This is a genomic window from Phytopseudomonas flavescens, from assembly GCF_900100535.1.
Taxonomy (GTDB): Bacteria; Pseudomonadota; Gammaproteobacteria; order Pseudomonadales; family Pseudomonadaceae; genus Aquipseudomonas; species Aquipseudomonas flavescens.
The window spans coordinates 167,882-223,565 of the sequence record NZ_FNDG01000004.1; the positions used below are offsets into that span (position 1 = coordinate 167,882).

The window sequence follows — 55,684 nt, forward strand, 5'->3', positions numbered from 1 at the left end:
GCCGAGCAGGCTGGCGCCGGTCTGCGCCTGATCGAGATCGAGCGTGATCATCTGGCCGATCTGCCACGTGTGGTCGAGCAACTGATGGAACTGCCGCAGCGCTTCATCCTGTTCTGCGACGACCTGTCCTTCGAGGCCGGTGAGGGCGATTACCGAGTGCTCAAGAGCGTACTCGACGGTTCGCTGGAGCGCTCGCCGGAAAACGTGCTGCTGTATGCGACCTCCAACCGTCGCCATCTGGTGCCTGAGCGCGAGAGCGACAATGCCAACACCAAGATCGTCGACGGTGAGTTGCACCCCAACGAAGCCGTCGAGGACAAGATTGCCCTGTCGGATCGCTTCGGCCTGTGGTTGTCGTTCTATCCTTTCACTCAGCAGCATTATCTGGATGTGGTGCGTCACTGGATCGATGTGCACGCGGCGCAGGCCGAATTGCACTGGCAGTGGAGCGTTGAGCTGGAGAAGCTGGCGGTGCGATGGGCGACCAGCCGGGGTAATCGCAACGGCCGCTGCGCCTATCAATTCGCCCGCCAGTGGGTGGGCCTGCAGCTTCTGGAGACTTCGCGATGATCGATTTGCGTGAAGGTGTCGCTGGCCTCGATGGCTATCCGCTATTGACTGCCCAGCTCGAAGCGCTGCTGAGTGGCGAGCGCGACTTCATCGCCAATGCCGCGCAGTTCTGTGCTTTCGTTTTTCACGAGTTGGCAGGTCTCAACTGGGCCGGGTTCTATCTGGCCAAGAACGATGAGCTGGTGCTGGGGCCCTTTCAGGGCAAGGTCGCCTGCGTGCGTATCCCGTTCGGTCGGGGCGTGTGCGGCACTGCGGCGGCGTCGCGGACGACCCAGCGGGTGGAGGATGTACACGCCTTTACCGGGCATATCGCCTGTGACAGTGCGTCGCAAAGCGAGTTGGTGATCCCGCTGATCAAGGAGGGTCGCCTGGTCGGCGTGCTGGATCTGGACAGCCCGCTGCTCGGCCGCTTCAGCGAGGCCGATCAGCGGGGTATCGAAGGCCTTGCCGCGGTGTTGGTCGCGGGCAGCGACTGTTAGCGCTGAAACGCCAACAGACCCTAGTCGTAGAGTGCTTTTTTCTTCCAGTCGACATCGTCTTCCATCGATTTCAACCCCTCGGTGAGCTCGCTGGATTCCTCGCTGACCTGCTGCCCAGGGTTTACCAGCATGGCATTGACGCGTTCGAGTTGCTTCTGGAACTGCGCCAGCTGTGCCTGATAACGGGTGGCGTCGTTCTGCTTCTGCAGGAACTGCACGCCGCGCTCCAGGGCCAGGCGGGCATGGCCGGTCTGCTGTTGCTGCAGGGCATGGCGGGCCTGGTTACCGTACAACTCTATATAGAGCTGTACGAGCATGTGGCGGGTTTCCTGCGCCCAGTGCTTGGCTTCGGCGACCGGCAACAGGCCGCCCTGCGCGGCCTTGCCGATCTGGCCATGCAGGGCCTCCAGTTGCGCACGAACGCGTTTGGCACGATCGTCATCGGTGACCGGAAAAGGCGCATTGCGGATCGCGATGGCATCGCCCTGGTCGACCAGCGTGCGCAACTCCCCAACCACGGCCGCATGGGCGGCATCGCTCTTGTCGACCTCCAGGAGGCGTTCGGCGAAATGCAGCTGAAGACGGCTGAGCAACAGCTTCAATTCCGGGCTCATCAGTTGTCCGGCGAATTGCTCGTTGAGATCGGCGATGCGCCTGTAGCGCTCAGCCAGATCCGCCTTGAGGCGCGACTTCTTGCGCTTGTTGTTTTCGGCCAGTTGATTCAGATAAGCGATGAGTACCAACAGGGTGATGCCGGCCACTATCGCCATGGTGATCATCAGCGAGGACATCGTTTTAACCTCTAGGGCACATTTGGGCACGAGTGTAGTGCTTAGTCGACTCGACTCCTAGCGACGATTTGCGCCGAGCCCGGGAGTGGGAGGCACGGCCGGGAGACGAGCGCGGGGTGCCAACTCCCGCCCATCGTCGGCCACCCGCCAGTACGGCGGCAATGAGCTTCCGGGCCATGGTGCTTGCGGGCCGTTTCAGCCAGCGCCTCCAGGGGCCTTGCCAGAGGGCCGAATTTCGGGGTGAAGTCGTTGATTTTAAAAAAAATTATTTGAGAGGTTGACGGCTGTTGAAAGGCTCCATAGAATGCGCGCCAATTCCAAGGGAATGCCGAACGGCACACCGCGGAAGCCGGAGATCCCGGGCAACGTCCCCTTCGTCTAGTGGCCTAGGACACCGCCCTTTCACGGCGGTAACAGGGGTTCGAGTCCCCTAGGGGACGCCACTTCGAAAAGAAGTGCAGGCAATACATGCGGGAATAGCTCAGTTGGTAGAGCACGACCTTGCCAAGGTCGGGGTCGCGAGTTCGAGTCTCGTTTCCCGCTCCAGATTACAGACTCAGGCTGGCTGCCTGAGTCGTTGTGAAGAAGTTCCAGGTCCCCTTCGTCTAGTGGCCTAGGACACCGCCCTTTCACGGCGGTAACAGGGGTTCGAGTCCCCTAGGGGACGCCACTTCGAAAAGAAGTGCAGGCAATACATGCGGGAATAGCTCAGTTGGTAGAGCACGACCTTGCCAAGGTCGGGGTCGCGAGTTCGAGTCTCGTTTCCCGCTCCAAATAAACGAAAACGCCGCTCAATCGAGCGGCGTTTTCGTTTCTGCGTTTTGGTGTGTCTAAAAAACCGCCAGTACAGGCAGTATCGGCGGGCTTTTCGTCTGAACCTGCTGAAAACCTTGCGAGCTAGCGCCAGGCTTCGAATGAGGTCTCAGTGGCGGCTGCCCGGCGTCGGCATCGCCAGCAGCTGCTTTTCCTGATTCCAGTCGAACGGCTCGTCGTTTTCTGCGGCGTAGAAGCGGCGCTCGTCGAGTTGTTGATACAGCTCGATCTCTTCGTCCGGCATGAAGTGCAGGCAGTCGCCGCCGAAGAACCACAGCAGGTCGCGAGGCACCAGGTGGGCGATCTGCGGGTAGCGCTGGAAGATCTGGCTGAGTAGATCCTGGCCCAGGTACTGGCTGCGCTCCAGGTCCACGGGCAGGTCGGCCAGCAACTCGTCGTAGCGCTCGAGGAAGTTGGCATGGCTGTCATCGAGAATCTGCTCGGCTTCGCCCAGGGCGACCAGGATGGTGCGCAGGTGGTTGAGCAGGGCGATGTGATGATCGAGATGGGTGTTGGCCATGTCCGGTGATCCTGAAAGTAAAACGGGCGCCGGAGTATAGAGTCCACGGCGCCCGCTGTCGTGCCTGCAGTACGGCTACCTGACCTTGCCCTCGCTCGGCAGCAGCTCGTCCTTGCTGAAGTCATCGACATCGATCACCACGCGACGGGCGGCTTCGGCCCGCTGCAACTGCTGGCCTTCCTCGGTGCTGAGCACGCCGGCGGCGACCGCCGTTTCGATCTCGTTCTGCCCTGGCGTTTCCCGAACCTGCCCGGCCTTGACGGCCTTGTGCAGTTTCTTCTGCAGCGGCTGGGTTTCCTGCAGCAGATCGAAGGCCTGTTGCAGGGCGCCTACCGGGTCCTCGGCCGAGGTCGGGCGGAAGCAGCCTTCGAGCAGTTCTTCGAGTGCCGGATCGCCGGCGTTGCGGCCGATGATCGCAGCGACCTGTGCATCGAGGTGATCGTCCGGGCCCTGGTGACGACGGCCGAAGGGGAAAACCAGCACGCGCAGGGCGCTTCCCAGCAAGCGGTTGGGGAAGTTGCTGAGCAGGTCATCGATGGCGGTCTCGGCCTTGCCCAGGCTTTCCTCGAGCGCCCAATGCAGCAGTGGGCGGACGTGCTCCGGATAATCCTGATCGTGATAACGCTTCAGTGCTGCCGAGGCCAGGTACAGATGACTGAGCACATCGCCCAGGCGTGCCGACAGGCGCTCGCGACGCTTCAGCTCGCCGCCCAGCAGCATCATGCTGAGGTCGGCAAGCATGGCGAAGGCGGCGCTCAGGCGGTTCAGGGCGCGGAAGTAGGGGCGGGCGATGCGGTCACCCGGCACCTTCCCAAGCATGCCCAGGCTGAGGCTGAGAACCAGCGTGCTGGCGGCGTTGCTGACGGCGAAACCGATGTGCTGCATCAGCAGCTCGTCGAACTCCCGCAGCGCCTGGTCACGGTCCTCGCGGTGCGCCAGGGCCATTTCCTTGAGTACGTAAGGATGGCAGCGGATCGCCCCCTGGCCGAAGATCATCAGGTTGCGCGAGAGGATGTTGGCGCCCTCGACGGTGATGAAGATCGGCGCTCCCTGCCAGGAGCGGCCCAGGTAGTTGCTGGGGCCCATGATGATGCCCTTGCCGCCATGCACGTCCATGGCGTGGGTGATGCACTCGCGGCCACGTTCGGTGAGGTGGTACTTGAGGATCGCCGAGAGCACCGACGGCTTTTCGCCCAGATCCACGGCGTTGGCGGTAAGGATGCGCGCGCTGTCCATCAACCAGGCGTTGCCGCCGATGCGCGCCAGCGCTTCCTGAATGCCTTCGAAGGCCGACAGCGGCACGTTGAACTGCTCACGCACCTGGCTGTATTGGCCGGTGACGAGGCTGGTGTACTTGGCGGCGCCGGTACCGACCGCGGGCAGGGAAATGGAGCGACCCACCGACAGGCAGTTCATCAGCATCATCCAGCCCTTGCCGAGGTAGTCCGGCCCGCCGATCAGGTATTCCAACGGCACGAATACATCCTTGCCGGAGTTGGGGCCGTTCATGAAGGCCGCGCCCAACGGCAGGTGGCGGCGGCCGATTTCCACCCCGGGGGTGTCGGTGGGAATCAGTGCCAGGCTGATGCCCAGCTCTTCCTTGTCGCCGAGCAGGTGCTCCGGGTCATAGGCCTTGAAGGCGACACCCAGCAGCGTTGCCACCGGGCCGAGGGTGATGTAGCGTTTTTCCCAGTTCAGGCGCAGGCCGATGACGTCCTCGCCGTTCCACTGGCCTTTGCAGATCACCCCGCTATCGGGCATTGCGCCGGCATCGGAGCCCGCCAGTGGGCCGGTTAGGGCGAAGCAGGGAATGTCCTCGCCACGGGCCAGGCGGGGCAGGTAGTGGTTGCGTTGTGCTTCGGTGCCGTAGTGCAGCAGCAGTTCGGCCGGGCCGAGGGAGTTGGGCACCATCACCGTGGAGGCGAGGTCACCGCTGCGGGTGGCCAGCTTCATCGCCACCTGGGAGTGGGCGTAGGCGGAAAATCCCTTGCCGCCATATTCCTTGGGAATGATCAGGGCGAAGAAACCATGCTGCTTGATGTGCGCCCAGGCTTCGGGCGGCAGGTCCATGCGCTGGCCGATTTCCCAGTCGCTGACCATGGCGCACAGTTCTTCGGTGGGGCCGTCGATGAAGGCCTGTTCTTCGGCGCTCAGCCTGGCTTTCGGGTAGGCCAGCAGCTTGTCCCAGTCGGGGCGGCCGCTGAACAGTTCTCCATCCCACCATACCGTGCCTGCTTCGATGGCATCCTTCTCGGTGGCCGACATCGGCGGCAGCACCTTCTGGAACCAGGCGAACAGCGGCGTGGTGAAATGCTTGCGGCGCAGCTCTGGCAGGGCCAGCGGTACGGCGACCGCCAGCCAGAGCAGCCAGAGGATCACCAGTAGCCAGCCTGGGGCATGGCTGCTGGCACCCATGACCAGCAGGTAGGCAGCCACTATTGCCAGGGCGGGCAGAGGCGCCGTGCGGCGGTGGGCCAGGTAGGCCGTGCCGATGACCAGAACGAGCAACCAGACAGCGAGCATGCAGAATCCTCCGTGACGGCGATGGTAGAACGGCTACCGATGCCATAATCGTAGTCGGCGCGCGTGGAGGCTGCCGACAGGGGCGTTACAGATCGCTTCCAGATGGTCGCGACCTGCCGCGTTCACGATAGTGACCCTTGTCGCGGCTGCCTAGTTCGGCTAACAAATCGCACCCGCGGATGACCTGTCGGTCAGCTCACGAATGCCGTGCGGACCCGCCGCATGAACGAGGTCGATAGCCAACATCAGCGCGGCTGGCTTTCATCTGCCCGGCAGAGTGGTAGGGTGTCGGCGTCTCGACTGGCGCATTTCTGATAAGGACAGGTAGCGATGCTGAAAATATGGGGCCGCAAGAACTCCAGCAACGTGCGCAAGGTACTGTGGTGTGCCGAGGAAGCCGGTGTCGGCTATCAGCGGCTGGATGCCGGCGGCGCGTTCGGTGTGGTCGATCAACCCGAGTTCCTGGCACGCAATCCCAATGGGCAGGTGCCGGTGCTCGAGGACGGTGACCTGCTGCTCTGGGAGTCCAACAGCATCGTCCGTTACCTGGCGGCCGCCTATGCGCCGGGCCTGCTCTATCGCGAAGACCCGGCCACTCGTGCGCGGGGCGACAAGTGGATGGACTGGACGACGTCCAGCTTCGCCGGTGAGTTCCGCACGTTGTTCTGGGGCACCCTGCGTACCCCGCCCGAACAGCGGGACCGGGCCGCGATCGAGGCTGCCCGGCAGCGTTGCATTGCACTTCTCGCGGTACCCGAGCAGGCGCTGGGCGAGCATGACTATCTGTCCGGCGACACCTTCGGCATGGGCGACATTCCCCTCGGCAGCTTCATCTATGCCTGGTTCGAGATGCCCATCGAGCGACCGCCGCAGGCCAACCTGCAGGCCTGGTATGCGCGGCTGCTTGAACGGCCCGCGTACCGGCGCGCGGTGATGAGCGAACTGACCTGACTGCGCCATTGCGTTGCAATGTTTGCGCGCTAACCCCCCTCTAAACCCTGTCATTTTTCATGCGTGCGTATCCTTTATGAGTACTGCTCTGTCGATTCGGCAGCTGACCAAAACCTATGGCAATGGCTTCCAGGCCTTGCACGGCCTCGACCTCGATGTGGCCGAAGGGGATTTCTTCGCCTTGCTCGGCCCTAACGGTGCCGGTAAATCCACCACCATCGGCATCCTCTCGACGCTGGTGAACAAGTCCAGCGGCACGGTCAAGGTGTTCGGCCATGACCTGGACACCCAGCCCGCCGCGCTCAAGCGCTGCATCGGCGTGGTGCCCCAGGAGTTCAACTTCAACCAGTTCGAGAAGGTCTTCGACATCGTCGTGACCCAGGCCGGGTATTACGGCATCCCGGCACGCCTGGCCGGGGAGCGCGCCGAGCAATACCTCAATCAGCTTGGCCTGTGGGACAAGCGCGAGGTGGCCTCGCGGGAGCTGTCCGGCGGCATGAAGCGGCGGCTGATGATCGCCAGGGCGCTGGTGCATCAGCCACGGCTGCTGATCCTCGACGAACCGACCGCGGGGGTCGATATCGAGCTGCGCCGCTCGATGTGGAGCTTCCTCACGGATCTCAACGAGCAGGGCATCACCATCATTCTCACCACCCACTACCTGGAGGAAGCCGAACAGTTGTGTCGCAACATCGGCATCATCGACCACGGGCGGATCGTCGAGAACACCAGCATGAAATCGCTGCTGAGCAAGCTGCACGTGGAGACCTTCCTGCTCGACCTCAAGGACACCCTGGCGGTCGTCCCTGAATTGCACGGTTATCCCGCCAGGATCGTCGACCCTCACACCCTCGAGGTTCAGGTGGACAAGAGCCGCGGTGTCACCGAACTGTTCAGTCAGCTGTCGGCACACGGCATCGAGGTGTCGAGCCTGCGCAACAAGAACAACCGCCTCGAGGAACTGTTCGTGTCCCTGGTCGAGAAGAACCTGTCGAAGGTGGCCGTATGAGTCGCCAGCAATCCGAATTCAGCGCCAACCTGGTGGCATTGCGCACCATCGTCTACCGCGAAGTGCGTCGTTTCACCCGCATCTGGCCACAGACCCTGCTGCCGCCGGCGATCACCATGGTCCTGTACTTCGTGATCTTCGGGAACCTGATCGGTCGGCAGATCGGTGACATGGACGGCTTCACCTACATGGAGTACATCGTGCCGGGGCTGATCATGATGTCGGTGATCACCAACGCCTATGGCAACGTGGTGTCGAGTTTCTTCGGCAGCAAGTTCCAGCGTTCGGTGGAGGAACTGATGGTCTCGCCGGTGTCGCCGCACACCATTCTTGTCGGCTACGTCACCGGTGGCGTACTGCGCGGGCTGGCGGTGGGCGTGATCGTGACGTTGCTGTCGCTGTTCTTCACCCATCTGCAGGTGCACCACCTCGGGCTGACGGTGCTGGTGGTGCTGTTGACCGCGACGATCTTCTCGCTCGGCGGTTTCGTCAACGCGGTGTTCGCACGCAATTTCGACGACATTTCGATCATCCCGACCTTCGTGCTGACCCCGCTGACCTACCTGGGCGGCGTGTTCTATTCGATCAGCCTGCTGCCGCCGTTCTGGCAGACCGTGTCGATGGTCAACCCGGTGCTGCACATGGTCAACGCCTTCCGCTACGGCATCCTCGGCGTATCGGACATTCGCATCGGCACCGCGATCGGCTTCATGTTGGTCGCCACGACGGTGCTCTACGTGCTGTGCGTGCGCCTGCTGGTCAGTGGGCGTGGCATGCGCCAGTGAACGGCGCGCAAGGAGGCACGCTGCCCATGGACGCCCTCTGGCTGCAAGCTTGTTGTTCTTAGCCTGGCTGGCCCGCAGTAGCGGGGTTGATCAGAACGCTGCCTGGCACTCGAAGCGCAGCCGTTCGCCGCTCTGCGGGTGGGTCAGGCTGAGCATGCTGGCGTGCAGGCACAGGCGCGGGTAGGCGGCCAGGGCCTGTTGGTGGGCATACAGGCCGTCACCGAGCAGCGGGTGACCGATGGACAGCATGTGTACGCGCAACTGATGCGAGCGGCCGGTGATCGGGGTCAGTTCGACGCGGCTGTGCTCGGCATGGCGTTCGAGTACGCGCCAGAAGGTCAGGGCGTGCTTGCCCTGCTCATGGTCGACCACGTGGCGCGGCTTGGTCGGCGGATCGTAGCGCAGTGGCAGGTCGATGCTGCCGCTTTCGCCGTCCGGCGAGCCCCAGCAGAGGGCGGTGTAGGCCTTTTCCGTCTCGCGGTCGTGGAACTGTCGGGACAGCTCGCGGTGGCTGTCGACATCACGGGCGAGGACGATCAGGCCGGAGGTTTCCCAATCGAGGCGGTGCACGATGCGCGCTTCGGGGTAGCCGTTCTCCTGCAGGCGGGTGACCAGGCAGTCCTTGTTGTCTTCGGCGCGGCCGGGCACCGAGAGCAGCAGGGTGGGCTTGTTGATCACCAGCAGGGCAGCATCCTGATGGACGATTTCGATTTGGCTGAGCGGCATGGGCGTTCTTTCGGTTGGGCGGTAAAAACGAAAAGCGGCCATCGAGGCCGCCATTCGTTGAACGGATTACCGCAGAGGTCGATGTCGTCTCCGGCATCGCCTGGTGGGTTACGCAGCGCACTGAATCCGGTTGTGAAGCGAATGCCACCACCAGGCGCCGCTAACCCACCCTACGGTATGCGGATCAACGATCCGGGAGGGTGATGTTCAACTCCAGAATCGAACAGCTGCCCTGATTCTCAAGGGCGACCTGAACCTGATCGGAGTCGATGGCGACGTACTTGCGGATCACTTCGACCAGTTCCTGCTGCAGGGCAGGCAGGTAGTCCGGTTGAGTGCGCTGGCCACGTTCGTGGGCGACGATGATCTGCAGGCGCTCTTTGGCGATGGAGGCAGTGGCTTCCTTCTTGCGCGAACGCAAGAAGTCAAAAATATTCATTCGCGACCTCCAAATAGACGTTGCAGGAAGCCCTGCTTCTTCACATCAAGGAAGCGGTGCGCCACTTCCTTGCCAAGCAGGCGATCCACCGCATCGCTGTAGGCCTGGCCGGCGTCGCTCTGGTCATCGAGAATCACCGGAACGCCCTGGTTGGACGCCTTGAGCACGGCCTGGGACTCCGGGATGACGCCGAGCAGACGGATGGCGAGGATTTCCTCGACGTCTTCCACGCCGAGCATTTCCCCACGGGTCACGCGCTCCGGGTTGTAACGGGTCAGCAGCAGGTGTTCCTTGATCGGTTCGCCGCCCTGTTCGGCGCGACGGGATTTGCTGGCCAGCAGGCCGAGCATGCGGTCGGAGTCACGTACCGAGGACACTTCCGGGTTGGTCACCACGATGGCTTCGTCGGCGAAGTACATGGCCAGGTGGGCGCCTTTCTCGATACCGGCCGGCGAGTCGCAGACCACGTATTCGAAGTTTTCACGCAGTTCGTTGATGACCTTCTCGACGCCTTCCTGAGTCAGGGCGTCCTTGTCACGGGTCTGGCTGGCGGCCAGCACGTAGAGGTTCTCGAGGCGTTTGTCCTTGATCAGGGCCTGGGTCAGGGTGGCCTCACCATTGACGACGTTGACGAAGTCGTACACCACGCGGCGTTCGCAGCCCATGATCAGGTCGAGGTTACGCAGGCCGACGTCGAAGTCGACGATGACGGTCTTGTGGCCGCGCAGGGCGAGGCCGGTACCGATGGCGGCGCTGGTGGTGGTTTTACCGACGCCACCCTTGCCGGAAGTGACTACGAGGATCTTGGCCAAGGTGATTCACCCCAAAAATGAATAAAAAGCAGGAACCTGCCAGCGACTGGCGGTCTGTCGAAAAAATCGGTAGCGGGCTCTGGCATGGCTCGCGAGGCGGAAAAAGCGCTGCACTTCAGGTGCCGAGCGATGCCAGGTGGCCATGTGCCGGTGATCGTTTTGACAGTCCGCCTGAAGGCTTCCAGGTGCCTTTGTGTCCGTTGAAAGTGGCGGCAGTATCCGTTAAAGACGGGTGATGTTCAACACGTCACCCGTCAGGCCGACCTGTACCGCACGCCCCCAGTTCGGGTCGCGACGCAGGTCTTCGGCGACCTTGTACTGGCCAGCGATGGAAAGCAGTTCAGCCCCCATCTGCTGGCAGAAGATCCGCGCCTGACGATTGCCCTTGACCCCGGCCAGAGCCCGGCCGCGCATCGGGGCGTAAACATGGATGTTGCCATCTGCGAGAAGTTCCGCGCCGGCACTGACCGGGGCCAGTACCACCAGGTCACAGCCCTGGGCGTAGATCTGCTGGCCGCCGCGCACCGGCGTGGTGATCACCCGGGTCGGTTTGACTTCCGGCTCGGGCGGCTTGGCGGGTGGCTGTGGCGGCTTAGGTGCCGGGTCGATGACCCGCTCGCGGGCGCCGGAAGGCGGCAGCACCGGCAGGTCCAGCGCATTGGCGGCGGCGATGTCGTCTTCGCGGCTGGCGCGCACGGCCAGGGTGCGCAGGCCATGCTTGCGGCACAGGGTCATCAGCTCGCCGAGATCGAGGGTGCCTTCATCACTGGGCAATTTGTCGAGAGCCAGCACCAGCGGGGTATTGCTGAAGAAGTTCGGGGCCTGAGCGACTTTCTCCGCCAGTTGCAGGTCGAGGCGGGCGAGGTCGTTGTGCGCCAGTTCCATCACGGTGATGGCCAGCATGCTGCCTTTGAGCTGGAACACGGGGTCTTGGTCGAGGAGATCAGCTTGGCTCATGGTCTGCCTGATACGGCCTTGGAAAAGTAGCGGGACTTATAACGAGAACGGCTGCCGGGCTCAAGCGTAAAAAGCCTCGGGTGTCGCCACCGGTGCGGCCTGAGCCCAGGGTCGTGCAGCGCTGCTCCTGCGCTTGCAGGGTACCGCGCCAAGGGCTCGCAGGGCAGGGCGGTGCAACTGTTCTCCAACGAACAGCTGATCAGCAGCCTGCATGGCGCGGTACAGGAGCGATCGCCCGTGTATGTTTCAAGTCATTGATTGGTAAAGGGTTATCGAATGGCATGGTTTGTGATTCGGAAGTTGTAGAGGCTGCGCCGAGGCGCCGCGAATCACTGCGTACCGGAGGATCCATGCCACGCGAAATTCGTTTGAACGCGTTCGAAATGAACTGTGTCGGTCACCAGTCGCCCGGGCTGTGGGCTCACCCTCGCGATCGCGCCTGGCAGTACAAGGATCTGTCCTACTGGACCGATCTGGCCAAACTGCTGGAGCGCGGCAAATTCGATGGCATCTTCATCGCCGACGTGATCGGCATCTATGACGTACTGGGTGGCAACGGCGACGCCGCCATTCGCCAAGCCACCCAGGTGCCGGTCAACGACCCGCTGGCGCTGATCACTCCCATGGCGCTGGTCACCGAGCACCTGGGCTTCGGTCTGACCGCCTCGTTGACCTTCGAACATCCGTACCCGTTCGCCCGGCGTCTGTCGACTCTCGATCACCTGACCAAGGGGCGCATCGGCTGGAACATCGTCACGTCCTACCTGGACAGCGGGGCGCGCAATCTCGGGCAGAAGGCCCTGAGCGACCACGATGCGCGTTACGACTATGCCGAGGAGTACCTGGAGGTGCTCTACAAGCTGTTCGAAGGCAGCTGGGAGGAGGATGCCGTGGTGCGGGACCGGGTGCGCGGCATTTTCAGCGACCCGAGCAAGATTCATGAGATCGGCCACCACGGCAAGCATTTTCAGGTGCCTGGCATTCATCTGTGCGAGCCATCACCACAGCGCACGCCGCTGCTCTATCAGGCTGGCGCGTCGAACCGCGGCAAGGCGTTCGCGGCGGGCCATGCCGAGTGCGTGTTCGTCGCGGCGCCGTCCAAGGTGACGCTGAAGAAGACCGTGGCCGATATTCGTCGCCGCGCTGCGGAAGCCGGACGTGATCCGCGCAAGGTGCTGATCTTCAACCTGCAGACGGTGATCGTCGACGAGACCGACGCCAAGGCCCAAGCCAAATGGCAGGAGCTCAAGAGCTACAGCAGCTACGAGGGTGCCCTGGCGCTGATCTCGGGCTGGACCGGAATCGATTTCGCCCAGTACCGCCCCGATCAGGTGCTCAAGCATATTCATACCAATGCCATCCAGTCCGCAGTGGAGACGTTCTCCACCGCGGACCCGGGCAAGCAGTGGACGGTACAGGAACTGGCCGACTGGGTCGGAATCGGCGGTTTCGGGCCTCTCATCGTCGGCAGTGCGCAAACCGTGGCCGATGAACTGCAGGCCTGGGTCGAGGAAACCGACGTGGACGGTTTCAACTTCGCCTATGCGCTGGCCCACGAGACGTTCAGCGATGTGGTCGAGTGGCTGGTCCCTGAGCTGCAGAAGCGTGGCGTCTACAAGACCGAGTACGCACCGGGCACCCTGCGGGAAAAACTCTTCGGCGAGGGGCCGCGCCTGCCGGAAAGCCACCCGGCCGCTGCCTATCGTGACCTGCAGGCGCTGTCTGCGCGTACCGCCAAGGCGGCATCGGCGTGATCGGCGAGGAGTGCACATGAGCGTACACGAACTGAACCCCGTGCCTGTCGATCAGGTGCCCGACGAGGCCCTGGCCCAGCTGCAGCGCTGGGCGGCGCAGCAGCCGCTGGGCATCGCCCTGCGCCATCGACGCCGGGGCCAATGGAAGGCCTGGCGCTGGATCGATGTATCGCGCGAGGTGGAGCGCAAGGCGGCGCTGCTGAGCCAGCAGGGCTTCACGGCGGGATCACGGCTGGCGCTCAGCGGCGCTTATGAGCCGACCCTGCTGTTGCTGGCCCTGGCGGCGAAGAGGCTTGGTGGCCATATCCAGCTGATTTCCCGATACAGCCGCGGCGAGACGCTGCGTCGTCAGTGGCTGGTGGGCAGGGCGGCTTTCGCCTTCGTGCAACGGCGTGATCAGGCGGCCGCCTGGCTCGAAGCCCTGGCCGGCGAGAGCCGTCCGCTGATGCTGTTCTGCGCCCAGCCGGTGAGCGTCAGCAAAGGCGCCTTGCAGGTGGTGGCGCTGGCGGAACTGATCGAAGGCCAACCCTCGCAGGACCGCTTGAGCTGGCGCCAGGCAGGCCGCGAAGCGGCGCTGTGGTGTGACGAGGGCAGCGAGTGGAGCGATGGACTGCATCTGTTGCTGCTGCACTGGCTGCAAGGCGGGCAGGGGCTGGCCTTCCCGGAGAGCAGCGAGTCGGCAGCCCGGGATCGTCGCGAGATCGCCCCGCAAACCCTGTTGCTGTCGCCGCCACGTCTGCGAACCCTGGCCGCGGAGATCGAGGCTCGCCTGGCGCCCGTCGGCAGCTGGCGCCGGCGCCTGTGTGACTGGACGCTGCACGATCCACGCCGTGGTGTGCGGCGCTGGATCAAGACCCGTGTGCGCCAGTTGCTCGGCTTTCAGCGCTTGCAACGCATCGTCCAGGGTGCCCCGGGGCTGCCCAACGATGCCTCGGCTGCGCTGTGGATCCGTGAATACCTGGAGCGTGCCGCATGAGCAGCGCTTGCTCGGCCATTCTCGATGTGCGCAATGTCTCCCTGTCATTCCAGGGGGTCAAGGCGATCTCCGATCTGTCGTTCCGCGTCCGGCGTGGCGAGATCTGCGCGCTGATCGGCCCCAACGGGGCCGGCAAGAGCTCACTGCTGAACATTCTCAATGGGGTCTATCGGGCGGACGCCGGGGAGCTGCTGTTCAACGCCGAGCGCCTGGGGCGTATCCAGCCGCTCGGCGCTGCGCGACTGGGCATTGGCCGCACCTTTCAGAACAACGCGCTGTTCAAGAAGATGAGTGTGCGCGACAACCTGCTGACCGGCCTGTCGCGTTTCCAGCGCAGCTTTTTCCTCGAGCAGGCCCTGACGCTGCCCCGAGCGCGTCGCGAAGCTCGCGAGTTCGACCAACGGGCGGAAAGCATTCTCGAGTTTCTCGAGCTGCAGCCCTGGCGTGATGTCGCCGTAGGCAGCCTGGCTTACGGCTTGCAGAAGCGCGTGGAACTCGGCCGGGCGCTGATCGCCCAGCCCACCCTGTTGCTGCTCGACGAGCCCATGGCCGGGATGAATGCGCAGGAGAAACAGGAAATGAGTCGCTTCATCGCCGACATCAATCGAGACCTGGGCACCACGGTGATTCTCATCGAACACGACATCAAGGTGGTCATGGGCCTGTCCACCCATGTGGTGGTCCTGGACTACGGCCGCAAGGTCGGCGACGGCACGCCGGCCGAGGTGCAGGCCAACCCGGAGGTGATCGCGGCATACCTGGGAGTGACCCACTGATGAGCTTCTTTCTGGAAACCCTGATCGGCGGGCTGCTGGCCGGCACCATGTACTCCCTGGTGGCCATCGGCTTCGTGCTGATCTACAAGGCCAGTGGCGTGTTCAACTTCGCCCAGGGCGCCATGCTGCTGTTCGCCGCGCTGACCTTCGTCAGCCTGCACGATCAGGGCCTGCCCTTCATCGTGGCACTGGCGCTCACGGTGGTCGTGATGATCATCGCCGCGCTGCTGATCGAGCGGCTGGTGCTGCGGCCGTTGGTCAATCGCTCGCAGATCACGCTGTTCATGGCGACGCTGGGCCTGTCGTTCGTGATCGAGGGGCTGGCCCAGGGGCTGATGGGCGCCCAGGTGCGGGCGCTGGATCTGGGTATCGAGGACGTGCCGCTGTTCCTCGGCGAGATCATGATCAGTCAGTTCGACCTGATCGCTGCCGGGGTATCCGTGGCGCTGGTCGCGGTACTGGCCTTGCTGTTCAACAAGACCCGCATCGGCATCGCCCTGCGTGCGGTGGCCGATGATACCCGTGCCGCGCTGTCGGTAGGCATCAACCTGAACCGCATCTGGCAGATCGTCTGGGCCGTTGCCGGCGTGGTGGGACTGGTTGCCGGGCTGCTCTGGGGCGCTCGACAGGGCGTGCAGTTCTCGCTGTCGCTGGTGGTGCTCAAGGCACTGCCGGTGCTGATCATCGGCGGCTTCACCTCGATTGGTGGAGCCATCGTCGGCGGGCTGATCGTCGGTGCCGCGGAGAACCTCGCCGAGGCCTACATCGGCCCGTTGATCGGTGGTGGCATCACACCGTGGTTCGCCTATTTCCTCGCCCTGGTCTTCCTCTACATCCGTCCTGCGGGCCTGTTCGGCGACCGCGCCATCGAACGAGTCTGATGCCATGACCCTGACCACTTCCCCCCTGGCCGCGACCTATGACAACGCACCGCTGGCGCTGACCCGACGGCGCTGGCCGCTGGCTCTGACGGCACTGCTGGCGCTGGCCTTCATCGGCGTACCGCTGACGGGCAGCGACTACTGGCTCAACGCGATCCTGATTCCCTTCCTGGTGCTGTCACTGGCCGGGTTGGGGCTGAACCTGCTGACCGGCTATACCGGGCAGACCTCGGTAGGGGCAGCCGGCTTCATGGCCGTGGGGGCCTTCGCCACGTATGGGCTGCTGCTGCGGGTGCCGGGAATTCCGTTGCCCCTGGCGCTGATTGGCGCTGGCCTGATCGCCGGCGTGGTGGGGCTGGTGTTCGCTATCCCCAGTTCGCGGATCAAGGGTTTTTACCTCATGGTCACCACGCTGGCTGCGCAGTTCTTCATCGAGTGGGTGTTCGCCAAGTTCCCCTGGTTCTACAACTATGCCTCCTCGGGAACCATCAGCGCACCGCGCCTGGAGCTGTTCGGCTACAGCCTCGGCTCACCGGTCGGTCGCTATCTGCTGACCCTGAGTTGTGTGGTGCTGCTGACCTGGGTGGCGGTGAATCTGGTGCGCAGCCAGGTGGGACGCAACTGGATGGCCATCCGCGACATGGACACCGCCGCCTCGGTGATCGGTATTCCGGTGAATCGCTACAAGCGTCTGGCCTTCGCCGTCAGCTCCTTCTACCTGGGCATTGCCGGTGCACTCTGGGCATTCGCCTATCTGGGGACCGCGAGTGCCGGCAGTTTCGACATCAACCGCTCGTTCCAGCTGCTGTTCATCATCATCATCGGTGGCATGGGCAGCATCGCGGGCAACTTCATCGGTGCGGCGTTCATCAGCCTGACGCCGATCCTGCTCAGCCACACCGGGCAATGGTTGTTCGGCGGCCACGTCGATGCCGGGCAGTTGCAGAACCTGCAGAAGATTCTTTTCGGCGCACTGATCATCTGGTTCCTGATCAAGGAGCCTGAAGGCCTGGTGCGCCTGCTGAGCAATCTCGGCGAGCGCCTCAGGACCTGGCCGCTGCGTTTCTGAAACCGTCTTATCGCCAACACCTTGACCCGATCACGGGAGGGGCAACCGACACCACTATCGAGAAAAGAAAAGTGAGCACCATGCGCAAACCTCTGCACCGCAGGTTGCTGGGCGCTGCCTTCGCCCTGGCTGCCCAGGCCTGGCTGCCGACGCTGGCTCAGGCGGCCGCCGACGAACAGTTCATCCCCATGGCCACCTACCGGGTCGGCGCCTATGCCTCCAGCGGCATTCCCTGGTGGGCTGGCGAGATCGACTACTTCCGCTACATCAACGAGGTGGAAGGTGGCGTCAATGGCGTCAAGCTGGTCTGGCAGGAGTGCGAGACCGAGTGGAGCGTGGACCGGATCGTCGAGTGCTACGAGCGTTACAAGGGCGGCCTCGATGGTGCGCCGACGGCGTTCTTCTTCACCCACAGCACGCCTGGCTCCTATGCCCTGATGGAAAAGGCCGCGGCTGACCGCATCCCGCTCATCGACGGCGGCGGCGGGCGCACAGAGTCCACCGACGGGCGGGTGTTCCCCTATGCCTTCCCGCTGTTGCTCAACTACTACGGCCAGGCGTCGGTGGGCATCAACTACATCGCCGAGCGCGAGGGCGGACTGGACAAGCTCAAGGGCAAGAAGATCGTCACCGTCTATCACGACTCCGCCTATGGCCGGGAAACCCAGGCGCCGATGAAGCTGCTGGCCGAGAAGTATGGCTTCGAGAACATTCAGATCCCGGTCGCCGATCCTGGCAACGAGCAGTCCGCGCAATGGCGTCAGGTGAGGCAGATCAAGCCGGACTGGGTGTTCCTGCGCACCTGGGGCGTGTCTACCCCGGTAGGGATCAAGACCGCCGCGCGTTTCGGCATTCCGGTCGAGCGCATCATCGGTGACGTATGGGCCGGTTCCGAGGCCGACGTGATTCCTGCCGGGCCGGCCGCCAAGGGCTATCAGGCCCTTGCGCCATTTCCCGGCGGCGACGAGTTCGAGATCCACAAGCGCCTCAGGCAGCACATCCTCGATACCGGCAGGAGCGATCTCAAGGATCAGCGCTACTTCGGCAAGGTGTATTACAACATCGGCCTGATCAACGCGGCCATCGCCGTGGAGGCACTGCGCACCGGGCAGAAGAAGTTCGGCAACCGCCCGCTCAATGGCGAAGAGGGGCGCTGGGCCTTCGAGCACCTGGATATCGACGCGGCACGCCTGAAAGCCATCGGCTTCGAAGGGCTGCTGCCCCCCCTGAAACTGTCCTGCTCCGACCATGAAGGCGGTGGTGCGGCGCGCGTGCAGCAATGGGACGGTGACCAGTGGGTGCTGGTGACCGACTGGCTACAGGCCGATCGCGCCACCCTGCGCCCGCTGATCGAGGCCAAGTCAGCCGCGTATGCCCAGGAGAAGGGCATCACCCCGCGGGACTGCAGCAGCGAACAGTGATCCATCGACAAGCGAGTCCCTTGACCCGAAAACGGGACAGGGCGAACCCCCAAATTTCGTCCACGGAAGTGAATCCCATGCAGCATTCCTTGCAGCGTACCCTGGCCTCGGCCCTGCTGATTCTCGGCGTTCATCTGGCGGTGCCCGCGCAGGCCGCGCCCGATGAGCAGTTCTTCCCGCTGGCTACCTACCGGGTGGGTGCCTATGCCTCGAGCGGTATTCCGGTGTGGGCCGGAATGATCGATTACCTGCGCTACATCAACGAGGTGGAAGGTGGCATAAACGGCGTCAAGCTGGTCTGGCAGGAGTGCGAGACCGAGTGGACGGCGGAGAAGGGCATCGAGTGCTACGAGCGCTTCAAGAATGGTCTCAACGGTGCTCCCGTGGCGGTCTACCAGCCCAATGGTGCGCCCGCGGCCTATGCCCTGGCCGACAAGGCCGAAGCCGACAGGATTCCGCTGATCACGCTCGGCTACGGCCGTACCGAGGCCACCGATGGCCGCGTGTTCCCCTACAACTTCCCGGTGATGCTGACCTTCTACAGCGAGGCGTCGGCGTTCATCAACTACGTCGCCGAACGCGAGGGTGGGCTGGACAAGCTCAAGGGCAAGAAGATCGCGACCGTCTACCACGACTCGGCCTATGGCCGGGAGACCCAGGGGCCGCTCAAGCTGCTGGCGGAAAAGTACGGGTTCGAGAACATCCAGATTCCGGTGGCCGACCCGGGTAACGAGCAGGCTTCGCAGTGGCGGCAGGTGCGTCAGCTCAAGCCGGACTGGGTATTCCTGCGCACCTGGGGCGTATCCACACCGGTGGCGATCAAGACTGCCGCGCGCTTCGGCTTTCCGGTCGAACGCATCGTCGGTGACATCTGGGCCAGCTCCAACGAAGACGTCTTGCCTGCGGGCGAAGCCGGCAAGGGCTATCTGGCGCTGACCCCGTATCCGGGCGGTGCGACGTTCGACATCCACCAGCGTATCAAGGAGCACATCCTCGATAAGGGCAAGAGCGATCTCAAGGATCCGAAGAGCTTCGGCAGCGTGTACTACAACTCCGGTCTGGTGAATGCCGCCATCGCCGTGGAAGCGATCCGTACCGGCCAGGCCAGGTTCGGCAAGCGCCCGCTCAATGGCGAGGAGGGTCGCTGGGGGCTGGAGCACCTCGACCTCGATGATGCGCGGCTCAAGGAGATCGGCTTTCTCGGTCTGATGCAGCCGCTCAAGCTGTCGTGCAGCGACCATGAAGGGGGAGGTGCCGCCAAGGTGCAGCAGTGGGATGGCAAGCAGTGGAACCTGCTGACCGACTGGGTACAGGCAGACCGTCAGATCCTGCGCCCGCTGATCGATGCCAAGGCGGCCGAATACGCGCAGGAGAAGAAGATCACCGCACGCGACTGCACGGCGCAGCAATGAGGCTTGCGCCCGGTCAGCGAAACCTGATCACAGGGAGGCGCTGCGGCGCCTCGGGGGAATGGCAATGAACCAGGCACGTGGACCCGTCGCACAGTCGAGCGAATTGCTCGTCGTCGACGATATCGAAGTGATCTATGACGGCGCCATCCTCGCCGTCGATGGGGTGTCGCTGCGTGTCGAGCAGGGCGGTATCGTCGCCTTGCTCGGCGCCAATGGGGCCGGCAAGAGCACCACGCTCAAGGCCATCTCGGGGCTGGTCCAGGCCGACCGGGCGCGGGTCAGCCGCGGCAACATCCGTTTGCGCGGTGGCAGCACCGCCGGCATCGCGGCCAATCTGCTGGCCCGCCAAGGCGTGGTCCATGTGCTCGAAGGGCGCCATGTCTTCGCTCACCTGAGCATCGAGGACAACCTGCGTACCGGCGGCTTTTTGCGTAATCCCGGACGCAGGGAGCTGGAGGCGGAGCTGGAGCGCATCTATGCCTGGTTCCCGCGCTTGAAGACCAAGCGCAAGACCCAGGCCGGGCTCACGTCGGGGGGCGAGCAGCAGATGCTCGCCATCGGCCGGGCATTGATGACCAGACCCAGTCTGGTGCTGCTCGATGAACCTTCCATGGGGCTGGCGCCGATCATCGTCGAGGAGATCTTCGGGATCGTCAGCCAGCTCAATGCCCGCGAAGGCGTCAGCTTTCTGGTCGCCGAGCAGAACATCAACGTCGCCCTGCGCCATGCCAGCTACGGGTACATCCTGGAAAACGGTCGTGTGGTGGGTGAGGGCAGTGCCGAGCAGTTGGCCAGCCGCGATGACCTTCAGCATTTTTATCTGGGCGGCAAGGCGGGCTGACCCTGTGCAAGCCGGTGGTACAGGGTGAGCCGACCGGGATGACACTGTTGGTTGGCCAACAGTGCTTCTACAGATTGTCAGGGTGCGGCGAATCAAGAAGTCGCGGTTTTTAGCATAACCTTTTGAATTCGCTGAACATTATTTTCTGGTACGCGCTATGCAAAGCCTCCTGCAACCCGATTGCAAGAGGTGAGCAGCATGAGCCAGACCACGCTTTCTCCGTTCCCCCCGCAGGCCCGTTCGGCGCCAGAGCGGGCGGCCCACCTAATCCGCGGCGATGCCGAAGCCATCGAGGTCGCGCGGGAGCTGGCCGAGGCATTCGCCGTCGAAGCCGCAGCGCGTGACCGCGATCGGCGCCTGCCCTGGGCGGAGCTCGATCGGTTTTCCCAGAGTGGCCTGTGGGCGATCACGGTGCCCAGGGCCTACGGCGGTGCTGGCGTGTCCTACGCCACGCTGGTCGAGGTGATCGCGTTGATTTCAGCGGCTGACGCGTCCCTTGGCCAGTTGCCGCAGAACCACTTCGGGGTGATCAACAACCTGTCGCTCACCGCCAGCGAAGAACAGAAACAACGCTTCTTCGCCAAGGTCCTGCAGGGCTATCGCTTCGGTAACGCCTTCTCCGAAGCCGGGAGCAAGAACGTCACCGCGTTCGAAACCCAGGTGCGCTTCGAGGGCGACAGTGTGGTGATCGAAGGAGAAAAGGCCTACTGCACCGGTGCGCTGTTCGCCCATATCGTGCCAGCGGTCGGGGTGGATGAAGACAATCGGCCCTTCATCGCCTTCCTGCCCCGCGATGCCAAGGGGCTCAGCGTGATCGACAGTTGGGACGGCTTCGGTCAGCGCAGTACCGCCAGTGGCCAGGTGCTGCTCGACAAGGTCCGCGTGCCCCGCAGCGACGTGATCCCGGCCTGGAAGGCCTACGACCAACCGACGGCCGATGGCCCCGTGTCGCAGATCATCCAGGCTGCAGTGGACACCGGCATCGCCCGGGGCGCCTTCGCCGAACTGCTGAAGGTCGCCAGGCAGGCACGGCCCTGGGTCGACAGCGGCCTGCAACATGGCTGGCAGGACCCGCTGAGCCAGGCGCTGATCGGCGATCTGGCCTGGCGCCTGAGTGCCGCCGAGGCGATTTTGCAGAAGTCAGCCAGGGCGGTGGACCACGCCGTCGCCGAGCCCAGCGAGGACAGCGTGGCCGAGGCCTCTCTGGTGGTCGGTCAGGCCAAGGTGCTGTCCACCGAAATCGCCCTGGCAGCCTCCAGCAGGCTGTTCGAACTGGGCGGTACGCGTTCGGTTTCCTCCAGCCAGGGGCTGGATCGCTTCTGGCGCAACGCGCGAACCCACACGCTGCATGATCCGGTGCGCTGGAAGTATCACCTGGTCGGCAACCTGCGCCTCAACGGCATCAAGCCACAACGTCACGCCTGGAACTGAGGAAACGCCCATGTCCGACTCACACACCCTGGGTGATCTGGTTTTCGCCCGTAACGCACTCAGCGCACTGGTCGAACGGCTGCGCGCGGACGCTCGCACGGATGATGCTCTGGTGATCGCCAGCGTCGGCCAGGTGCAGATCCATATCGACGCCGCCGACGCGTTGCTGGCACGTGCCGGGCGCTCGGCATCAGCGCGGGTCGAGGCGCGTCTGGCGGCAGCCGAGGCGGCCCGTCTGGCCAGTGACCTGCAGGTGGAACTGAGCGGGCAGACCTTGCCACGGCCCACGGTGGCCGCCGATGAGGCGCCGCTGCACCAGCAACGTCGGCAGCTCGGCGATCACTACCTCAACGGCACTTCGTTTGAATGATCCCTTCGCGGCGGCTGCGGCCGCCGCTGGCGAACACAAGGAGCGACATGAACACGACCCTGCTGCAGCGCGCCAGACGTGCGCTGACCCTGATCCTGCCGCTGGCGGCCGTGCTGGCGCAGGCAGCCTACGCGCAAACCGCGGATGTGCCCTCGCTGGCTGGCAAACGCATCGCCATCAGCATGACCGGCACCAGTCACTATTTCGACGTCAAGGCGTTCCAGGCCCAGGTCGATGAGATCAAGCGCCTGGGGGGGACGCCGATTACCCTGGATGCAGGGCGCAACGACAAGAATCTGGTGACCCAGCTGCAGACCGTGGTCACCCAGAAGCCCGACGCGGTGATCCAGACCCTCGGTACCCTCAGCGTGATCGACCCCTGGCTCAAGCGCATCAGCAAGGCTGGCATACCGCTGTTCACCATCGATGCGCCGTCGCAGCACAGTATCAACAACACCACCTCGGACAATGTCACCAGTGGCCGGGTACTGGCCGAGCAACTGGCCAGCGACGCCGGTGGCAAGGGCAATATCCTGGTGTTCAATGGCTTCTATGGCGTCCCGGTATGCGCCATCCGTTATGACGAGCTGCAGAAGGTGCTGGCCGCCCACCCGAACCTGAAGATCCTGCAGCCCGAGTTGCGCGATGTGATCCCCAATACCGTGCAGGACGCCCGTGCGCAGATAGCCGCCTTGCTCAACAAGTACCCGAAGGGCGAGATCGCCGCGATCTGGTCGGCCTGGGATATCCCTCAGCTTGGCGCCAGCCAGGCACTGATCGACGCCGGACGCACGGAGATCAAGACCTACGGCGTCGACGGCACCCCCGAAGTGCTGGAACTGCTCGCCCGGGACGCTTCGCCGGTCGGCGCAGTGGTCGCGCAGCAGCCGGAGCTGATCGGCAGGACGGCGGTGCAGAACGTGGCGCGTTACCTGGCCGGGCAGCGTGACCTGCCCAAGGAAACCCATGTACCGACGCTGCTGACGACCCACGCCAACCTCGATCAGGTGCGGCAGCTGCGGGGCGATCAGTGAGCCGGCTCCTTTGCCGTGTGGGAGGGCTTTGATGAGCGCGCTCGAACCCCGTCCGCAGCCTGAAGGTGACATCGCCCTGGAGCTGCGTGGCATCGTCAAGCAGTTCGGCGCAACCCGCGCCCTCGATGGTGCCAGTCTGCGCGTGGCCAGTGGCACCGTGCACGGGCTGGTCGGGGAGAATGGCGCTGGCAAGTCGACCCTGATCAAGGTCCTGGCTGGCATCCATCGACCCGATGCGGGCAGCCTGCTCGTCAATGGCCAGGTTTACAGCCATTTCAGCCCTCGCCAGGTCGAGCGCCTGGGTGTGCAGTTCATCCATCAGGAACGCCTGCTACCCGCTAGCTTCACCGTCGGCGAGGCGCTGTTCTTCGGCCAGGAGCTGCGCCGCGGGCCCTTGCTCGACCGCCGCGCGCAGCAGCGTGAAGCCGAGCGTCTGCTGCGTCATCATTTCGACCTGCGCCTTGCCGGCAGCGCACTGATCGGCGAGCTGGGCAATGCCGAGCAGCAATTGGTGCAGATTACCCGGGCGCTGATCAGCAAACCCCGTGTACTGGTGTTCGACGAGCCGAGCGTCGCCTTGGTGCAGCGCGAGGTGGAACGCTTGCTGCGCATCGTCGAACGGCTGCGCCGCGAGGGGCTGACGATCATCTACATCTCTCACTATCTGCAGGAAATCGAGGCGCTGTGCGACCGGGTCACGGTGTTGCGCAATGGCCGTGACGTGGGCGAGGTCGATCCGCGCAGCGCTACGCTCGACAGCATCGCCCGGCTGATGGTCAACCGCGAGGTCGGCGAACTCTATCCCAAAGCGTCCACCACGCCGGGCGAGGCATTGCTGGAGGTACGCGGGCTTGGTCGTGGCGCTGTCTACAAGGACATCGACCTGCAGGTACGCCGCGGCGAGATCGTCGGCCTTACCGGCCTGGTCGGCTCCGGAGCCAAGGAGCTGCTCAGGGGCCTGTTCGGTCTGCTGCCCCCTGAGCACGGCGAGGTACGCATCGATGGCCGTGTGCAGCGTCTGCAGGGTACCTCCCAGGCCGTGGGCAACGGTATCGCCCTGCTGCCCGAGGAGCGTCGCAGGCAAGGCATCGCGCTGGACCTGAGCGTGCAGGAGAACATCACCCTGGCCAGCCTGGGCCGCTTCAGTTGGTTCGGGCTGCTGCGTCGGCGTGTCGAGCGTCGGACCAGCGAGGCGCTGATCGGCCGCCTGCGGATCAAGGCCGCTGGCACGCAGAGCGCGCTGCGCCAGCTCAGTGGTGGCAATCAGCAGAAGGTGGCGCTGGCCAAGTGGTTCGCACGCCAGTCCAGCCTCTATCTGCTCGACGAGCCCAGCGTGGGCATCGACATCGGTGCCAAGGTGGAGATCTACCGGCTTATCGGCGAACTGGTGAGCGAGGGCGCCGGGGTCTTGATCCTGTCGTCCGATCTTCCCGAGTTGCTGGGGCTGTGCGATCGCATTCACGTCATGCACCGCGGCACGCTCGCCGCGACCTTCGCTGCCGGTGAAGCCGACAGCGACCGCCTGCTCGCCGTGGCCACCGGCGCCGAGCGCATCACCGAGTCCGCACCGGAATTGTCGCCCCATGCCATCGCTATCTGACGTCTCGACACCCGCGCTGCCGCGACGCTTCGCGGTCAGCCTGTTGCGTAGCGGCGCATCGTTGGCGTTCGCCGCCATCCTGCTGGGGCTTGCCATCAGCGCGCCGAACTTTCTGTCGCTGGGCAACCTGCTCAACGTCCTCACCCAATCGGCGATTCTCGGCATTCTTGCCTTCGGCCTGACGGTGGTGGTCATCGGCGGTGGTTCCAACGTCGTATCCGGTGGGCTGGACCTTTCCCTGGCGGCCAACCTCGGCCTCTGCGCAGCGGTCTACGCGACCCTCAACAATGCGGGCTATGGTGCTGCGAGCGCCGTTGCGCTGACGCTGGCCTGCGGGCTCGCCATCGGCCTGCTCAACGGCGCCCTGGTGGTAGGGCTGCGCCTGCCGGCCTTGCTGGCGACGCTGGCGAGCATGAACCTGATCGCCGGGCTGGAGCTGGTGCTCACCGAAAACACCGTGTTGCCGACCGAGTCCGCGCTGCTCGACTGGTTGAGCTTTGCCGAGCCGCTGGGCGTTCCGGCGCTGGCCTGGGTGTTGACGGTGGTGGCGGCGATCCTGTTGGTGCTGGTGCAGTACACGCCCTTCGGCCTGCGGCTTTATGCGGTGGGGGAATACCCGGAGGCAGCCACCGCTGCAGGGATTGCGGTCCCCCGCTATGTGCTCGGCAGCTACCTGATCAGCGGCCTGTGCGGCAGCCTGGCGGCGTTCTGTTCCTCGGCCTGGTTCAGTGGCAGTACCACCGGCTCCGCAGACCTGCTGCTACCGGTGGTCGCCATTGCCTTTCTGGGCGTGATCTTCTCGCGCCGGCTGCAGCCGAGCATCTCCGGAACCCTGTTGGCCACGCTGTTGGTGGGCTGCCTGGTCAACGGCTTCCAGCTATTGAATATTTCCAGTTTCTGGGTCAATGGCGTGCAGGGCGTGCTGATCCTGGCGGTGGTCGCGGCATCCAGCCTGCTGCGCGGTCGGGAGGCCTGAGATGCGCGATTCGACTGTCAGCAGCGAGCGCCTGGGTCGTGGCGCTGCGTCGTTGGTCGCATTGCTGGTGCGCCTGTTGTTGCCGATAGCCTTCCTGGCGGTGCTGACGTTCTTTGCCGTGAAGGCGCCGGGCTTCCTCAGCACGGGCAATCTGACCAGCGTGCTGCTGAACAACTTCGTGTTGCTGGCCATCGTCGCGGTAGGCATGACCTATGCCATCGCGGCCGGGGGCATCGATCTGTCGGTGGGCACGGCGCTGGATTTTTCGGCGCTGGCCTTCGTGGTGCTGCTCAATGCCGGTTACGGGTTCGGCCTGGCGGCGCTGGGTGGCCTGCTGGCCGGCAGCCTCACCGGCCTGTTCAATGCCGGACTGATCGCGGGGCTGGGCATTTCCCCGTTTCTGGCCACGCTGGGCACGCTGTTCATCGGCACCAGCGTGCAGCAACTGCTGTCGGAGGGCGGGCAGCCGATCTACCTGGCGGCCGCCGTGCGACCAGGTGCCCTCGTCGACCCCTTGCTGGGGATTCCCTTGCCGCTGCTCCTGGTGGCGTTGCTGGCCCTGGCATATGGCGTGCTGCTGGCGCGCGGGCGCTTTGGTCGTGAGGTTCTGGCGTTGGGTACTCAGCCTCTGGTCGCTCGCTACTCGGGGCTGGGCCTGTCGCGCGTCGCAGCGCTGGTGTTCATCGCCAGTGCTTTCGCCTGTGCGGTGGCTGGCATCGTGCTGACGATGTCGGTGAATGCCTACGTACCGATGTCCGGCAATGCCTTTCTGATGAATGCCATTGGCGCAGTGTTCATCGGCACCACGCTGAACCGCCGGGGGCGGGCGAATATCGCTGGCACGCTGCTGGGTGTCCTGTTCCTCAACGTCACGGCCAATGGCCTGTTGCTGATTGGCTGGAATTTCTACTGGCAGCAGGTCGCGACCGGTGCGCTGATTCTGCTGGTGCTGGTGTTCAGCTTCATCAGCCGCCGCCTGGTTCAAGCGCGCTGAGGTGACCCGCGTCGGGTGAGCGTTGCGTGGTCACGCCGAGCGGGCTATGTTGCCCGCCCATTCGGGGCGGCTTTGCCGGCTGCGAAGCCGGAAGATGCTGCCTGAGCCGTTGAAGGAACCCCATGCAGGTATCACCGTTGGAGATCGCCGAAGTCGGTCCGCACGACATTGGCGCGGTAATCGATTTCGTCATGGCCGCCCGCGCGGAAATCTTTCCCATGCTCGATGCTAGGGTGCTGCCGGCAGATCTGCAGCACTTCGAGCGGGTCTACCTGAACGGCGAGGACGGTCGTTTCTGGCTGGCGCGCAGTGCGGGCGAAGTGGTCGCAGCCATTGGCTATCTGCCCTATGACCATCGTTTCGCGCAGCTCGACTACGCCGGGCGCCGGACCGTGGAGATCGTGCGTCTGTTCGTCGCCCCGCCATGGCGCCGTTGCGGGCTGGCCAAGGCGCTGTACGAGCGGCTGCGCGAGCACGCCGCTGCTGCCGGCGTGCAGGTGCTTTATCTGCATACCCATCCCTTCCTGCCGGGCGCTATCCGCTTCTGGGAGCGGCAGGGCTTCGCGGTGGTGGACGTGGAAGCCGATCCGCTCTGGCAGACGACGCATATGCAATTTCCACTGCACGACTTGAGCTAGAGTCACCGCCAGTCGGTTTCGCAAGCTTCTTCGATGGATCAGAGTCGCCGTACCGTCGCGTCACCCGCCCCTTAGTTCGCGAGGTAGCCATGCCCACATCCCCCTCCCACGCACATCACAGCCTGTCGCCCGCGCTGGTAGTGCTGTTCGCCTTCTGCTGTGGCGCCATCGTCGCCAATCTCTATTACGCCCAGCCGATCATCGAACTGATCGCTCCTGCGGTGGGGCTGTCGATGCACAAGGCCAGCCTGATCGTTTCCCTGACCCAGGTCGGTTACGCGGTAGGCCTGCTGTTTCTGGTGCCGCTGGCCGACCTGCTGGAGAACCGTCGGCTGATGCTGCTGACCACCCTGGCCGCGATGGTCTGCCTGCTGGCCGCTGGCTTCTCGTCATCGCCGGGCCTGTTTCTCGGCCTGTCGCTGCTGGTCGGCCTGAGTTCGGTGTCGGTGCAGATGCTGATTCCCCTGGCTGCCCATCTGGCGCCTGAGGCCACCCGTGGTCGCGTGGTGGGCAACATCATGGCCGGGCTGCTGCTGGGTATTCTGCTGGCGCGCCCGGTCGCCAGCCTGATCGCCGAATACTTCGGCTGGCGTGCGGTGTACTTTTGCGCGGCAGCGATGATGCTGGGCATCGTGGTGGTGATCGCCACCACCATTCCCCGTCATGCACCGGACAACCGTGGCCATTACGGTCAACTGCTGCTGTCGCTGTTCGGCCTGTTGCGGCGCTATTCGACGCTGCGCCAGCGAGCGTTGTATCAGGGCCTGATGTTCGCCTCGTTCAGCCTGTTCTGGACGCTGGCTCCCCTCGAACTGGTGCGCCATTACGGCTTCAGCCAGAGCCAGGTGGCGCTGTTCGCGCTGGTCGGCGCCATCGGGGCGATCGCAGCGCCGCTCGCGGGCCGCCTGGCCGATGCCGGCCACACCCGTCGTGCAACCCTGGTGGCGTTGACGCTCGCGCCGCTGTCTTTCGCGCTGACCCTGGCCAGCCCGCTGGCCGGGGTGATCGGCCTGGTGCTGTGTGCCGTGCTGCTGGATTTCGCCGTGCAACTGAACATGGTGCTGGGCCAGCGCGAGGTGTATGCCCTGGAGCAGAACAGCCGGGCGCGACTCAATGCGCTGTACATGACCAGCATCTTCATTGGTGGCGCCACGGGTTCGGCGATCGCCAGCCCCATCTACGAAAGCGTCGGCTGGCAGGGCGCCGCGCTGATCGGTGGGGCGTTCCCGGCCCTGGCGCTGCTGGTGGCGCTGTGCAATGGGCGCCAGGTTGAGCCGGAGCAGCGGGTGCTGTCCGGCAAGTAGCGGGATGGTCAGAGCTGCGAGGTACGTACCACGCAGTCCGCCCGCTCACGCAGGCGTGGGTTCAGCGCGGTGCCCAGGCCGGCGCCGGTCGGCGGCAGGATGAAGCCGTTCTGCACGACGGGCAGGGTGGTCACCAGGTCCTGATAGAAACCGGCCAGGTAGGCGCGCACCACTTCCTGGAAAATCGCGTTGGGGCTGGACAGCCCCAGGTGCAGCGAGGCCATCAGCACCACGGGCCCGGTGCAGTCGTGGGGGGCGATGGGTTTCTGGTAGGCCTCGGCCAGGGCGGCGACTTTCTTGGCTTCGCTGATGCCGCCGCACCAGGACAGATCCAGCATCACGTAGTCCAGCGCATCGGCGGCCAGCAGGTCGCGGAACGCACTGCGCGTGGCCAGGGTTTCGCTGCCGCACACCGGCAGGCCGCTGAGGCGACGGTAATCGGCCAGGCCCTGCACGGAGTCCATCTTGATCGGGTCTTCGCACCAGAAAATGTTGTAGTCCTTCAGTTCACGGGCGATGGCCAGCGCCGTGGTGGTGTTCCACAACGAGTGGAATTCGCACATCAGCTCGATGCGGTCACCGACTGCCTTGCGGATTTTTTCGAAGGGTTCGAGGCCCCTGCTGATATCCGCCGAGCTGATGTACTGGCCGCCGCTGGCCATGGCGAAGGCATCGAAGGGCCAGATCTTCATGGCGCTGAAACCGTCTTCGATCAGGCTCTGGGCCAGCTCGTCGGGGCACTCGATGAAGGCGACCTGGTCGTCGTAGCGTTCACTGACCCTGGCCTCGCCCTTGGCGATGGTGCGGCGCTGTTCGCCGCCGGTGTTGAAATTGCCACCGGCGCAGGTGTTGTAGGCCCGCATGCTGTCGTGGGCGAGACCGCCGAGCAACTGGTAGATGGGCTGGTCCACCGCCTGGCCGAAGATATCCCAGAGGGCGATATCCAGCGCCGAGGCCGCGCGGGTTTCCACGCCGGAACCGTTGAAACCGAGGTAGCCGCGCAGCAGGGTCTTGCTGTGCCGTTCGATCTGCAACGGGTCCTTGCCCAGCAGCATGCCGGCGGAGATCGAGTGGATGTAGGCCTCCACGGCCTCCGAGCCGCGAAAGGTCTCGCCGAGGCCGACCTGGCCGTCGTCGGTATGCACCTCGACCCAGATCAGGTTGGGCAGGCTCTTCAGGCGGGTGGTGTCGATTCTGGTAATTTTCATGAGCTGTTCTCAACCCTCGCCGTAGACGACGTTATGCAGCTTCTCGCCGCTTTTCAGACGCCTGATATTGGCGGCGATGAAGGCGTAGCGGCGTTCGAACAGGCCATGGGTCCAGCCGGAGATGTGCGGCGTGCAGAAGGCGTTGGGCAGCTCCTCGAAACGATGCCGGGCCGGCGCCACGCTGTCGCGGCTGCCTGCCGGGTAGGCGTACCAGACGTCGAGAAACGCCTTGGCGATCTGCTTGTCGACCAGGGCCTGATAGAGCGCGTCTTCGTCGACCACCGCAGCGCGAGCGATATTGATCAGCACGGCGTCGTCTTTCATGGCCTGGAACTGATCTGCGCCGAACGAGCCACGGGTTTCATCATCGAGCGGGCACGACAGCACCACGTAGTCGGCGCGGGGCAGGATTTCGTTGATCTGCGATGGCGTGTACGCCTCGTTGCACGGCCCCTTCAACTGGCCGTTGAGGGCGCGGGAGGAGAGGGCGATGATCTTCAGGCCGAAAGCCTGGGCACGTACCGCCACGGCCTGGCCGATGCGCCCGAAACCGACGATCAGGACGGTTTTGCCGTACAGCTCGCCGCGTGGCTTGCGGCCCAGGTAGGCGGATGCGAAAAGCTCGCTGTCGAAGCTGGCACGGGCGGCGGCCAGGCCCACTTCATGTTCGAGCATGCTCGCCAGGGCATATTCGGCCATGGGGATTTCGTGCTCGAACACGTTGCAGGCCACACTGCCTTCGGGCATCAGCGAAAAGTCGATGCCATCCAGGCCTGCGCCTGGGACGTGGAGCAGGCGAAAGCGCGGTACTTCGGCCTTGTTCGGGCGCTTGAAGCGCATGGCGACGAGCACATCGGCACCGTCGATCCGCTGGTCCCACTCCGGCGATTCGTGAGCTTCCCGGGGCAGGGCCACGTAGTCGGCCTCGAAGCCCAGTTCGGCGGCGATCTCGTCACGGTGTGTGGCGGCTTCTCCAACCATCACGATCTTCATGGGTGCGTCTCCTCTATCAACAATTCAGATGGGTTCACGTAGCAGGGCCGTTCAGCGAGGTTTTCAGCTCCAGGCGCTGGATGGTGCCTACCAGCACCAGGTAGCAGAAGATCGCGCCGACCGCGTGGGCGGCGACGAACACCAGGGCCATGGAGAAGTTACCCGCATCGCTGACCAGGTAGCCGATGATGATCGGCGTGATGATCCCGGCGACATTGCCGAAGCCGTTGAACAGCGAGCCCGCCAGGCCACTGGCCTGTTTCGGTACCACGTCCGACATCACGCCCCAGCCCTGGGCGCCGAAGCCCTTGCCGAAGAACGAAGTGGCCATCAACGCCACCACCAGCCATTCGATCTCGATGTAGTTGCACAGGATCATGCAGGTGGACAGCAGCATGCCCAGCACCAGGGGGAGCTTGCGCGCTGCGCTGAGCGAGTGGCCGCGCCTGATCAGGCCGTCGGATACCAGGCCGCCAAGCACGCCGCCGAGAAACCCGGCGATGGCGGGAATGGCCGAGATGAAGCCGGCCTTGAGGATCGACATGCCGCGATCCTGCACCAGGTAGATGGGGAACCAGGTGAGAAAGAAGTAGGTGAGGGTGGTCACGCAGTACTGGCCGAGAAAGATGCCCACCATCATGCGGTTGCTGACGATTTCGCGGATCGCCGGCCAGGTCGCGACGCTGCCCTTTTTGCTGTGCGCGGCGCCCAGGTTCTCCGGGCTGTCCATGTCGATCAGCGCGCCATTGCGGGTGATGTAGTCCAGTTCGGCCCCGTTCATCCGCGGGTGCGCCCGGGGCGGGTACATGACCTTGACCCACACCAGAGTGATGGCCACACCCATTACGCCCATCAGCATGTACACGTACTGCCAGCCGAATTCCTGGGTGATCCAGCCCATCAGCGGGGCGAAGATGATCTTGGCGAAATAGGACGAGGAGGTGAACAGGGCCGAGGTGGTGCCACGTTCCGAGTCCGGGAACCAGGTGGCGACCACGCGGCTGTTCGCCGGGAACGCCGGCGCCTCGGCCACACCGATGAGGATACGCAGGACGAACAGGGCGATGATGCCCACAGCCGCTGGCAGGCCGATGACGAAACCCATGGTGAACGTGAGGGCGGACCAGAGGAACAGGCTCACCGCGTACACGCGTTTGGAACCGTAGCGGTCCAGCAGGCGGCCACCGGGAATTTGCGCGAGCACGTAGGTCCAGGCGAACGCGGAGAACATGTAGCCCAGGGTGACCGAGGAGATCCCGAACGACTCCTGGATGGCCGCGCCGGTGATCGAGAGGGTGGAGCGATCCGCATAGTTCATGGCCGTCATGAAAAACAGCATGGCCATGACGCCGTAGCGAACCCTGGTTGCCTTTTCGCTGTGCTGGGTAGTAGTTATGGTATCGCTACCATTCTGGCTCGGAAGAACGCCGAGCGTGCTGGTTTTAGCCATGGGGGTACCTGCCGTTCGAATGTTGTAGTTATTGTCTGTCAGCGATGTCTGTAGATTGGTAGCGCTACCATTTCTGCCCTGGGAAAATAGTGCATCTGCGTGGCGTTGGCAAGAGGCCTTGCTGGTTGTCGGAAATCAGATGGGGTTGCACCGCAGCGAGGCGATCGAGAGGTGGTCGCTTGCGCGGGGCTGGCGGTGGTCGCCGTTCGCCGCCTCAGCGGGTACTCGCGCGGTCGATCAGGCGATAGCCGATATCGCGGTACAGCGCCGTGTCGCCCTTGCCGAGCAGGCGTTCGAGCAGGGCGGCGGCTGCCGCATCGCCCATGGCCTTGCCGTCGATCTTGACCGTGGACAGAGCAGGGTGGGTATGCGCGGCGAAGCCCATGTCGCCGAAGCCCATCACGGCAATCTGCTCCGGCACGCTGATACCCTGGGCCAGGGCCTCGGTGAGCACGCCGTGAGCCAGGGTGTCGGAGCTGCAGACGATCATCCGCGGCGGCCGGCTCTGCAGCAGCAGGTGACGCAGTCCGATACGGCCGTGTTCCAGCGACGGAACGCCCTGGAACCGCTCGCCCGGCACGTCGCCGATACCCTGGGCGCGCAGCTCGTCGAGGAAGGCGCTGATCCGCCGCTGGCCGCGCGGGTCGTCGACCGCCAGGGTGGCGAAGTCGGTGTAACCCTTGGCCAACAGGTGCCGGGCCACATCCCGGCCGATGGCCTCATGGGAAAAGCCTACCAGCATGTCGATGGGGTCGTTGCTCAGGTCCCAGGTTTCCACCACGGGAATGCCCACGGCGCGCAGCCGGTGGCGGCTGGCCTCGGTGTGCAGGGTGCCGGTGAGGATGATGCCGTCCGGTCGGCGGCTGAGAATCACTTCGAGCAGTTCCTGCTCGTGATCGGGCTGGTAGCCGGACATGCCGAGCAGCACCTGATAGCCGGATTTGCTCAGGCGATCGGCGATGGCCTGGAAGGTATCGGAGAAGATCGGGTTGGTGAGGATCGGCACGATCACCGCTACCAGATGGCTACGGTTGCTGGCCAGGGCACCGGCGACCAGGTTGCGCACGTAACCGGTCGCTTCGATGGCCTTGCGTACCTTGAGCAGGGTCGATTTCTTGACGTGATCGGGGTTGTTGAGGGCACGTGACACTGTCATCGGTGCCACCCCCGCTGCCTTGGCCACATCGATCAGGGTCACCCTGTTGGTCGACCGGCCACTGTTCACTGCTCCCTTGCCCGCCATAGCACGCCCACGTTGATTGACGCGGGCATCCTAACAGCGCAGGTGCACCCGGGTCATGCCGCGATTGCCTCCGGCCCCGCCCCTGCCGACCGTCAGCGCCGGGCAATGTACCGGTGGTTGAGGAACCTGCCTGGCTCGGCGCGGTCTTTCAGCAGTCGGCCAAACCGGGCGAAAGGCATGGCGTTGCGCCAGTTACACGGCCTTTCCCAGCCCCATAACAATTCGCCTGGCCGACGTTAGCGCGCTACGTCGCATTGTGTTCCACCGCCGAGTGAAGATCGTTTTTATGTCCCTAGCCCGCCCTTTTCGCCTTTCCTTTTCCCAGCCGCAGATTCGTGCGCTCGGGGCTTCACTGCTAGCCGGCCTGCTGCTGGTCGCTGCACCGGTTCATGCCCAGCAGGCCAGCGACGCTGTGCGCTGGGTCAGCGACAGCCTGACCACCTACGTGCGCAGCGGCCCGACGGATGGCTACCGGATCGTCGGGACGCTGAGTTCCGGGATGCGCGTGCAACTGCTGCGCACCCAGGGCGATTACAGCCAGGTGCGTGGCGAGAATGGCGATGCCGTGTGGATCGCCAATCGCGACTTGCAGGAAGTCCCCGGCCAGGCCGAGCGGCTGCCGCAACTGGAACAGAAGGTGACCGAACTGAGCACCGAGCTTTCGGGTATCAACGATACCTGGAAGACCCGCGTACAAGGCATGCAGGAGACCCTTGATTCACGCAAGGCGCTGATCGACGAACTCGAAGCCAGCCGCAGCGCCCTGGATATCGAATTGAATCAGGCCCGTTCGCAATTGCGCGAGGCCCAGGCCCAATTGGGCAGCGAGCAGAAGCAGGTGCTGATGCGCTACATGGTCTACGGCGGCAGCATCGCCGGTGCCGGCCTGCTGGCCGGGCTGATCCTGCCGACCATGTTCCGGATACGCCGCAAGCGCAACGATCAGTGGGTATGAACCGGTAGCTGCAGCCCGCCCCGGTATCGCGGCGCTCAAGCCCGCCTGCGGACAGGTCGCTCCGTCAGTGCAGGTCTGCCGCCACCGCCGCCCGAATGGCTTCGAGCAGCATCATGCAGGCCGGGTTGTCGTTGTTGCTGCGCCAGGTCAGGTGCAGCTCGCTCTGAATGCCGTCGCCCAGGTCGATCTCGCGAAAGGTCACGTCCTTGAACACCACATTGGTGGCGCAGCGCGGTACCAGGGCCAGGCCCATGCCGGCGTTGACCAGCGCCAGAATGGTCAGCGACGACCCCAGCCACTGCACGTATTCCGGCGCCACGCCGGCCGAGCGGAACATGCCGGTGAGCAGTTCGTTGAAGGGTGGGTAGGCGGCATGGGAATACATCAGAAAGGGGGCGCCATCGAGGTCCTCGACCCTGACGCGGCCAGCGTTGGCCAGTGGATGCTGGCTCGGGATGGCCAGCACAAAAGGCTCACGTACCAGGCACTCGTTTTCGTAACCCGCTTGCAGCAATGGCTGGCGCACGATGCCCAGGTCGATACGACGGGTGCGTAGTGCTTCGTGCTGCTGGTGGGTGTTCATCTCGCTCAGGGAGATTTTCACCTGGGGCTGATTGAGCCGCGCCTCGGCGATCACTCGGGGCAGGAATTCATACACCGCGCTGCCGACGAAGCTAACGCTCACCGAACCGATGTCGCCTGCCGCGAAGCGCCGTGCCGAGGCGGCTGCCTGATGGGCGCGTTCCAGCAAGTGCTGGGCTTCGATGAAAAACGCCCGGCCGGCAGCGGTGAGCGCGACGCTGCGCGTGCTGCGGGTGAACAGCTCGACGCCGAGGCTGTGCTCGAGCAGCTGGATCTGCCGACTCAGCGGTGGCTGGGTCATGTTCAGCCGTTCGGCAGCGCGGCGAAAGTTGAGTTCGGTGGCCACGGTGGTGAAGCAGCGCAGTTGAGCGAGTTCGAACATTGATCTAATCCGGGTATCAATCCAATACCAATCTAGATTAGACGGGATCAATACCCGCGTACATGATCGGCGTATCCCACAAAAACAATGATCGGGAGTCGCCCTACGTGAATAACGTTCAGAGTTCAGCCGACCCGCAGGTTGTCGCCCGCGCGGTCTCGAAAGTGAAACGCCATGTCCTGCCGCTGTTCGTGGTCATGTTCATCGTCAACTACATCGACCGGGTGAACATCGGCTTCGTGCGCAGCCACCTGGAAACCGATCTGGGTATCGGTGCCGCGGCCTACGGGCTGGGTGCCGGCCTGTTCTTCATCGGCTACGCATTGTTCGAGGTGCCCTCGAACATGCTCCTGCAGCGTTACGGCGCCAAGGTCTGGTTGACCCGCATCATGTTCACCTGGGGTGTCGTCGCCACCGCGATGGCCTTCGTGCCCAACGAAACCTGGTTCTACATCCTGCGTTTCCTGCTCGGCGTCGCCGAGGCCGGTTTCTTCCCCGGCGTGGTGTACTACTTCACCAAGTGGCTGCCCGCCGGTGAGCGTGGCAAGGCCATGGCCATCTTCCTCAGCGGCTCGGCCATCGCGTCGATCATCTCCGGCCCGCTGTCCGGCCTGCTCCTGCAAATCGATGGCCTGGGTATGAAAGGCTGGCAGTGGATGTTCTTCATCGAGGGCATGTTCTCGGTGCTGCTCTGCGCTGTCGTCTGGTTCTGGCTGGATTCGCTGCCCAAGGACGCCAAATGGCTGACCGGCGAGGAGAGCCAGGCGCTCACCGACTGCATCGACGAAGAACAGCGGCAACGCCAGTTGGCGGCGGGGGAGACCGGCGCGGTCAGGCACTCGGCGTTCAAGCTGCTGCGCGATCCACAGATCATGCTGTTCTGCTTCCTGTACTTCTCCATCTCGCTGACCATCTATGGCTGCACCTTCTGGCTGCCGAGCATCATCCGCTCCATGGGCGGGCTGGATGACCTGCAGGTCGGCCTGTTCAACTCGGTGCCGTGGATCATCTCGGTAGCCGCCATGTACGCCTTCGCCAGCCTGGCCGCGCGCTACAAGTGGCAACAGGCCTGGGCCTCGGCAGCCTTCGTGATCGCCGCGTTCGGGCTGTTCATGTCCACCACCGGGGGACCGATCTTCTCCTTCATCGCCATCTGCTTCGCGGCCATCGGCTTCAAGGCGGCATCCTCGCTGTTCTGGCCGATTCCCCAGGCGTACCTGGATGCGCGCATCGCCGCGGCGGTGATCGCCCTGATCAACTCGGTGGGCAGCCTGGGCGGCTTCGTGGCGCCCGCTACCTTCGGTTACCTCGAAGAGCACACCGGCTCCATCGAAGGCGGCCTGATCGGTCTGGCCGTGGTCTCGCTGATCGCCGGCATCCTGGTGTTCATGACCAAGACCAGCAAGGGCGCCAAAGGCAAGGACAATGGAGTGAGTCCCAAACCAGCTGCATCGCCAGCCTGAGAACCTACTCACGAGCTCGTGAGCAGGTTCTGAGCAACGTCCAGGCGCCGGCACCATCGGCGCAGTAATCCTGCAAGATTCAAGGAGTTCCAATCATGAGGATCAAACACGTACGGGTAACGCCGATCGCGTTCCGTGACGCGCCCCTGCTCAACGCCAGTGGCATCCACGAACCCTACGCCTTGCGTTCGATCATCGAAGTGGAAAGTGACAACGGCTACATCGGACTCGGTGAAAGCTACGGCGATGCGCCGGTGCTCAGCGTGTTGCAGGCCATGCAGGCGTCGCTGGTGGGGCTCGATCCCTTCGACCTCAATGGCTTGCGTGCCCGTGTGGTGAAGACCGTCGCTGCGCTGCAGCCTGGTACTGCCGGTGCCGAACTGGCGCCCGGTTCGCACCCGAGCAAGCAGGTGGCGAACGCCTACTCGGCCTTCGAGGTGGCCTTTCTCGATCTGCAGGCCCGTTCGCTGGGCATGCCTCTGGTCGATCTGCTGGGTGGCGCGGTGCGCGACCAGGTGCCGTTCAGCGCCTACCTGTTCCTCAAGTACGCCGAACATCTGGGCTCGCCCTACAAGCCAGATCGCTGGGGGGAGGGCATCAGCCCCGAGCAGATCGTTGCCCAGGCACGCACCATGATCGAAGAGAACGGCTTCAAGAGCATCAAGCTCAAGGCCGGTACCTTGCTCGGCCCGGAACACGAGGTCGCCTGCATCAAGGCGCTGCGGCAGGCCTTCCCCGACACGCCACTGCGCATCGACCCCAACGGCAACTGGTCGGTGGAAACCTCGCTGCGCATGGCCGAGCTGATGGGCGATGACCTGCAGTATTACGAAGACCCTTGCCCTGGACTGGAAGGCATGGCCGAGGTGCACAAGCGCACCGGCATTCCCCTGGCGACCAATATGGTGGTCACCGATTTCGACGAGTTCCGCCGCAGCGTGGCGCTCAACAGCGTGCAGATCGTGCTCGCCGATCACCACTATTGGGGCGGCCTGCGTGATACGCAGATCCTCGCCCGCATGTGCGACACCTTCGGTCTGGGCGTGTCCATGCACTCCAACTCGCACCTGGGGATCAGCCTGATGGCCATGACCCACGTGGCCGCCGCCGTACCGAACCTGTCCTACGCCTGCGATACCCATTACCCCTGGCAGGAGCGGGATGAGGAAGTGATCAAGGGCGGCAAGCTGCCGATCGTCGATGGCTGCGTGAAGGTCACCCGCTCACCCGGCCTGGGCGTCGAGCTGGATTACGATCAACTGGCCAAGCTCAATGACCAGTACCTGACCTGCGGCATTCGTTCGCGCAACGACGTGACCCAGATGCAGAAGTACGATCCCGACTGGCGAGCCCTCAAGCCACGGTTCTGAACCCTGGCGCGTCGAGACGGCCGGGCCAGGTCATCGGGTCCGGTTCATCAAGGCCGAGCCCAGGTGTGCAACAGATGCTTCGCCTCGGCGCTGCCAATCACCTGGGCGTACTCATCCTGCAGATTGGCCAATGCCATGGCATGCACCTCTTCGGCGCTGCGCATCACCCCGTTGTAATCGGCTTTTGCGAAGGCAAAGCAGGCATCCGCCACGACATGGGTGGCGAAGCCGAGATTGCCAGCCGAGCGTGCCGTGCCTTCGACCGAGTTGTTGGTACTCACTCCGACGATCACCAGTGATTCGATACCTCGGACCCGCAGCCAGCGCTCCAGACCGGAGTTGATGAAAGCATCGGGTACGTTCTTCTCGACCACGTGCTCTTCAGGCAATGGCTGCAATGGTTGTTGAAACTCGACACCGAATTGCCCGGGCGCGAATGCCGAGCCGGGCGACCTGGAGATATGACGCACGTGCACGCAAGGAGCATGGGCCTGTCGCCAGGCCTGCAGGAGCTCGGCGATTCGGCTGGGCGCGTCGGGGTTGTTGCGCTCCCCGGCAGCCGCCTCGAGCATGCCGCGTTGCATATCGATGATCAGCAAAGTCGGTAGGGGCATGGACAGGTCCTCGATGTTGAGTGGCGGATTGGCGCCGTGCGGGCAGACCTTGCATGACGGCCAGGATGGACGCCCTCAGGACATTGCATCTTGCACGACCAAATCATGGGTGCCGTGCAGGATGCATAGTTCAATTATTTTTGAAATAAAAATAATCCTTATAAATCAGTTAGTTGTTTTTTATCGGAAGCTGGCATGCACCCTGCAACATTCCCTCCGACGAAGGAACACCAAACAAGAGGGTACGAGCCATGCAATACGCCATCCAGCAGCTGATCGAAAATCTCCCGGACCATGTAGTCGATTTCAAGAAGCGCCCCGATGGGATGTTGCTGATGACGTTGCGCAAGGACGATGAGGTGGTATTCGTGAAGGCCATCGACCGCCAGACCGTGTTTTGCGAAACCCGTGTAAAGGCTCTGCTGCACGAAATCATGCGTGACAGCAAGCTGACCAGCGGTGAAATCAACTGGAAAGGCCAGGGCGCCCAGTGGATCGACCGCACGCTGCCGACCTTCACTGGTGCTCCGATCAATCCGACCGCCGCCAAGATGATGTGGGCCCGCCGCGCCCGTGACGGCGGCTATCGCGCCATCGCCTGAGAGCTGCAAGGCGCCCCGAAGAACCCCGCCTAGGCGGGGTTTTTTGTGTCTGGCGCTTGCGCACACTCTTGGCCTGGCCTGGCCTGGCCTGCGCCCAGTCCGGGCTGGGCGTCGGCGCTTTGCGTTTCAACCGGCCAATACGCTGTCCACCAGTGCCTTGGCTTCTTGCTGGATACGCTGCAGGTGCGTATCTCCCTCGAAACTCTCGGCGTAGATCTTGTACACATCCTCGGTTCCGGATGGGCGAGCGGCGAACCAGCCGCTGTCGGTGACGACCTTGAGTCCACCGATGGCCGCGCCGTTGCCTGGCGCTTCGGTGAGAATGGCGGTGATCGGCTGCCCGGCCAGCTCGCTGGCGGTCACCTGAGAGGCGGACAGCTTGCCGAGGCGGGCCTTCTGTTCGCGGTCGGCGGGGGCGTCGATACGTTGGTAGACGGGGGCGCCGAAACGCTCGGTCAACGCCTGATAGCGTTCGCCAGGGTCCTTGCCCGTCACCGCGGTGATCTCCGCCGCCAGCAGGCCGAGAATGATGCCGTCCTTGTCGGTGGACCAGGCGCTGCCGTCCTTGCGCAGGAACGAAGCGCCCGCGGACTCCTCGCCACCGAAGCCGAAGCGGCCGTCGACCAGGCCATCGACGAACCACTTGAAGCCCACGGGTACCTCGACCACCTGACGGCCGATGCCCTTGGCGACACGGTCGATCATCGACGAGGACACCAGGGTCTTGCCGATGGCGGCCTGGGCAGACCATTGCGGGCGGTGGGTGAACAGGTACTCGATGGCCACGGCCAGGTAATGGTTGGGATTGAGCAGCCCTGTCGAGCGGGCGACGATGCCGTGGCGGTCGTGGTCGGTGTCGCAGGCGAAGGACACGTCGAAGCGATCCTTGCTCTCGATCAGGCCGGCCATGGCGTGGGGCGAGCTGCAATCTATGCGGATCTTGCCGTCCCAGTCGACGCGCATGAAGCGGAAGGTCGGATCGATGCGCGTCGATAGCACCTCGAGCGGCAGGCGGAAACGCTCGGCGATGCGTGTCCAGTAATGGACGCCGGCGCCGCCCAGCGGATCGACCGCGAAGGTGAAGCCCGCGCCGCGAATCGCCTGCAGATCGAGCACCTGTTCGAGGTCGCCAACGTAATGCTCGATGAAGTCGTAACGCTGGGTGGTCGGTGCTTTCAGGGCGCTGGCGTAGTCGATGCGCTGCACGCCCTTGAGGCCAGCCACGAGCAGTTGGTTGGCGCGCTCCTGAATCCACTTGGTGACACCGGTATCGGCCGGGCCGCCGTTCGTGGCGTTGTACTTGAAGCCGCCGTCGGCGGGCGGATTGTGCGAGGGGGTGATGACGATGCCGTCGGCCAGGCCGCTGCTGCGCTCGCGGTTGTAGTCGAGGATCGCCTTGGAGATCGCCGGAGTCGGCGTGTAACCGGGCTCGCCAGCGGTTTCGCTGCAACCGGCATCGATGCGGGTTTCGACGCCGTTGGCGGCGAGCACTTCGAGGGCCGACACGAAGGCGGGCTCGGACAGCGCATGGGTGTCCATGCCGATGAACAGCGGGCCGTCGATGCCCTGGCCGCGGCGGTAGTCGCAGATCGCCTGGGTCACGGCAAGGATGTGCCATTCGTTGAAGCTGTTCTTCAACGACGAACCGCGGTGGCCCGAGGTGCCGAACGACACCTGCTGCGCCGGATCGCTCGGATCCGGCCGCTCGCTGTAATAGCGGGCAATCAGGCGCGGCAGGTTGGTCAGGCTGTGCTCGTCGGGCAGGCGTCCTGCGTTGCGGTCGATGCTCATCAGGGGTTCCTTTAAACAGAGGTAGGGCTGGCATCAGGCTCGCTGCGCGTTGGCTGTACGCCGCCGGCGAAGGGCTGAGGCGAGCAGGGTTCCGCCGTTCGACACTGCGACAGGGGGCTGGAGTTCCCCTGTTCGCGGTGGCTGATGCGATAAGGTCGTATTGCGAGGCGGCCATGGGACTACGGGCCGGTGTGCGATTGTTTTAACATTCGGTTACATTTCGTCGGAAGCTTGCTGCCGATAGATTTTGTTCATGTGCAGTTTGATATCATTTTGCTATTGTCGATTCATGGTCCTCGGTTTCATGCGCAGGGCCTGATTTGCTGGGCTGACAGGGAAGCGTTGGTGACTGCTTTTCCACTCGGTGCCGCTGCCATGTCTATGCGCAACTTCAATATCGCCCCCCGTGCTGCTTTCTGTTTCACGCTGATCACGCTGCTGGTCATCGTCCTTGGAGTCTTTTCACTCTTCAAGCTGAGTGACCTCTACAAGGCCGAGCAGGACATCGAATCGAACTGGATGGCGAGCATCCAGGCGACCGGAGAGATGCAGAAGGATCTGCTCAACATCCGCCTGGAAACCCTGCGCCTGCTCGCCGCCGGCGAGACCGCCACACAGGCTGTCGACGACAGTGCGGTGCAGAGCTATCGCGCTTCGCTGCAACGGGTGATCGATCGCTATGAAGCCGGCTTCATCTCCGCGGGGGCCGAGCGCGATATCTTCAACCATGTGCGCACCAGTGCCCAGGCCTATCTGGCGGGGCAGCAGCAGATCATGGAGCAACTGCGTCAGCACCAATTCGCGCAGGCGCTGAGCCTGGCCAACGGGCAGGTGCGTGAGGACGGTACCCAGTTGCAGCAGCATCTGGATCAGCTGATCGCCTTCAACATGGAGGGTGCCAAGCAGGCCGGCATCGCCGCCAACGACACTTACGGGCATGGCCGTACCGGGGTCGTGGTGACCATTTCGGTGGCCGTGCTGCTGACCCTGCTGCTGGCGACGCTGCTCACGCGCTCCATCGTCAGGCCGCTCAGCGAGGCGCTGCTCGGCGCTGAAACCATCGCCGCAGGCGACCTCACCCGCGCGATCCAGGTCAGCGGCAAGGACGAGGCCGGCCGCTTGCTGGCCGCCCAGGCGCTGATGCAGCGGAACCTCAACCAGGCGATCCGGCAGATCAGCGACTCCTCGACGCAACTGGCTTCGGCGGCCGAAGAGATGGCGGCGGTCACCGAGGAAAGTACCCGCGGCCTGCAGAGCCAGAATGCCGAGATCGATCAGGCCGCCACCGCCGTGACGGAGATGAGCGCGGCGGTCGAAGAGGTCTCGCGCAATGCCAGCCAGGCGTCGGACGCCGCCCGTGACTCGACCCTGTCGGCCAATGCCGGTAACCAGCACGTGTCGCGTACCGTCTCCGCCATCCGGCAACTGTCGGGCAATGTCATGGACGCCTCCGAACAGGTTCAGGGCCTGGCGACTCAGGCGCGGGACATCAGCAAGGTACTGGACGTGATCCGCAACGTGGCCGAGCAGACCAACCTGCTCGCGCTCAACGCGGCGATCGAGGCGGCCCGCGCCGGCGAGCATGGCCGGGGCTTCGCCGTGGTGGCGGACGAAGTACGCGGCCTGGCGCATCGCACATCGGCCTCTACCCGCGAAATCGAACAGATGATCGCCGCGATTCAGGACGGCACCGAGAAGGCGGTACAGGCCATGCGTAACAGCAGCAACGAGGCCACCAGCACCTTGCAGGTGGCCGACGAGGCGGGGCGTTCCCTGGAAGCGATCGTCGAGGCCATCGGCCAGATCAACGAGCGTAACCTGCAGATCGCCACCGCTTCCGAAGAACAGTCGCATGTCGCCCGTGAAGTCGATCGCAACCTGGTGAGCATCCGTGACCTGTCGATCCAGAGTGCCTCGGGTGCCAACCAGACGGCCACGGCGTGCAGCGAGCTGGCGCGCCTGGCCATGGACCTCAATGGGCTGGTGGGGCGCTTCAGGGTCTGATCGGCGGCGCGCTGTCGTAGGTGGTGATGTTCAGCATGGCCAAGTGGGCGTGCGCATCGATATGATGCCCGGCATGATTTCATCACCGCCCACCCGTCAAGCCTGTCCGCCCGGTGCCTGCGACTGCGAGCGGGAGCTGTTGCGCGAGTCCTGCGCAGCCGATCAGCGCATTCTGCTGCTGACCCGTGCGGAGGAAAGGCGCCTGCTCGAGCGCCTGGAAAACCTCGCCAGCCTGGAGGACCTGGAGCGGCTGCAGGCGCGGCTGTTCGAGCAACTGGGCATCCGTGTGCGGATTGCGCCGGGTTTCAACGAAGTGCGCAGCATGCGTGGCATCGCCATCCACATCGACGAGTTTCCCGGCCTCTGCCGCAAGACCCGCCAGGCCATTCCCGCCGCCATTCGCCGTGGCCTGGAGCGGCGCCCGGAAATCGCCTACGCACTGCTCAACGCCCACGACCTGTTTCGCGATCTGTAGGGTCTGTTGACGTTTCAGCTCGAGCCGTTACTGCGAGAAACCTCGCGAGGCCCGGCCTCGTCGGGAGGCCGAAGGTGGTAGCGACCGCCAAACAGGCGACACCCATCCCATGATCAACTCCGTGTGCTCATAGCGTTTTCCGGGATGCCGGCAACGACTGGTAGCGGTGTTCGAAGTCATTGGCGAGATCGGCCACGCTGATCGCGCCCAGGCGCTGCAGCAGCAACGCCTGGGCCTCGTCGAAGGCCTGGCTGAGGGCAGCGTTGACCGCCTGCTCGACCAGGCATTGAGGGTGGTCGGTGGCCAGGCCGATGCTGAAGATCGATTGCGCCCCCAGGGCCTGGTGGATGTCCAGCAGGGTGATCTGCTGCAGCGGCTTGGCCAGTGCCCAGCCACCGTTGTGGCCTTTGTCCGAGGTCACGTAACCCTTTTCGCGCAGCAGGCCCATGGTGCGACGTACCACCACGGGATTGGTCTCGAGCATCCTGGCGATGGTTTCCGACGTGGTGCGCTGCTGGTGGCGATCCATATGGATCAGCACGTGCAGCATGCGCGAGAGGCGGGTGTCGTTCCTCATCGGATTCTCCTGGTCGGGGCGGTGGCCCGTTACGTAATGAACCATGTTACGAGTATTGACCCGAATCCTTCATGTAACTCATGATGTTTCATGATGGCCGCGGGCGAGCCGAGGCCGATACACGGGAGTTGTTTCATGAGCCATGACGTGATCATTGTCGGAGGTAGTTACGCTGGAATGTCTGCCGGCTTGCAACTGGTCAGGGCGCGTCGCCGCGTACTGGTGATCGACGCCGGCAAGCGACGTAATCGCTTTGCCGAACATTCCCATGGCTTTCTCGGCCAGGACGGTCGGCCACCGGCGGATATCGCTGCCGATGCGCGCGCGGAGTTCATGGATTACCCGACTGCCGACTGGCTGAGCGACAGTGCCACCAGCGTGCAGCGCGAAGGCGAGGGCTTCGTGGTCGGCGTTCGAAGTGGCGTGCAGTTGCAGGCTCGCCGCCTGATTCTCGCCGGTGGTGTGCGTGATGAACTGCCGGCCATCCCGGGTCTTGCCGAGCGCTGGGGGCGCAGCATCTTTCATTGCCCGTATTGCCATGGTTACGAACTGGACCAGGGGCGCATCGGCGTGCTGGCTGCCTCCGAGCTGTCCATGCACCATGCCCTGATGCTGCCGGACTGGGGCCCTACCACGCTGTTCAGCAACGAGGCGTTCGTGCCGAGTGCCGAGCAAGTGGCCCAACTGGCCAATCGTGGCGTGGTCGTTGAGCCTGAAGCGGTGCGGGCCATCAGCGGTGAGCGGGCGAACGTGCACCTGAGGGACGGCCGCGAGATTGCGCTGGCTGGTTTGTTCGTGCTGACCCGCACGCACCTGGACAGCCCGCTGGTCGACCAGCTTGGCTGTCGGCTCATGGCCGGACACACCGGTTCTTACATACAGGTGTCGGACATCCAGGAAACCAGTGTGCCCGGCGTGTTCGCCTGCGGCGATGCGGCCCTGCCCGCAGGCTCGGTGGCCCTGGCGGTAGGCTTTGGCGCCCGAGCGGGGACGGCAGCCCACGCTTCGCTGATGTTGGGTGACAGGTGAGGCGTGATTCACCCTTGTCGCCGAGGGTCTGCAGGGTGCGAAACGATAACAGGCTGTTGAAAAACTACCTGCGTTGCCGCTGCTTCGTTAAAAACAGGCTGGATCGCCAGCCCGGTCAAATGCTCATTTACAGCACCTAAACTCCACTTTCTCGCCTGTTTTTGCGGGGCCACCACTGGCCTCGCATTGGCTGCCTCGCCTACGTTTTTCAACGGCTTGCCAACCCGTTGTCGGCCGCATGATGTGCCACCAAGCGGGCGCCTGTCGCGTGATGCATGTCCGCTGCCGGTGCTGTGGGAGCGTTACCCCCGGCGCGAATGCACGGGCGGTACCGATCATGCGGCAAGATCCGGCATCGGCGGTGCGCCGGTTTCCAACGATTGGGGCATGAGTACCCACCATGGCAGACGCGATGGCTTTGCAGGGGCTGTGCGAGCGTTCGACAACCAGGCGCAGATCAATGCAATCGGCGATTTCCCAGGGTAGAGTGGCAGCGCTCTGCTGGCGCTGCCGTGCTACCGCCAGATGTATCGTCCCATCCCATGCAGGTCATCGATGAGCCGTTTGCCGCCAACGCCGCTACCCCTTTTCCCTGATCGCCCCTGTTGCCTCGACCCTCTGCCTGCGCAGGCCGGCCGGTGATCCGCCCGCTGCTGGTGGTGCTGCTGGTTGTGGCTGCGGGCCTGGCCCATGCCGAGGTGGACGTCGCCACCGGCGAGGCGCTGTTCAAGCGCAACTGTGGCAACTGCCATAACGTCGGGCGCGGTGCGCGGGCTGCTTTCGGCCCCCAGCTCAATGGCATCGTCGGACGCACGGCCGGTTCGACCGCCGACTACCGCTATTCGCCGGCCATGAAAGGCGCCGCGTTGCAGTGGAATGCGCAAACCCTGGGTGCCTTCATCAAGGATCCCGATGCCGTGGTGCCGGGCAACAAGATGCGCTTCTGGGGGATCGGCGATCAGGACAAGATCGACAGCCTGCTGCTCTACCTGCAGGCACAACCGGCGCAGTGAGGCTGCAGCGCTCCCCGTCGGCAATGCCGGCTTGTCAGCCATCGCGGCATTCAGACTGAACGAAGCCCCGACCCTCCGGCTCTCAAACAGACGTGCAGGCCAACGGTCTGCGATCTTCTTCCCGACCCGGGTGTGCCATGGCTATGCGTGATGAAGAACAGGTGAATTGGCTGGTCGAGCAATCCATGCTCCATACCGCGAAACAACGGGCTCGCCTGTATGCCGGCCAGCCCAGGCTCTGGCAGCACCCCTATGCACTGGCGCGGCCTCGCAGCGTGACGGCGGTGGCCTCGGTGTGGATCGCTGTATACCCGGCCTCCATCATCACCGAGCCGCAGGGCTCCGTGCTCCAGGCCCTGGGCGACGAACGCCTGTGGGCCGCGCTCTCGGAACTGGGCGTGCAGGGCATCCATACCGGGCCGATGCGCCGCTCCGGCGGCCTCCAAGGGCGCACCTACACGCCCACCGTGGACGGCAATTTCGACCGTATCAGCCTGCAGGTCGACCCACGTTACGGCAGCGAGGAACAGCTCATTCACCTGAGCCGCGTGGCTGCTGCACACAATGCGGTGACCATCGACGACTCCATTCCTTCGCACACCGGCAAGGGCGCGGATTTCCGCCTGGCGGAAATGGCCTATGGCGACTATCCAGGCCTCTTCCACATGGTCGAGATCCAGGAGGCCGACTGGGCACTGCTGCCCGAGGTCCCGGCCGGCCGTGATGCGGTGAACCTGCCGCCGACCGTGGTCGATGCCCTGCGCGACAAGCACTACATCGTCGGCCAATTGCAGCGGGTGATCTTCTTCGAGCCGGGGGTCAAGGAAACCGACTGGAGCGCCACCGCCGAGGTGCAAGGAGTGGATGGCAAGGTGCGCCGTTGGGTGTACCTGCATTACTTCAAGGAAGGTCAGCCGTCGCTGAACTGGCTGGACCCCACCTTCGCCGCCCAGCAACTGGTCACTGGCGAAGCCTTGCATGCCATCGACGTGATCGGTTCACGGGTGCTGCGCCTGGATGCCAACGGCTTTCTCGGCGTCGAGCGGCGCAGTCAGGGCAATGCCTGGTCGGAGAGCCACCCATTGTCGTTGACCGGCAACCAGTTGCTTGGCGGCATGATCCGCAAGGCCGGTGCCTTCAGTTTCCAGGAGCTGAACCTGACCCTGGACGATATCGCCGCGATGTCCCAGGGGGGGGCCGACCTGTCCTACGACTTCATCACCCGGCCGGCCTATCAGCATGCCTTGCTCACCGGCGACGTGGAGTTCCTGCGGCTGATGCTGCACCAGATGCACGACTTCGGCATCGACCCCGCCTCGCTGATCCATGCCCTGCAGAACCATGACGAACTGACCCTGGAACTGGTGCATTTCTGGACCCTGCATGCCAACGACACCTACGTGTTCCGTGGGCAGAGCCTGCCGGGCAATATATTGCGCGAGCAGATCCGCGCTGAAATGTACGAGCACCTGGCAGGGGCCAACGCGCCCTACAACCTCAAGTTCGTCACCAATGGCGTGGCCTGCACCACGGTCAGCATCATTACCGCGGCCCTGGGTATCAGTGACCTGAACGCCATCAGCGAAGCGGATGTGGCGAGGATTCGCCAGGTGCACCTGTTGTTGCTGATGTACAACGCCATGCAGCCGGGCGTGGTCGCCCTGTCGGGCTGGGACCTGGTGGGGGCCTTGCCGCTGGAAGTGGATCAGGTCAGCGAACTGATCGCCGAGGGCGACACCCGCTGGATCAACCGCGGCGGCTACGACCTTGTCGATCTCGACCCGCAAGCGCTGCTGTCTGCCGAGGGCCTGCCCAAGGCGCGCAACCTCTATGGCAGCCTGAGCGAGCAACTGAAAGACCCCGAGTCGTTCGCTTCCCAGGCACGGCGCATGTTCGCAGCGCGTCGCTCCTACGGCGTGGCCTCCAGCAAGCAGGTCGCGGTGCCACTCACCAGTCATCCCGCCCTGCTGATCATGGTCCACGAACTGCCGGCCGGACGCGGCACCCAGGTCACTGCACTGAATTTCGGTGCCGAGCCACTGACCGAGGTGGTGACCCTGACCGATGTCGAGCCAGGGCCGGTGGTGGACATCATCCACGAGCGCCTGGTCGGTGACCTGAGCGCCGAGGGGGAGTTGCACATCGAGCTGGCACCCTATGAAGGTCTGGCACTGCGTGTGGTGAGCATGGCCCACGGTATGTGACGGCGCCGCTTCAGGCCTGTTTGCCGCCACCGCCAATCTGCCAGACGTAAGGCGGCTCGGTGCCGTTGATTTCCCAGTCGCCGATGATCCGCTCCTTGTAGATCAGCGGGTTGTGCGAGGCCGCGGTGCGGGCATTGCGCCAGTGGCGGTCGAGTTGCCGGGTGAGACTGGTCGCCGAGGCGCCGAGAGCGTTGAACAGCTTGCTGGTGGCGTCGAGTACCAGCTCCGCGACCACCACCTGGGCCTGGGCCGACTCCAGTTCGGCGTCGATATTGGCGTCGCGCTCCTGCTGCAGATCTCCATTCAGACGTGCCAGGTAAGCCCGTTGCGCGGCATGCGCTGCCCGCAGTGTCGCGGCTTCGGCGGTGTACACCTGGGCCGAAGCCTTGCCGACCACCTGCTGGATCTGCGGGTCCTGATCGGCCGAGGGGCCGTTGCCGTGGCTGTAGATGCGCGTGCGCTGGCCGACCTGCCTGGCGAAGTCGTCGACCGCGGCGCGCCCCGAGCCGACCAGTACCGCATTGAGTACCAACTGATAGAAGGCGGTCTGGTAGCTGAAACGGGTGGCGAAGTCGATGATGTTCTGTTCCTCGACCACGGCGTTGTCGAACACCGTGGTACCGCTGCCGGTGGTGCGTTGACCGAAGCCATCCCAGTCGTCGCTCAGGGTCACCCCGGGCTGCTGGGTGCGAATGGCTGCGATCACGTCCGCGCCGTTATCGTCACGCTGGGCGAACAGGTCGATCCAGTCTGCAAAGATGCTGCCGGTGCTGTAATACTTGGTGCCATTGACCACCCACTTGTCGCCCTGGCGGGAGACCCGTGTGAGTACTTCGCCGATCTTCACGGCACCGATTTCCGTCCACGCGCAGCCGACCAGGTCGCCTGCCACGAAGCGTTGCAACCAGACGTCCTGTGGCGAGCTGGCGTGAGCATTGAGACGGTCCTCGACGAAGGCGAAATGGCCACGCAGTGCCTGGGGGATGTTCGAGTCGGCTGCCGCCAGCTCGATCAGCAACTGGAACAGCTGTGGCAGCGAGGCACCGCCACCGCCATGCTCCTGTGCGACGCGAACGGCGCCGAAACCGGCGGCCTTGAGCCAGCGGATCTGTTCATGGGGCAGGCTGCGATTGCGCTCGCGTTCCACGGCACCTTCGGCGATGCGCGCGAAGATCGGTCGGAAGCGCTGCGCGAGTTGTTCGTAGTCGGTTTCCTGGGCGTGCGGTTCAATGGGCTGGAGGCTGGTCATGGGGTGATTCCTCGGGGTCAGGTCTGCTTGGCGAAAGGGGAAGGCTTGGTGTGATCGGTGGTGTTGGCGCCATCGCTGAATGCGCCGCGATAGCGAGCCGCCGGATGGTCCGTCGCGGCATGGGGCGAGTCGCTGTCGAGCAGGTTTTCGCGCAGGGTGCTGGCGCTGTAGGCGCTGCGCACCCGGCCGCGGCATTGCAGTTCGGGGACGATGAACTCGATGAAGTCTTCGAAGGTGCCGGGCGTGATGGCATAGGCGAGGTTGAAACCGTCGATGCCACCGACATCGACCCAGCGTTCCAGCTCATCGGCTACCCGCCCGGGGCCGCCGATCAGCACCGGGCCGAGGCCGCCGATGCTGCGGTGTTCGACGATGTCGCGTGGTGTCCATTTGCGGTTCGGATCGGCGGTGGCGAGCAATTCGAGCACCGAGCGAATGCTGTCGTTGTCGATGGCTTCCAACGGTTGGTCCGGGTCGTACTCGGAGAAGTCGACCCCGGTCCAGCCACCATAGAAGGACAGCATGCCTTCGCCATTGGCATAGCTCAGGTAGTCCTGGTACTTGGCCTCGGCAGCGGCATCGCTTTCTGCGGTGATCACCGTGAGCAGGGCGAAGATCTTCAGCGAATCCCGCGAGCGGCCCGCCTGTTCGGCGCGGTCGCGGATGTCGTCGGCCACTTCGCGGGCCTGCTCGACCGTGGCCGGGCTGATGAACACCCCTTCGGCATGCCTGGCGGCGAAGGCCCGGCCACGGCTGGAGGCGCCGGCCTGGAAGATCACCGGGGTACGCTGCGGCGAGGGTTCCGAGAGGTGGATACCCGGCACCTCGAAGTATTTGCCCTTGTGGCCGATGGGATGCACCTTGCTCGGGTCGGTGAAGATCCCTCGCTCGCGATCGCGCAGCACCGCCCCCTCATCCCAGGAGCCCTCCCAGAGCTTGTAGGTGACATCGAGGAACTCATCGGCGATGTCGTAGCGCTCGTCATGGGAGATCTGCTGCTTGAGGCCCAGGTTGACCGCCGCGCTGTTCAGGTAGGAGGTGACCACGTTCCAGGCCACCCGGCCCTTGGTCAGGTGATCGAGGGTGGAGAACTTGCGTGCCAGGGCGTAGGGCAACTCGTAGGTCAACGCCGAGGTCACGCCGAAACCGAGGTGCCGGGTCGCGGCGGCCATGGCCGGTACCTGGAAGAACGGGTCATTGACCGGTACCTGGTCGGCGTCGACCAGCGAGGTTTCCACCGAGCCCCGGTAGACGTCATAGACGCCCACCACATCGGCGATGAACAGCGAGTCGAAATAGCCACGTTCGAGCAGCTTGGCCAGGTCGACCCAGTAATCCAGGTCGTTGTAGCGCCATGCCTGGCTCTCTGGGTGTCGCCATGTGCCGGCGGCCTGGTGACTGACGCAGGTCATGTCGAATGCGTTGAGGATGATGCGCGATGGCATAGTCGTCTGGCTCCCCTGATGAATGCCGGATGGCGGGTACCAGGAGTGTCTGCAGACTTTGTGCCGGGGCGCGCCAGCCCTGCTGGCAAGGGGGGCGGGTGGGCGACGTCACCCGTGGCTGTTGCTCGTGCAACACTTTGTCTGGGTGGTGGCGCCCTGGGAACAGTGGACGGCTTTTGGCTCAACACCCGCGCTTGCACGTTGTCGTACGGCAGGGGCCGATCGCTCGTGACGGATCGTTGCGCCATCCAACTGTGCTGTCTGCTGCATATGCAAAGAACCAATGGATATTTGGACGCTGCGCTGCTGTCCCCCTATCGTCAGTATTTCACTGGCTGTTCGAGACGCAGGATGAAGCGGAATAATGCCGCTTGAATGCATAGCCGGGCGAGCGTCTGCCGAGCCCTTTGACCCGAGGAATTCCATGAACACCACGTTCGCCACCACCGCCACTGGCGCGGCCGATACACAGAGCCAGAGCCACACCACCAATTGGGAGCTGGAGCAGATCGTCGATGGCCTGCGCTCGGCTCGCGCCGAATGGCGTAATCGCGCAGGGCGCCCCCCGGAGCAGGGTGGCCGTGAGTTGCCATCGCGGCAGGCCGTGGCGGCGATTCTCAACGGGCTGTGCGGGGTGTTGTTCCCCATGCGTCTGGGGCCGGCGGATCTGCGCGAGGAGAGCGAGGATTATTACGTCGGCCATACCCTCGATCACGCCCTGAACAGCCTGCTGGCCCAGGTGCGGCTGGAGCTGCGTTATACGGCTCGTCAGCATGGCGAAGACCAGGGCAGCGTCGAATCACGGGCCTTGATTATCGTCCGTGAGTTCGCCGCGGCACTGCCGGCTCTGCGTCGCCTGCTCGACCGCGACGTGGTGGCCGCCTACAACGGCGACCCGGCGGCGCGCAGCGTCGATGAAGTGCTGCTCTGCTACCCCGGCGTGCTGGCGGTGATCTACCACAGGCTGGCTCATCACCTGTACCGCGCCGGCCTGCCGCTGCTGGCACGCATCGGGGCGGAGACGGCACATGGCGCCACGGGTATCGATATCCACCCCGGTGCGCAGATCGGACACAGCTTCTTCATCGACCACGGCACCGGTGTGGTGATCGGCGAAACGGCGATCATCGGCAACAACGTGCGCATCTACCAGGCCGTGACCCTTGGCGCCAAGCGCTTCACCAGCGACGAGAGCGGCTTGCTGCACAAGGGGCAGGCACGCCATCCGATCGTCGAGGACGACGTGGTGATCTACGCCGGTGCCACCATCCTGGGCCGCATCACCATCGGCAAGGGCTCGGTGATCGGCGGTAACGTCTGGCTGACCCGCAGCGTTGAGCCGGGAAGCAACGTATCCCAGGCCAGCGCCCAGCAACGCGGGTGCTGAACTGCCCGGGCTTGATTCGTGTCACAGGACAGTCACCGGAATTTCGTAAACTCGGTGCGAGACCAAAGAGAAAGGAGAGGAGAAGAGAGATGGATGATTATCAGGAAGAGCTGCTCGAGTCCCGCGCCCTGGAACAGGACGTGCCCGAGTTCGCTGAAGACGCGACCGAGCTGTAAGCGCCCGGTCGAGGCCAGGTGGAGTCGCGAACGGCCATCCGTTCGGCCCATTTGCCAGAATCCAAAGAAAAGGCCCGATGCATACGCATCGGGCCTTTTCTTTGCGGGGGCTGTTCGCTATCGACAGGTCGTCACTGGGTCAGCGCTTTCACCAGGCTGGCGACATTGCCTTCCAGCTCGGCCAGCGGATCATCGCTTTCGGTTTCCAGCACCAGCAGGGGAATGCCGGCGGCCTTGACCGCGTCCGCCACCGGCTGCGACGGCTTGCGATGGTGCAGTACCAGCGCCACGTCGTCTTCCTTCAAGGCGCGGGTCAACGCGCTCAGGGGTTCTGCATCCCAGTCGCGGTCGTCACGGCTGTCGCTGCTGACCAGATCCAGGTTGAGGCCACCGACCAGATAATCCAGGCGACTGCTCAGGCTGTAGACCGACAGGTTGTCGGCCTTGGCCAGTTCGGCTTCGCTGTGGGCATTGAGCTTGAGCAAGCGCTGCTTGAGGGTCGCCAGGTTCTGCTCGACCCTGGCCTTGGCATCCGGTGCCAGGCGCACCAGGTCGGCAGCCATCACGTCGGCCATGCGGCCCATGTTGTTGATCGCCAGCCAGGGATAGCTGGCCAGGTCGTTTTCACCGGCACTCTCGACCTGGGTGGCGATACCCGGCAGGGCACCGTCCACCGGCCGCGCGGCATCGATCTCGACGATGCGGATATTGCTGCGCCGGGCCATGGGGTAGAGCGGGTCTTCCGACCACAAAGAGCGCAGGGCGATGGCCGCATCGGCGTCGGCTGCTACCTTTTGCAGGCTGGTGGCGCCACGGCCGGCGAAGTACGACACCTGGCGGCTGGCCGGCAGGTTGGCCGGTGCGGCGCGTTCGATGCGCACCGCGGTGCCTTCCAGCAGATCGGTAGCGAGGCCGAAGGTGATCGGTTGCGAGACCAGAACGCTGACGTCCTTGGCCAGGGCGAGGCCGGGCAGGCTGAGGAGCAGGGCGAGGCCGAGGTGGTGAAGTCTATGGGTCATCCCAGGTTCCCTTTCAGGCTTGGTACGACGCCGCGCGCGATGGCGGCGAGGGCGAAGGTGAAACCGGCGACCAGAATGATCGCGGCACCGGAGGGGATCGGCAGATCCAGCACGATGGGCAGGAGGATGCCGACCAGGGTGCTGATGGTGGCGATCAGCACCGACAGCCAGAAGAAGCCTTTCAGCGACTGGCTGAGCAGACGTGCCGCCGCGGCAGGGATCACCAGCAGCGCACCGACCAGAATGGCGCCGATGACCTTGACCGCGGCGACGGTGATCAGCGTCACCAGGATCACGAACAGATAATCCAGGCTCTTCACCGCCACGCCGCGCACGGCCGCCAGCTGCGGGTTGAAGCTGGCGAGCATGATGCGGTTGTACAGCGGCAGGGCCAGGCCCATCACCAGCGCGCCGACCACCAGCAGCACCAGCAGGTCGGTACCGTTGACCGTCAGCACCGAGCCGAACAGTACGTTCTCGAGGATATGCACGTTGATGCGCCCGGCGAGAATCAGTAGCAGGCTGGCACCCATGGCCAGGGAGACGGAGAGGAACACGCCGATCAGCGTATCCGGGGCCAGGCCTGTGCGATTGCGCAGGTAGTTGAGCAGGATGCCGAACAGCAGGGCGTAGCCGAACAGGGCGCCGTAGGGGCCGGTGTAGGGTTCGCCGAGCAGGATGCCGATGGCCACGCCGGTGAGTGCCGCGTGGCCGACCGCTTCGGAGAAGAAGGCGAAACGCTTGACCACCACCAGGGTGCCGAGGCCGCCCAGTACCGGGCCGATCAGCAAACCGGCGAGCAGCGCGTTGATGACGAAACCGTAGGCCAGCGCTTCCGGCAGGTACCCGGAGGACGCCCAGCCCTGGATCATCAGGCGGAACTGTTCGTAGTCGATCATGGCTGGGGGCTCTCCGTGGCGCGGGCATGGGTGGAGAACAGGCCGAGCAGGCGCTCCGGGGTCAGGGCCTCGGCAGGCGGCGCATCGAACAGCACGCGACGGCTCAGGCCGGTGACGCGATCGGCCAGGCGCTTGACCGCTTCCAGGTCGTGCTCGATCCACAGCACGCTGATACCGGCGCGGCGCCAGTCACCGAGCAGGCGCTCGAAGACCTGGATGCCGGCTTCGTCCAATGCCGACATTGGCTCGTCGAGCACCAGCAACTGTGGTGCGGGAATCAGCCCCTGGGCCAGCAGCACGCGCTGGCGTTCACCGCCGGACAGCGCGCCCATGCGCCGCTTGCGCTTCTCCAGCATGCCGACGCGGGCCAGGGCGTCATCGATGGCTCCGGTGTAGTGCTTCGACAGGCCGAGGAAGGCCGGACGACGCTGGCACATGGCAGCCATGAAATCGTCCACGGTCATCGGCAGGCCACGGTCGAACTCCAAGGCCTGAGGCACGTAGCCGATGGTGCCGACGGCGTCGGGCCATTGCAGGCTGAGCTTGCCCTGGTGGGGCATCTGCCCGAGCAGGGTCTTGATCAGCGAACTCTTGCCACCGCCGTTGGGGCCGACCAGTGCGTGCACGCTGCCCGGCTGAACCTGGAAACTGACATTCTCGAGGATCTGCGTGCGGCCCAGCACCAGGCTGACCTGCTGGAAG

At 64.2% G+C, this 55,684-nt stretch carries 51 protein-coding genes and 4 tRNA genes (2 of these 55 cut by a window edge); 35 read left to right on the top strand and 20 right to left on the bottom strand.

All coding sequences use genetic code 11. The features are described from left to right. Window positions 1-570 carry the 3' portion of an ATP-binding protein gene (locus BLR94_RS06850; protein ID WP_084304012.1) on the top strand. It extends 321 nt beyond the left edge of the window, so the window shows 570 of its 891 coding nt (coding positions 322-891); its start codon lies beyond the left edge, outside the window; its stop codon occupies window positions 568-570. Then, on the top strand, window positions 567-1,049 hold the full coding sequence (locus tag BLR94_RS06855; RefSeq protein WP_084304013.1) for a GAF domain-containing protein: 483 nt from the start codon (window positions 567-569) through the stop codon (window positions 1,047-1,049). Before BLR94_RS06850 ends, BLR94_RS06855 begins: the two co-directional genes overlap by 4 nt. A 20-nt stretch (window positions 1,050-1,069) precedes the next feature. Here the strand turns inward: BLR94_RS06855 and BLR94_RS06860 are convergent, their stop codons facing one another. After that, complete coding sequence (locus BLR94_RS06860; protein WP_084304014.1) at window positions 1,070-1,840, bottom strand: hypothetical protein; 771 nt, start codon at window positions 1,838-1,840, stop codon at window positions 1,070-1,072. 367 nt (window positions 1,841-2,207) lie between these two features. Here BLR94_RS06860 and BLR94_RS06865 point away from each other — a divergent pair. The 4 genes from BLR94_RS06865 (at window position 2,208) to BLR94_RS06880 (ending at window position 2,613) form a co-directional block, all read left to right on the top strand. Further along, a tRNA-Glu gene (locus BLR94_RS06865) sits at window positions 2,208-2,283 on the top strand. A 27-nt stretch (window positions 2,284-2,310) separates the two neighbouring features. Beyond that, window positions 2,311-2,386, top strand: a tRNA-Gly gene (locus BLR94_RS06870). A gap of 48 nt (window positions 2,387-2,434) precedes the next feature. Beyond that, a tRNA-Glu gene (locus BLR94_RS06875) sits at window positions 2,435-2,510 on the top strand. A gap of 27 nt (window positions 2,511-2,537) precedes the next feature. Then, window positions 2,538-2,613 (top strand) — tRNA-Gly (locus tag BLR94_RS06880). A gap of 149 nt (window positions 2,614-2,762) precedes the next feature. Here BLR94_RS06880 and BLR94_RS06885 read toward each other — a convergent pair. After that, complete coding sequence (locus BLR94_RS06885; protein WP_084304015.1) at window positions 2,763-3,173, bottom strand: PA2817 family protein; 411 nt, start codon at window positions 3,171-3,173, stop codon at window positions 2,763-2,765. A gap of 75 nt (window positions 3,174-3,248) precedes the next feature. Continuing rightward, complete coding sequence (locus BLR94_RS06890) at window positions 3,249-5,696, bottom strand: acyl-CoA dehydrogenase (RefSeq protein ID WP_084304016.1); 2,448 nt, start codon at window positions 5,694-5,696, stop codon at window positions 3,249-3,251. Between the two features lie 330 nt (window positions 5,697-6,026). On the opposite strand from BLR94_RS06890, the gene BLR94_RS06895 reads away from it, so the two are divergent. The 3 genes from BLR94_RS06895 to BLR94_RS06905 all read left to right on the top strand — a co-directional run bounded on the left by BLR94_RS06895 (window position 6,027) and on the right by BLR94_RS06905 (window position 8,441). Further along, a complete protein-coding gene (locus BLR94_RS06895) occupies window positions 6,027-6,647 on the top strand; it encodes a glutathione S-transferase family protein (RefSeq protein ID WP_084304017.1) in 621 nt (206 codons plus the stop codon). A gap of 76 nt (window positions 6,648-6,723) precedes the next feature. Beyond that, on the top strand, window positions 6,724-7,656 hold the full coding sequence (locus BLR94_RS06900) for an ABC transporter ATP-binding protein (protein WP_084304018.1): 933 nt from the start codon (window positions 6,724-6,726) through the stop codon (window positions 7,654-7,656). Next, window positions 7,653-8,441: an ABC transporter permease gene (locus tag BLR94_RS06905; protein WP_084304019.1), complete on the top strand. Its 789-nt coding sequence runs from the start codon at window positions 7,653-7,655 to the stop codon at window positions 8,439-8,441. The genes BLR94_RS06900 and BLR94_RS06905 overlap by 4 nt, the downstream gene beginning before the upstream one ends. Before the next feature lie 90 nt (window positions 8,442-8,531). Here BLR94_RS06905 and BLR94_RS06910 read toward each other — a convergent pair whose 3' ends face one another. From BLR94_RS06910 to minC, 4 genes are all read right to left on the bottom strand, one after another. After that, the gene (locus BLR94_RS06910) at window positions 8,532-9,167 is read right to left on the bottom strand and encodes an RluA family pseudouridine synthase (RefSeq protein ID WP_084304020.1); all 636 of its coding nucleotides are present in this window, start codon (window positions 9,165-9,167) and stop codon (window positions 8,532-8,534) included. Window positions 9,168-9,351: 184 nt separating this feature from the next. Beyond that, on the bottom strand, window positions 9,352-9,606 hold the full coding sequence (gene minE / locus BLR94_RS06915) for a cell division topological specificity factor MinE (RefSeq protein ID WP_042552782.1): 255 nt from the start codon (window positions 9,604-9,606) through the stop codon (window positions 9,352-9,354). Beyond that, window positions 9,603-10,418: a septum site-determining protein MinD gene (minD, locus tag BLR94_RS06920; RefSeq protein ID WP_084304021.1), complete on the bottom strand. Its 816-nt coding sequence runs from the start codon at window positions 10,416-10,418 to the stop codon at window positions 9,603-9,605. The genes minE and minD overlap by 4 nt, the downstream gene beginning before the upstream one ends. Window positions 10,419-10,640: 222 nt before the next feature. Then, window positions 10,641-11,375, bottom strand: a complete 735-nt coding sequence (gene minC, locus BLR94_RS06925) for a septum site-determining protein MinC (protein ID WP_084304022.1) — start codon at window positions 11,373-11,375, stop codon at window positions 10,641-10,643. Window positions 11,376-11,725: 350 nt separating this feature from the next. On the opposite strand from minC, the gene BLR94_RS06930 reads away from it, so the two are divergent. The 16 genes from BLR94_RS06930 to BLR94_RS07005 all read left to right on the top strand — a co-directional run bounded on the left by BLR94_RS06930 (window position 11,726) and on the right by BLR94_RS07005 (window position 28,852). After that, on the top strand, window positions 11,726-13,129 hold the full coding sequence (locus BLR94_RS06930) for an LLM class flavin-dependent oxidoreductase (RefSeq protein ID WP_084304023.1): 1,404 nt from the start codon (window positions 11,726-11,728) through the stop codon (window positions 13,127-13,129). A 16-nt stretch (window positions 13,130-13,145) separates the two neighbouring features. Then, entirely contained in the window at window positions 13,146-14,105 is a 960-nt protein-coding gene (locus tag BLR94_RS06935; RefSeq protein WP_084304024.1) for an AMP-binding protein, read from the top strand. Further along, window positions 14,102-14,881: an ABC transporter ATP-binding protein gene (locus tag BLR94_RS06940; protein WP_084304025.1), complete on the top strand. Its 780-nt coding sequence runs from the start codon at window positions 14,102-14,104 to the stop codon at window positions 14,879-14,881. The genes BLR94_RS06935 and BLR94_RS06940 overlap by 4 nt, the downstream gene beginning before the upstream one ends. Then, window positions 14,881-15,762, top strand: coding sequence for a branched-chain amino acid ABC transporter permease (locus tag BLR94_RS06945; protein ID WP_042552788.1), 882 nt, complete (start codon window positions 14,881-14,883; stop codon window positions 15,760-15,762). The genes BLR94_RS06940 and BLR94_RS06945 overlap by 1 nt, the downstream gene beginning before the upstream one ends. Window positions 15,763-15,766: 4 nt before the next feature. Then, the gene (locus tag BLR94_RS06950) at window positions 15,767-16,831 is read left to right on the top strand and encodes a branched-chain amino acid ABC transporter permease (RefSeq protein WP_084304026.1); all 1,065 of its coding nucleotides are present in this window, start codon (window positions 15,767-15,769) and stop codon (window positions 16,829-16,831) included. Window positions 16,832-16,911: 80 nt separating this feature from the next. Continuing rightward, on the top strand, window positions 16,912-18,252 hold the full coding sequence (locus tag BLR94_RS06955; RefSeq protein WP_084304027.1) for an ABC transporter substrate-binding protein: 1,341 nt from the start codon (window positions 16,912-16,914) through the stop codon (window positions 18,250-18,252). A gap of 77 nt (window positions 18,253-18,329) precedes the next feature. Continuing rightward, window positions 18,330-19,664 (top strand): ABC transporter substrate-binding protein, encoded by a 1,335-nt coding sequence (locus BLR94_RS06960; RefSeq protein ID WP_084304028.1) that lies wholly within the window; start codon window positions 18,330-18,332, stop codon window positions 19,662-19,664. Window positions 19,665-19,728: 64 nt separating this feature from the next. Continuing rightward, entirely contained in the window at window positions 19,729-20,505 is a 777-nt protein-coding gene (locus tag BLR94_RS06965; RefSeq protein ID WP_084304029.1) for an ABC transporter ATP-binding protein, read from the top strand. A 198-nt stretch (window positions 20,506-20,703) separates the two neighbouring features. Continuing rightward, window positions 20,704-21,936, top strand: coding sequence for an SfnB family sulfur acquisition oxidoreductase (locus BLR94_RS06970; RefSeq protein WP_084304030.1), 1,233 nt, complete (start codon window positions 20,704-20,706; stop codon window positions 21,934-21,936). Window positions 21,937-21,946: 10 nt separating this feature from the next. Beyond that, window positions 21,947-22,306, top strand: coding sequence for a hypothetical protein (locus BLR94_RS06975; protein WP_084304031.1), 360 nt, complete (start codon window positions 21,947-21,949; stop codon window positions 22,304-22,306). A gap of 47 nt (window positions 22,307-22,353) precedes the next feature. Next, on the top strand, window positions 22,354-23,340 hold the full coding sequence (locus tag BLR94_RS06980) for a sugar ABC transporter substrate-binding protein (RefSeq protein ID WP_042552795.1): 987 nt from the start codon (window positions 22,354-22,356) through the stop codon (window positions 23,338-23,340). Window positions 23,341-23,371: 31 nt separating this feature from the next. Further along, window positions 23,372-24,940, top strand: a complete 1,569-nt coding sequence (locus BLR94_RS06985) for a sugar ABC transporter ATP-binding protein (RefSeq protein WP_084304032.1) — start codon at window positions 23,372-23,374, stop codon at window positions 24,938-24,940. Continuing rightward, on the top strand, window positions 24,924-25,916 hold the full coding sequence (locus tag BLR94_RS06990; protein ID WP_084304033.1) for an ABC transporter permease: 993 nt from the start codon (window positions 24,924-24,926) through the stop codon (window positions 25,914-25,916). The genes BLR94_RS06985 and BLR94_RS06990 overlap by 17 nt, the downstream gene beginning before the upstream one ends. 1 nt (window position 25,917) lies before the next feature. Beyond that, window positions 25,918-26,910, top strand: coding sequence for an ABC transporter permease (locus BLR94_RS06995; protein ID WP_084304034.1), 993 nt, complete (start codon window positions 25,918-25,920; stop codon window positions 26,908-26,910). Between the two features lie 122 nt (window positions 26,911-27,032). Then, window positions 27,033-27,548 (top strand): GNAT family N-acetyltransferase, encoded by a 516-nt coding sequence (locus tag BLR94_RS07000; protein WP_084304035.1) that lies wholly within the window; start codon window positions 27,033-27,035, stop codon window positions 27,546-27,548. Between the two features lie 89 nt (window positions 27,549-27,637). Beyond that, window positions 27,638-28,852, top strand: a complete 1,215-nt coding sequence (locus tag BLR94_RS07005; protein ID WP_084304036.1) for an MFS transporter — start codon at window positions 27,638-27,640, stop codon at window positions 28,850-28,852. 8 nt (window positions 28,853-28,860) lie between these two features. Here the strand turns inward: BLR94_RS07005 and BLR94_RS07010 are convergent, their stop codons facing one another. The 4 genes from BLR94_RS07010 to BLR94_RS07025 form a co-directional block, all read right to left on the bottom strand. Next, window positions 28,861-30,060, bottom strand: a complete 1,200-nt coding sequence (locus BLR94_RS07010) for a mandelate racemase/muconate lactonizing enzyme family protein (RefSeq protein ID WP_084304037.1) — start codon at window positions 30,058-30,060, stop codon at window positions 28,861-28,863. 9 nt (window positions 30,061-30,069) lie between these two features. Next, the gene (locus tag BLR94_RS07015; RefSeq protein WP_084304038.1) at window positions 30,070-31,053 is read right to left on the bottom strand and encodes a 2-hydroxyacid dehydrogenase; all 984 of its coding nucleotides are present in this window, start codon (window positions 31,051-31,053) and stop codon (window positions 30,070-30,072) included. A 34-nt stretch (window positions 31,054-31,087) separates the two neighbouring features. Beyond that, complete coding sequence (locus BLR94_RS07020; RefSeq protein ID WP_244158113.1) at window positions 31,088-32,398, bottom strand: MFS transporter; 1,311 nt, start codon at window positions 32,396-32,398, stop codon at window positions 31,088-31,090. 319 nt (window positions 32,399-32,717) lie between these two features. Next, window positions 32,718-33,746, bottom strand: a complete 1,029-nt coding sequence (locus BLR94_RS07025) for a LacI family DNA-binding transcriptional regulator (RefSeq protein WP_084304040.1) — start codon at window positions 33,744-33,746, stop codon at window positions 32,718-32,720. Between the two features lie 286 nt (window positions 33,747-34,032). Here BLR94_RS07025 and BLR94_RS07030 point away from each other — a divergent pair, with 286 nt between their 5' ends. Next, complete coding sequence (locus BLR94_RS07030) at window positions 34,033-34,701, top strand: TIGR04211 family SH3 domain-containing protein (RefSeq protein WP_084304041.1); 669 nt, start codon at window positions 34,033-34,035, stop codon at window positions 34,699-34,701. 64 nt (window positions 34,702-34,765) lie between these two features. Here the strand turns inward: BLR94_RS07030 and BLR94_RS07035 are convergent, their stop codons facing one another. Next, a complete protein-coding gene (locus BLR94_RS07035; RefSeq protein ID WP_084304042.1) occupies window positions 34,766-35,665 on the bottom strand; it encodes a LysR family transcriptional regulator in 900 nt (299 codons plus the stop codon). A gap of 107 nt (window positions 35,666-35,772) precedes the next feature. Between BLR94_RS07035 and BLR94_RS07040 the strand changes: the two genes are divergently transcribed. Together BLR94_RS07040 and BLR94_RS07045 are read left to right on the top strand one after the other, a co-directional pair. Next, window positions 35,773-37,128, top strand: a complete 1,356-nt coding sequence (locus BLR94_RS07040) for an MFS transporter (protein WP_090423672.1) — start codon at window positions 35,773-35,775, stop codon at window positions 37,126-37,128. A 95-nt stretch (window positions 37,129-37,223) separates the two neighbouring features. Continuing rightward, the gene (locus tag BLR94_RS07045) at window positions 37,224-38,498 is read left to right on the top strand and encodes a glucarate dehydratase family protein (protein ID WP_084304044.1); all 1,275 of its coding nucleotides are present in this window, start codon (window positions 37,224-37,226) and stop codon (window positions 38,496-38,498) included. A gap of 47 nt (window positions 38,499-38,545) precedes the next feature. Here BLR94_RS07045 and BLR94_RS07050 read toward each other — a convergent pair whose 3' ends face one another. After that, the gene (locus BLR94_RS07050) at window positions 38,546-39,112 is read right to left on the bottom strand and encodes a cysteine hydrolase family protein (protein WP_084304045.1); all 567 of its coding nucleotides are present in this window, start codon (window positions 39,110-39,112) and stop codon (window positions 38,546-38,548) included. Between the two features lie 251 nt (window positions 39,113-39,363). On the opposite strand from BLR94_RS07050, the gene BLR94_RS07055 reads away from it, so the two are divergent. Then, complete coding sequence (locus tag BLR94_RS07055) at window positions 39,364-39,714, top strand: DUF3509 domain-containing protein (RefSeq protein WP_084304046.1); 351 nt, start codon at window positions 39,364-39,366, stop codon at window positions 39,712-39,714. 126 nt (window positions 39,715-39,840) lie between these two features. Here BLR94_RS07055 and pgm read toward each other — a convergent pair whose 3' ends face one another. Beyond that, window positions 39,841-41,505, bottom strand: coding sequence for a phosphoglucomutase (alpha-D-glucose-1,6-bisphosphate-dependent) (pgm, locus tag BLR94_RS07060; protein WP_084304047.1), 1,665 nt, complete (start codon window positions 41,503-41,505; stop codon window positions 39,841-39,843). A gap of 375 nt (window positions 41,506-41,880) precedes the next feature. Between pgm and BLR94_RS07065 the strand changes: the two genes are divergently transcribed. Together BLR94_RS07065 and BLR94_RS07070 are read left to right on the top strand one after the other, a co-directional pair. Continuing rightward, window positions 41,881-43,509, top strand: a complete 1,629-nt coding sequence (locus BLR94_RS07065) for a methyl-accepting chemotaxis protein (RefSeq protein WP_084304185.1) — start codon at window positions 41,881-41,883, stop codon at window positions 43,507-43,509. Between the two features lie 73 nt (window positions 43,510-43,582). Continuing rightward, window positions 43,583-43,984 (top strand): hypothetical protein, encoded by a 402-nt coding sequence (locus BLR94_RS07070; RefSeq protein WP_084304186.1) that lies wholly within the window; start codon window positions 43,583-43,585, stop codon window positions 43,982-43,984. 127 nt (window positions 43,985-44,111) lie between these two features. On the opposite strand, the gene BLR94_RS07075 is transcribed toward BLR94_RS07070, so the two are convergent. Continuing rightward, window positions 44,112-44,561: an Rrf2 family transcriptional regulator gene (locus BLR94_RS07075; RefSeq protein ID WP_084304048.1), complete on the bottom strand. Its 450-nt coding sequence runs from the start codon at window positions 44,559-44,561 to the stop codon at window positions 44,112-44,114. A 135-nt stretch (window positions 44,562-44,696) separates the two neighbouring features. On the opposite strand from BLR94_RS07075, the gene BLR94_RS07080 reads away from it, so the two are divergent. The 3 genes from BLR94_RS07080 (at window position 44,697) to treS (ending at window position 48,807) form a co-directional block, all read left to right on the top strand. Continuing rightward, a complete protein-coding gene (locus BLR94_RS07080; protein WP_084304049.1) occupies window positions 44,697-45,590 on the top strand; it encodes an NAD(P)/FAD-dependent oxidoreductase in 894 nt (297 codons plus the stop codon). A gap of 605 nt (window positions 45,591-46,195) precedes the next feature. Beyond that, window positions 46,196-46,603 (top strand): c-type cytochrome, encoded by a 408-nt coding sequence (locus BLR94_RS07085; RefSeq protein WP_244158108.1) that lies wholly within the window; start codon window positions 46,196-46,198, stop codon window positions 46,601-46,603. A gap of 137 nt (window positions 46,604-46,740) precedes the next feature. Beyond that, window positions 46,741-48,807 (top strand): maltose alpha-D-glucosyltransferase, encoded by a 2,067-nt coding sequence (treS, locus tag BLR94_RS07090; protein ID WP_084304051.1) that lies wholly within the window; start codon window positions 46,741-46,743, stop codon window positions 48,805-48,807. 10 nt (window positions 48,808-48,817) lie between these two features. Here the strand turns inward: treS and BLR94_RS07095 are convergent, their stop codons facing one another. Both BLR94_RS07095 and BLR94_RS07100 read right to left on the bottom strand, forming a co-directional pair. After that, on the bottom strand, window positions 48,818-50,056 hold the full coding sequence (locus tag BLR94_RS07095; protein WP_084304052.1) for an acyl-CoA dehydrogenase family protein: 1,239 nt from the start codon (window positions 50,054-50,056) through the stop codon (window positions 48,818-48,820). A gap of 17 nt (window positions 50,057-50,073) precedes the next feature. Beyond that, window positions 50,074-51,501: an LLM class flavin-dependent oxidoreductase gene (locus BLR94_RS07100; RefSeq protein WP_084304053.1), complete on the bottom strand. Its 1,428-nt coding sequence runs from the start codon at window positions 51,499-51,501 to the stop codon at window positions 50,074-50,076. A gap of 424 nt (window positions 51,502-51,925) precedes the next feature. Between BLR94_RS07100 and epsC the strand changes: the two genes are divergently transcribed. Next, a complete protein-coding gene (epsC, locus tag BLR94_RS07105) occupies window positions 51,926-52,888 on the top strand; it encodes a serine O-acetyltransferase EpsC (protein ID WP_084304054.1) in 963 nt (320 codons plus the stop codon). A 307-nt stretch (window positions 52,889-53,195) separates the two neighbouring features. Here the strand turns inward: epsC and BLR94_RS07110 are convergent, their stop codons facing one another. The 3 genes in view from BLR94_RS07110 to BLR94_RS07120 are tightly spaced (each overlapping or abutting the next) and all read right to left on the bottom strand, a layout consistent with a single transcriptional unit that may run on beyond the window. After that, the gene (locus BLR94_RS07110; protein ID WP_084304055.1) at window positions 53,196-54,083 is read right to left on the bottom strand and encodes a metal ABC transporter solute-binding protein, Zn/Mn family; all 888 of its coding nucleotides are present in this window, start codon (window positions 54,081-54,083) and stop codon (window positions 53,196-53,198) included. Then, window positions 54,080-54,979 (bottom strand): metal ABC transporter permease, encoded by a 900-nt coding sequence (locus BLR94_RS07115; RefSeq protein ID WP_084304187.1) that lies wholly within the window; start codon window positions 54,977-54,979, stop codon window positions 54,080-54,082. Before BLR94_RS07115 ends, BLR94_RS07110 begins: the two co-directional genes overlap by 4 nt. Next, window positions 54,979-55,684 carry the 3' portion of a metal ABC transporter ATP-binding protein gene (locus BLR94_RS07120; RefSeq protein WP_084304056.1) on the bottom strand. 50 nt of this gene lie beyond the right edge of the window, so 706 of the gene's 756 nt are visible here — the last part of the coding sequence; its start codon lies beyond the right edge, outside the window — the gene reads right to left on this strand; the stop codon is at window positions 54,979-54,981. Before BLR94_RS07120 ends, BLR94_RS07115 begins: the two co-directional genes overlap by 1 nt.

Coding starts and splice junctions, on each gene's coding strand:
- BLR94_RS06900 (WP_084304018.1), top strand. CDS start 6,724: ATGAGTACTGCTCTGTCGATTCGGCAGCTGACCAAAACCTATGGCAAT.
- BLR94_RS06940 (WP_084304025.1), top strand. CDS start 14,102: ATGAGCAGCGCTTGCTCGGCCATTCTCGATGTGCGCAATGTCTCCCTG.
- BLR94_RS06950 (WP_084304026.1), top strand. CDS start 15,767: ATGACCCTGACCACTTCCCCCCTGGCCGCGACCTATGACAACGCACCG.
- BLR94_RS06955 (WP_084304027.1), top strand. CDS start 16,912: ATGCGCAAACCTCTGCACCGCAGGTTGCTGGGCGCTGCCTTCGCCCTG.
- BLR94_RS07015 (WP_084304038.1), bottom strand. CDS start 31,053: ATGAAGATCGTGATGGTTGGAGAAGCCGCCACACACCGTGACGAGATC.
- pgm (WP_084304047.1), bottom strand. CDS start 41,505: ATGAGCATCGACCGCAACGCAGGACGCCTGCCCGACGAGCACAGCCTG.
- BLR94_RS07025 (WP_084304040.1), bottom strand. CDS start 33,746: ATGGCGGGCAAGGGAGCAGTGAACAGTGGCCGGTCGACCAACAGGGTG.
- BLR94_RS06985 (WP_084304032.1), top strand. CDS start 23,372: ATGAGCGCGCTCGAACCCCGTCCGCAGCCTGAAGGTGACATCGCCCTG.
- BLR94_RS06895 (WP_084304017.1), top strand. CDS start 6,027: ATGCTGAAAATATGGGGCCGCAAGAACTCCAGCAACGTGCGCAAGGTA.
- BLR94_RS07070 (WP_084304186.1), top strand. CDS start 43,583: ATGATTTCATCACCGCCCACCCGTCAAGCCTGTCCGCCCGGTGCCTGC.
- BLR94_RS07075 (WP_084304048.1), bottom strand. CDS start 44,561: ATGAGGAACGACACCCGCCTCTCGCGCATGCTGCACGTGCTGATCCAT.
- BLR94_RS06855 (WP_084304013.1), top strand. CDS start 567: ATGATCGATTTGCGTGAAGGTGTCGCTGGCCTCGATGGCTATCCGCTA.
- BLR94_RS06960 (WP_084304028.1), top strand. CDS start 18,330: ATGCAGCATTCCTTGCAGCGTACCCTGGCCTCGGCCCTGCTGATTCTC.
- BLR94_RS07000 (WP_084304035.1), top strand. CDS start 27,033: ATGCAGGTATCACCGTTGGAGATCGCCGAAGTCGGTCCGCACGACATT.
- BLR94_RS06885 (WP_084304015.1), bottom strand. CDS start 3,173: ATGGCCAACACCCATCTCGATCATCACATCGCCCTGCTCAACCACCTG.
- BLR94_RS07065 (WP_084304185.1), top strand. CDS start 41,881: ATGTCTATGCGCAACTTCAATATCGCCCCCCGTGCTGCTTTCTGTTTC.
- BLR94_RS07010 (WP_084304037.1), bottom strand. CDS start 30,060: ATGAAAATTACCAGAATCGACACCACCCGCCTGAAGAGCCTGCCCAAC.
- BLR94_RS07045 (WP_084304044.1), top strand. CDS start 37,224: ATGAGGATCAAACACGTACGGGTAACGCCGATCGCGTTCCGTGACGCG.
- BLR94_RS07100 (WP_084304053.1), bottom strand. CDS start 51,501: ATGCCATCGCGCATCATCCTCAACGCATTCGACATGACCTGCGTCAGT.
- BLR94_RS06935 (WP_084304024.1), top strand. CDS start 13,146: ATGAGCGTACACGAACTGAACCCCGTGCCTGTCGATCAGGTGCCCGAC.
- BLR94_RS06980 (WP_042552795.1), top strand. CDS start 22,354: ATGAACACGACCCTGCTGCAGCGCGCCAGACGTGCGCTGACCCTGATC.
- BLR94_RS06860 (WP_084304014.1), bottom strand. CDS start 1,840: ATGTCCTCGCTGATGATCACCATGGCGATAGTGGCCGGCATCACCCTG.
- BLR94_RS06990 (WP_084304033.1), top strand. CDS start 24,924: ATGCCATCGCTATCTGACGTCTCGACACCCGCGCTGCCGCGACGCTTC.
- minE (WP_042552782.1), bottom strand. CDS start 9,606: ATGAATATTTTTGACTTCTTGCGTTCGCGCAAGAAGGAAGCCACTGCC.
- minC (WP_084304022.1), bottom strand. CDS start 11,375: ATGAGCCAAGCTGATCTCCTCGACCAAGACCCCGTGTTCCAGCTCAAA.
- BLR94_RS07020 (WP_244158113.1), bottom strand. CDS start 32,398: ATGGCCATGCTGTTTTTCATGACGGCCATGAACTATGCGGATCGCTCC.
- BLR94_RS06890 (WP_084304016.1), bottom strand. CDS start 5,696: ATGCTCGCTGTCTGGTTGCTCGTTCTGGTCATCGGCACGGCCTACCTG.
- epsC (WP_084304054.1), top strand. CDS start 51,926: ATGAACACCACGTTCGCCACCACCGCCACTGGCGCGGCCGATACACAG.
- BLR94_RS06970 (WP_084304030.1), top strand. CDS start 20,704: ATGAGCCAGACCACGCTTTCTCCGTTCCCCCCGCAGGCCCGTTCGGCG.
- BLR94_RS07055 (WP_084304046.1), top strand. CDS start 39,364: ATGCAATACGCCATCCAGCAGCTGATCGAAAATCTCCCGGACCATGTA.
- BLR94_RS07095 (WP_084304052.1), bottom strand. CDS start 50,056: ATGACCAGCCTCCAGCCCATTGAACCGCACGCCCAGGAAACCGACTAC.
- BLR94_RS06910 (WP_084304020.1), bottom strand. CDS start 9,167: ATGCCGCTCAGCCAAATCGAAATCGTCCATCAGGATGCTGCCCTGCTG.
- BLR94_RS06945 (WP_042552788.1), top strand. CDS start 14,881: ATGAGCTTCTTTCTGGAAACCCTGATCGGCGGGCTGCTGGCCGGCACC.
- BLR94_RS07035 (WP_084304042.1), bottom strand. CDS start 35,665: ATGTTCGAACTCGCTCAACTGCGCTGCTTCACCACCGTGGCCACCGAA.
- BLR94_RS07050 (WP_084304045.1), bottom strand. CDS start 39,112: ATGCCCCTACCGACTTTGCTGATCATCGATATGCAACGCGGCATGCTC.
- BLR94_RS06995 (WP_084304034.1), top strand. CDS start 25,918: ATGCGCGATTCGACTGTCAGCAGCGAGCGCCTGGGTCGTGGCGCTGCG.
- treS (WP_084304051.1), top strand. CDS start 46,741: ATGGCTATGCGTGATGAAGAACAGGTGAATTGGCTGGTCGAGCAATCC.
- BLR94_RS06905 (WP_084304019.1), top strand. CDS start 7,653: ATGAGTCGCCAGCAATCCGAATTCAGCGCCAACCTGGTGGCATTGCGC.
- BLR94_RS07005 (WP_084304036.1), top strand. CDS start 27,638: ATGCCCACATCCCCCTCCCACGCACATCACAGCCTGTCGCCCGCGCTG.
- BLR94_RS07030 (WP_084304041.1), top strand. CDS start 34,033: ATGTCCCTAGCCCGCCCTTTTCGCCTTTCCTTTTCCCAGCCGCAGATT.
- BLR94_RS06930 (WP_084304023.1), top strand. CDS start 11,726: ATGCCACGCGAAATTCGTTTGAACGCGTTCGAAATGAACTGTGTCGGT.
- BLR94_RS07110 (WP_084304055.1), bottom strand. CDS start 54,083: ATGACCCATAGACTTCACCACCTCGGCCTCGCCCTGCTCCTCAGCCTG.
- BLR94_RS07080 (WP_084304049.1), top strand. CDS start 44,697: ATGAGCCATGACGTGATCATTGTCGGAGGTAGTTACGCTGGAATGTCT.
- BLR94_RS06965 (WP_084304029.1), top strand. CDS start 19,729: ATGAACCAGGCACGTGGACCCGTCGCACAGTCGAGCGAATTGCTCGTC.
- BLR94_RS06975 (WP_084304031.1), top strand. CDS start 21,947: ATGTCCGACTCACACACCCTGGGTGATCTGGTTTTCGCCCGTAACGCA.